A 55,956-nucleotide genomic window follows, 5' to 3' on the forward strand; every position below is an offset into this window, starting at 1 on the left:
CGGGTGGTCGAGATCGGTCCCGGAAGAGGGGCGCTCACCGAGCCGCTGATCGAAGCCGTCGCCGCCCAGGGGGGTCGTTTGACCGTCATCGAGCTCGACCGCGACCTCGCTGCGTACTGGCGGGAGCGCGCCGCGAGCGGTGCTGCTCTGGAGGTGATCGCTGCGGACGCTCTTGAGGTCGACCTCGCCGCCCTCGGTTCCCCCCTCGTCATCGTCGGCAACTTACCCTACAACGTCTCCTCGCCGCTTCTTTTTCACTTCGCCCGGTACCATGCGCGTATCGCGCGCCTCGTCTTGATGTTGCAAAAAGAGGTGGTCGATCGGATGGCTGCGCACCCGGGGTCGAAGGCCTACGGGCGTTTGAGCGTGATGGTCCAGCGCCGCTTTCGGGTGACCAAGTGTTTCGACGTTCCCCCAGGAGCCTTCTGGCCCGTGCCCAAAGTGGTTTCGAGTGTGGTGACCCTCACGCCGCTTCGCCCCGATCCCTATCCGATGCTCGATGAGTCACTCTTTGCCGAAGTGGTGAAACGGGCGTTTGGTCAGCGACGAAAGACGGTCGCGAACGCGCTTAAAGGGTTAGTGGATAGCGAGATGCTACGCGCGGCCGGGGTTGACCCCACCGCGCGGGCCGAGACCCTTTCGGTCGAAACCTTTATCCGCCTGACCGAAAGGTGTGCGCGGAAAGGAAGTTAGCGATTACCCTCTTGCTGTTGGGGATTCGCGGGGCAGGTGTTGATCCCGAGGATCGTATAGAGCGGACAGAAACCGACAAGCCCCGTAACCAACGGCACGACGCCGATCCAGGTCCACGGCGTTCCAATCCCCATGATCGCAAGCACGAGAAGAATCGCCCCGACCGCAATCCGCGCGATCTTATCAATGCCACCGACGTTTGTTTTCATGACGGCTTCTCCTTGTTTGTTTGAACGATGAGATCTATCATAGTATCACGATCAACCGAAATCAAGGCGAGCCACAAAAGGGGCAAACCACGCGGGTAGCGGTGCATGGGCGAGCGCCCGCTGGGAGAAGAGATAGCGCCCGTCACAGACAAAACCGAGTGCCGCCCAATCGACGCGGTTCAACGCATCGCAAAGCGCCGTGAGCGGCACCGCACGGTCGTGCGGAAAGAGTGCCAGTACCGAACCGTCGAAATGACGACAGGGGTGGAGAAAAAAGGGTTTAGGCGCGCGGGTTTTGGCGTTCACGTAGATTCGCGGCGCGTCACTTTCGGGGTAGCCCCGTCCCCACAGCCACCAGTTCGACTCGTCGAAGCGCCGAACCTTGCGCGCGAGGAGCTGAGGTTTATAGGGGAGGAGCCACGCCGGGGGTTGCGTGGGGTCGGGCCAGAACATCGGCCGCGTCTGCCCGGTACGGACCGTTCCCGAATAGACAAACTCTCGGTTGGCGTAGCGCGGGTTGGCGAAGATCGCATCAGCCCCCGAAACGCCGCCCACTTTGACGCAAGCGATCTGGTCGAGACGAAACGGGTGGGGCTCGCGAAGAAAAAGGAGGTGCCCACCGCATTCGGTAAAGTAGCGCCTTTCCCAGGGGAGATGTTCAGCAGAGGAGGGAAGGGGTGCTTTGCTCGATAACTCGGCAAGGATGGTGACGCGAGAGAAGTCGTTTTTTACATAACGAAAAATATGACAGTTCGGTAGCGCATCGGCAAAGAGGCGCGCGTCGCCGAGTTCGATGAGGTGGGTGATCGTCCCTTGACGGTAGAGCCAACGGTTGAGGGCAACGGCTGAGGTGGCTTTGAGCCACTCGCGCGGGGTGATGAAAATCAGCTCGCCACGATCCTCGAGGCGCCGGACCGCGTCGGCGATGAAGTAGAGGTAGAGGTTGGCGCGCTGGTCCAAAGGGGGGAGGGGATAGCGCTCGGTAAGCTGCTGCCACGCGGCGCGCGTCTCCTCGTCGATCCACTGGGCGCGCACGTACGGGGGGTTGCCGATGATCGTGGCAAAGGTCGCGTCAGGGTTCCAGTGAAAAAAGTTGGCGACCACGGTGCCGGGCGGCGCCACGGTGGGGTCGCGCTCAATTGCGGTCACGGGCGGGAGGTTTTCTCCGAACCGTTCCCTGAGCGCGCGAAGAAAAGCGCCATCGCCTGCTGAGGGCTCAAGGATCGCCCCTCGGTTTGCGACGAGCGAAGCGATGAGGCGGGCGATCGGCGGAGGGGTAAAGAACTGCCCCCAAAGCGCTTGGCGCGACGGCGGCGGGGATTGACGAGCGGTTCGATTCTGTTTATGATGATCCACACAAATAACCAATGAGTCACTAAAAGGAGTTACACCATGGCCGATCTTTTTACACCGCTTGTTATGGGGCCACTTACGCTCCCCAATCGCATCGTGATGGCGCCGATGACCCGATGCCGCGCTGAACGCGACGGGACACCGACCCCGATCATGGCCGAGTACTACGCGCAACGCGCCTCAAGCGGCTTGATCATCACCGAAGCAACCGCGGTGGCGCCGGAGGGGATCGGTTACATCTACACCCCGGGCATCTGGAACGACCGGCAGCAAGCCGCGTGGCGGCAGGTGACCGAAGCAGTCCATGCGGCGCAAGGACGGATATTTTGCCAGATCTGGCACGTTGGTCGCGTCTCTCATCCCGATCTGCAACCCGACGGGAAGCTGCCGATCGCCCCTTCGCCGATCGCACCAGAAGGAACAGTCTATACCTACAGCGGTGCAAAGCCTTTTGTGACGCCGCGGGCGCTGGAGACCGACGAAATTCCCGCAATCGTCGCTCAGTTTGCCGAGGCGGCGCGCCGTGCCATTGCTGCGGGGTTTGACGGTGTCGAGGTGCATGGCGCAAACGGCTATCTCATCGACCAGTTCTTGCGCGACGGGAGCAACCGCCGGACCGACCGCTACGGCGGATCGGTTGAAAACCGCGCCCGTTTCCTTCTCGAGGTACTCGACGCGGTGGTTCAAGCCGTGGGAGCGGAGCGCGTTGGGTTGCGCCTCTCTCCTGTGCAACCCTTCAATTCGATGTTCGATTCCGACCCGGAAGGGACCTTTACCCGCATTGTCGAGATGGTCCGCGCTTGGCCTCTCGCTTACCTCCACATCACGCGCATGGGAGCGGATCAGCCTGGAAAGGCAGGGCCCTTCTTCGAGCCGTTGTCGCTCAAGAAGCGGTGGCCTGGCGTCTTCATCGCCAACTTCGGCGCTGACCGCGACACTGGCAACCGCTGGATTGCCGAAGGGCTTGCCGATGCGGTCGCCTATGGGGTTCTCTACATCAGCAACCCGGACCTGGTCGAGAAGTTTCGCTCTGGCGCGCCGCTCCGTGCGCCTGACCCCAAAACGTTCTATCAGGGCGGTGCGAAGGGGTATACCGAGCTCGACTAACGGCGTTGTTGATTACCGGGTGGCGCAAAAATCACCCAGAAGAAAGGCGACGACGCGTGGGAGCAGTTCCGCAAATTGGGAGAGCGCGTGGTCGCCCCCTTCCAGGACCCAGTGGTGCGCGCCCGGGTAACGGGCCACCATCTCGCGCCAATCGAGAAGCTCGTCGCCCTTCGCTGCGACGAGCAAAATCCGCTCAGGGTCAGGTATCTCCCCCACCGTGAGGGCTTCGAGTTGCGCGACATGGGCCGGAGTGAAGGTGAACCGCACTGCCGGATCGTGCCAACAGCTCTGCTCGCCGATCGCGCTCCTCAAGTCGCGGGCGGGGTGGATCGCCGGGTTGAGGAGCACCACGCGGGCCGAAAGCACCTTGGTCGCAAGCCATGTGGCGTAGAAGCCCCCTAGCGATGAACCGACGACGCCCAAGCGAGCCTTTTTGGGGAGCCCGCGTCGCCAATTTTCGATGGTCTCGATGGCGGTAAAGGGTGCAGGGGGGAGCGCCGGGCAGTGCCACACGATCTCGGGGTGGTTGCGCGCCAGAAACTCGTGCAGCAGCTGCGCCTTGAACGACTGCGGCGACGAGCGAAAGCCGTGAAGGTAGAGGAGGTGGGTGATCATCTCGGCACTGCCTACTTTGACCCTTCGGTGGGCGACGGCCCGAGGGTGAGTTCCAAGAGCGGCTCGATCCGCGGTTCCCGTCCGCGGAAGGCGACGAACGACTCGAGTGCTGGGCGACTCGCTCCGACCGCCAGGATCTCACGGCGAAAGCGCTCGCCCACCGCTGGATCGACGACGGTCCCGCTCGTTGCGGCGGCGTCGAGAAAGGCGCGGTAAGCGTCGGCTGCCAAAACCTCCGCCCACTTGTAGGAGTAGTACCCCGCGGCGTAGCCGCCGGCAAAGATGTGGCTGAAACTCTGGGGAAAACGGTGCCACTCGGGCGGAGTGAAGACCGCGACCGCGCGGCGCACTTCGTCGAGCACCCGCATGACGTCGGCAAGCGCCACACTGTGCCGTCCGTTGCCATCCGGGGTGACGCCGAGCTCGCTGTGAATTCGCCAGTCAAAGAGGGCAAATTCGATCTGGCGAACCTTTTGCATCCCGGCCTGAAAGAAGCGTGCGGCGGTCATTTTGTCAAAAAGAGGGCGCGGTAACGGCTCGCCCGTCTCGACGTGCGCGGTGAGGTGCTGCAACACCTCCCACTCCCACGCGAAAAACTCAAAGAATTGGCTGGGGAGCTCAACCGCGTCCCATTCGACGTGGTTGAGGCCCGCGATCTCCCGCTCTTCGACCGCGGTAAGGAGGTGGTGGAGCCCGTGCCCCATTTCGTGAAAAAGCGTGAGCACCTCGTCGTGGGTGAGGGTGGGCGGGGTGGTGCCGACGGGCGGCGCGAAGTTACAAACCAGATAGACGACCGGATAGTCAAGTCGACCGTCCAGATGCCGATGGCGGCTTTTGGCGTCGTTCATCCACGCACCACCCTTCTTCGTGTCGCGTGCGTAGAGGTCGAGGTAGAGGTAGCCCACCGTCTCCCCCTGCTGGTCGAGCCGGTAGGGGCGCACGTCCGGATGCCAGGTGGGCAGGACCACCTCCTCGAAAGTGACGCCGTAGAGCCGGGTGATGAGCCCGAAAAGCCCGTCGAGGACCTTAGGCAAAGGAAAGTAGCGCCGCAACTCGTCGTCGGAGTAGGCGTAGCGGGCCTGGCGCAGCTTTTCGCTGGCAAACGCGATGTCCCACGCCTCGAGCTGCGGGAGTTTCAAGTGTTCACGGGCAAAACGCTCGAGCTCCTCTTTGTCCCGCTCGGCATATGGGCGGGCCGCATGGGCGAGTTGCGCGAGAAAATCGGCAACTGCCTCCACCGACGGCGCCATCTTGGGCGCGAGCGAATAGGCGGCGTAGTGGGGAAAACCAAGCAGCTGCGCCTCCTCTTGCCGCAGCGCCAGGATTTCGGTAAGGAGCGGTCCGTTGTCCCACTCCGGCGGACCGAACTCCGACGCGCGGGTCGCGTAGGCGCGGTAGAACCGTTCGCGCCAGGCGCGATCCTCGGCGTACTGCATCACCGGCAGATAGAAGGGCATCTGTAACGTGAATTTCCACCCTTCTAGTCCCTCCCGCTCGGCTGCCGCGCGGGCGAGCGCACGAACCGTCTCGGGAAGTCCCGCGAGTTGCGCCTCATCGGTGACGAGCTCACTGGTGGCGTTGGTTGCGTCGAGGAGATTCTCTGAGAATTGCGCCGCAAGGGCCGAGAGCCGCTCTTGGATCTCGAGGTAGCGCGGGCGCAGGGCATCGGGAAGCTCGGCGCCCGCCAGTTGCCGGTCACGCACCTCGAGCGCTAACGCGCGGCGGCGCCACGGGGTGAGATCAGAGGCAGTAGCCAGGAGCCGTTTCATCCCCTGGTAGAGGTCGGGGTCTTGGCCGAGCTCACTCCAGAAGCGGCTCATCGTCGGCAAGAGTTCGTTATAGAGGGCGCGCCAGGCAGGAGTGTCGAGGACGCTATGAAGATGGGCCACTACCCCCCAGAGGGCGCCCAAGCGCTCGAGCTGCTCGTCGAGCGGCGCGTACCACGTCGTCCAACTGAGCGGCTGCCCAGGATCGCGTGCCTGCTCTTTTGCTTCCGTAACTGCCGCCCGCGCGTCGGCAAGGAGCCGTTCGATCGCTGGGCGCGTCGCTTCTGGGGTGATCGCGTCGAAGGGGGGAAACTGCCACCCGGTGAGGAGCGGTTCAAGGTTGGGGGGATCGTTTGGGGTTGTGTGGGTTGTCGTGGTCATGGGAAAATCGGCACTGGAAATTGGGGGAAGACGAATTCTACCGCGAGTGGGTCCTACCGGATTTTAGTATTGCGCGTCAAAGGGTTATCGAGTATGACGTTTAGCGACTGTTTCGTGCCCGTGGAGGGGGGGACGCTCTACGTTGGCCAGTGGTTACCCGAGTCAGCGCAGACGGGGGGTTCTGCTGACGGCGTACCGCTTCTCCTCCTGCACGATTCGCTCGGTTCGGTGGGACTGTGGCGTGATTTTCCCGCCCAGCTTGCGCAAGCGCTCAGCCGTCCGGTCTATGCCTACGATCGCTTGGGTTTTGGCCGCTCCTCTGCGCGGGCCGGTCGGCCGCCGCTCTCTTTCATTGCCGATGAGACGGTTGAAGGGATTCTCCCTGTGCTCGATGCGCTCAGCGTCGAGCGCGCGATCGTCGTTGGGCATAGTGTCGGCGGGGCGATGGCGGTTGCGGCTGCCGCCCAAGCGCCGCAGCGGGTTGCGGGGGTGGTGACGATTGCCGCGCAGGCGTTTGTCGAGGAGCGGACGCTTGCGGGGATTCGCGCTGCACAAGCCGAATTTGCCGATCCGGCAACCTTCCGCCGGCTGGAGAGGTGGCACGGGGAAAAGGCGCGCTGGGTGCTGAACGCCTGGACCGAGACCTGGCTCGATCCCGCGTTTCGTGACTGGTCGCTCGTACCGTTTCTTGCCCAGCTCACGGCACCGCTCCTCGCTATTCATGGCGATCGCGACGAATACGGCTCAACCGCATTCCCCGAGACGATCGTCACCAACGCGTCGGCTCCCGCAGAGGCGGTCGTTTTGACCGACTGCGGGCATCTTCCCCACCGCGAACGCCCCGACGCGGTGATCGCCGCAATCGACCGCTGGGTCAACCGCTTGGGGGAGTGATGTTGCGCGCGTAGGTCTCACGGACAAAAAGGGTGGCGACCCAACCGACCGCTGCCGCGCCGGCGATCACCCCCATCGCCGGGATCATCGCCTCGGCAGGGTAGAGGCGAACGCCGTCGACCATCGTCATGCCGCCGAGGCGGTCGAGGATTGCGCCGGCGAGCGGCTGCAGCAGCGCGCCGCCCAAGAATCCCCCCATATTGGTGAGCGCTGTGCTCATTCCTGAAAGATGGGGTGGGTTCACCTCTTTCGCGCAGGCCCAGGTGAGGACGAAGGCGCTGTTGGCGAAGCCCATGACGAGAAAAAGCGGTAGCGTCACGGAAGCGGGTTGTCTCGGCAGGAAAAGAAGTGCCGCCCAGCAGGCCATCAAACAGGTCGCCGCAGCAACGAGCACCACTTTGCGCCGCGCGATGCGGTCAGAAAGGGTTCCCACCACAAGGCAACCCACAGCAAAGGCGAGGAAATAGCCCGAGAGGTGATGGGATGCAACGAGCTTCTCCGTGCCATGCACGCTCATCAGGTAGGGGGTTGCCCAAAGTCCGGCAAACGAAAAGAAACTCCCCGCGATCCCGAAGTTCGCTACCACTGCTGGCCAGGTGGCGCGGTTGCGCATGATCGCGAGGAGCCCCTGGAGGACTACCCCACGCTCGATCGCCCGCCGCTGATGTTCGGGCTCCTTTTCGATCAGACGCCAACAGAGGAGCGCAACCGCAAGCGAGAGGAGCGCGGTAAAGAGGAAGACCCCACGCCAGCCGGTGATCTGCGCCACCCACGCGAGCGGTGTTCCCGCGAGCATCGAACCGAGATTGCCCACGAAGAGGGAGAGTCCGACGAGCGAGGCAAATCGCCGTTCGTCGTACCAGAGGGCAAAGAGTTTGAGCATCGCGATGAAGGTGACCGAAACGCCGAGACCGGTGAGCGTCCGACCGGCGATCGCCCAGGTGAGCGTTGGCGCCAAGGCAAAGAGGAGACTGCCTGCTGCGGCGACAAAGCCCCCGGCGACGATCACCCGCTTCGGCCCGAGGGTATCGGCAAGAATCCCCGTGGGGAGTTGCATCACCGTATAGACGTAAAAGTAGGTGGCGGCAAGAATGCCGAGCGAAGCCGCGTTGGTATGAAACGCCGCGGCAAGTTCTTGGGCAATCCCAGCTGGCGCGAAGCGGTGGAAGAAGGAGAGGACGTAGGCGGCGATCACTGCGACGAGGGCAAGGCGCCGCGCGGTCGCCGTTGCGTGCGTCGTGGGAAGCTGGGCATTCATCGGGCGCATCCGTTAGGAAAGCGCTTGGCCGGTGAGACGCGCGTAGGCTTCGCGGTACTTTTGCCGCGTCTTTTCGATGACATCAGGAGGGAGGTGGGGCGCCGGAGGGCGTTTATCCCACGCGAGCGACTCGAGATAGTCGCGGACGAACTGCTTGTCAAAAGAGGGGGGGTTCGTCCCGGGTTGCCACGCTGCGGCGGGCCAGAAGCGGGAGGAGTCGGGGGTGAGGACCTCGTCGATGAGGTGGAGCCGCCCCGCTGTGTCAACGCCAAATTCGAATTTGGTGTCGGCGATGATCACGCCGCGCGCGAGCGCATAGTCGTGTGCTTTCTGGTAGAGGAGAAGTGCTGCGTCGCGCGCTTGTCGGGCAAGTGCAACCCCGTCAAGTGAAGGGAAGGTGCGCGCAACGAGCGCCTCCGCTTCGGCGTAAGAGATGTTTTCGTCGTGTTCCCCGACTTCGGCCTTGGTTGCCGGCGTAAAGATCGCCTGAGGCAGTTTTTCGGCAAGACGCAGCCCTTGAGGAAGAGTAATGCCGCAGACGGAACCCTTCTCCTGGTACTCTTTCCAGCCGGAACCGATGAGGTAGCCGCGCACGACAGCTTCGATCGGCAGGGGTTTGAGCCGCTTGACGACCATCGCGCGCCCGGCGACCTGATCCCGTTCCTCGGGCGCAACCACGCTCTCCGGGTCGATCCCGGTTCGCTGGTCCAAGACGATACCGGCAAGGAGATCGAACCAAAAGGCCGAGATCTGGGTGAGGATCTTCCCTTTCTCGGGAATGGGGTCGGGGAGGATCACGTCGAACGCCGAGAGGCGGTCGGTGGCGATCACGAGGAGCTTGTCGTCACCGACTGCATAGATGTCGCGGACTTTGCCGCGACCGATCAGGGGAAGGCTTCTGAGGTTCGATTCAAAGAGAGGTTGCTCTGCCATGATCAATTTTCCAAAAAAGTGAATGAGATTTAGTGGATTTCAGGAATGGAGACGTGGAGTTTTTGCCGCAGTCGATGGATGCCGAATGCGGCGGTGAAAGCGATCAACGGAATGGCCACCGCGGTAATCCCTTCAGGCGTCCAGGGTCCCAGCCACGCTTTGCCCCCTTTGGCGAGGTAGTGGACCAGTTGTGAGCCGTAATAGGTGATCGCCACGACAGAGAAGTGCTCCGCCGCCTCCTGCAGCCGCAACTGCAGCCGCGCCCGGCGGTTCATCTCGTTGAGGAGCTGCTGGTTCTGTTCCTGGAGCTTGAGGTCAACCCGGGTACGCAGGAGCTGCGAGTTGCGGGCAATGCGTGCCGAGAGCTCCTCTTGGCGGTGGTGAACCGCTGCACAGGTGTTCATCGCCGGCGCAAGGCGCCGTTCGAGAAACCCTTTGAGGGTCGAATAGCCGGAGAGGCGCTCCTCGCGCAGATCATCGGCGCGCTGCTGGACGAGACGATAGTAAGCCGCCGCCGCACCAAAGCGGAAATTGGAGTCGGCGACCGAGCGCTCGACCTCGGCAGCGAGTTGCGTGAGGCGCTGCAGGAGCGACCGTTCGCTGTCGATCGTTTCGGCTTGGTCAAGATCGTGCATCAGCTGGGCAAGTCGCTTTTCCCACAACGAAAGGGCGGCGCTAACGCTCCGAGCAGCGGGGAAGGCGAGGAGCGCGAGCATCCGGTAGGTCTCGATCTCGATGAGCCGTTGGACGATCCGACCCAGCTGACGCGGGAGAATTGCGGCGTCGATGATCGTGAAATGGGTCATCCCGTCGTGGAGCTGAAAGTCGGTAAAGAGCCACCCCGCGCCGTCGGCGATTTTGGAGGCGACCGTCGTGGGGCCGAGCGGATCGATCGCGTCGATGAAGCGGTCAGGAGGGGTGTCACGAACCGTCTGGATGTCGATCGCGATCGCGGCGATCAGCGCACCTGGACCTTTCTCGATCCAGCCGGAGGGGAGGAGGCGCAAAAGGGCTTCGGTTCCCTGCGATCCTTCGCAGTAGACGGTGTAGGAGACAAACTCGGTATGGTGCTCCCATTTGATCCGCAGCGGCCCAAAACGGACGACCGCCTGACGGTCCGAGCTCTCTTCGATCCGTTCGGCGCCTGGGTGCTGGGCAAGGAGCTCCCAATGGCGGCGGGCGGCGTCGTGCTCGTCGGGTTCGATCACAAAGGCCCACGAGCGGACTTCGGCCGGTGAGGTGACCGCAACCGACGGACGGGCGTGGAGCTCGTTGTGGAGCGTTTCGCGAAGATCATGGAGGCGAAAAGGGGTGGTAGCCATGGTCGTGCTGGTGTTACAACCGCTCAGCTGCCGCTTCGGCAAGCCGCGAACGCTCGCCGCGCGCGAGCGTCACGTGGCCGCTGTGCGCCCACCCCTTCATCCGTTCGACGAGGTAGGTGAGCCCCGAGCTCCCTTCGGTCAGGTAGGGGGTGTCGATCTGCGCCAGGTTCCCCAAGCAGATCACCTTCGTTCCTGGGCCCGCACGGGTAATCAACGTGCGCATCTGTTTGGCGGTGAGGTTTTGCGCTTCGTCGAGCACGAGGAATTTCCGGACAAAGGTTCGCCCGCGCATGAAGTTGATGCTCTTGATCTTGACTTTCGCGCGAATGAGCTCGATCGACGCGCCGCGCCCCCACGCACCCCCTTCGCCGTTGCCGGCAAGCACTTCCAAGTTATCCTCAAGTGCCCCCATCCACGGTGCCATTTTTTCCTCTTCGGTCCCGGGGAGAAAACCGATCTCTTCGCCGATCGGGACCGTGGCACGGGTGAAGATCACTTCGCTGTAGATCTTCTGGTCAAGCGTCTGCGCAAGTCCCGCGGCCAGAGTCAAGAGGGTCTTGCCAGTGCCCGCTTGCCCCAAGAGGGTCACGAGATCGACCTCGGGGTCCATCAAGAGGTCGAGCGCAAAGTTCTGTTCCCGGTTGCGCGCCGTGATGCCCCAAACGGCGTTTTTCTCATGGCGAAAGTCGCGCACACTCCTCATGAGCGCCGAGCCATTCTCGAAACGGATGAGGCGCGCTTCAAACGAAGGGTCGCCGGCAACGACGATGAATTCGTTGGGGTAGCAATCGTTTGGAGTGATCGCGCGGGTCTGCCACCAGTCAAAGCCGTCAGCGCGCCACGCCTTGAGGTCGCCCGCTTGACGCTCCCAGAAGTCGGCCGGAAGTTCATGGATTCCGGAGTAGAGGAGGTCGGTGTCCTCCAGGAGTTTGTCGTTGCGGTAGTCTTGCGCCAATAGCCCCAACGCGCGCGCTTTGATGCGCAGGTTGATGTCTTTCGAGACGAGAATCACGGGGCGCGGGGCGTGGCGTTCGGCGAGCGCTTTCAGAAGCGACAGAATCGCGTTGTCGTTCTGCGACAGGGGCAAACCGGGCGGGAGCGGCGAAGCGATCGCTTCTGTCTGGAAGAAGAGGCACCCGGTGGCGATTCCTCCGGATGGCGCATCAAGCGCGTAGCCGTTACTGAGGTCGTGGCTCTCTTCGCCGACGATCGCCTCCAGCGTGCGACTCACCTGCCGGACGTTGCGCGCGACCTCTGAGAGCCCCTTTTTGTGTTGGTCGAGCTCCTCGAGGGTCGCCATCGGCAAGAAGATGTCGTGTTCGGCAAAGCGAAAGAGGGCGGTCGGGTCGTGCATCAACACGTTGGTATCGAGCACGAAGAGTTTCCGCAGCTCGCGGCTCTCCTTGGCAGAAGAGGGACTTGAGGTGGAGCGGGAGGGGGACATCGCTTTAGCCCTTCAGCTGTGCTGCAACTTTTTCAACGCTTCAAGGACCTCTTCGGCGTGCCCTTCTACTTTCACCTTACGCCAGAGGGCCGCGATGTGGCCGTTGGCGTCGATCAGAAAGGTGCTCCGTTCGATCCCCCGTACCGGCTTACCGTACATCGTCTTGTTGCGCATCACGTCGTAGGCAGCGCACGCGAGCTCCTCAGGGTCGCTCACGAGGTCGAACGGCAGGGAAAATTTCTCTTTGAACCTCTCGTGCGACGCGACGCTGTCGCGTGAAAGGCCCAGGATCACCGCCCCAAACTGGGTGAATTCGGCGTAGTGGTCGCGAAAGGCGATCGCCTCATTGGTGCACCCCGGCGTGTTGTCGCGCGGGTAGAAGTAGAGGACGACGGGGCGGCCCTTGAGCGCGGAGAGGGTGATCGTCTGATTTCCTGTCGCGGGGAGGGTGAAATCGGGCGCAGGTTGGTGCAAGGTGACGGACATCGGTGGCTCCTTCAAAGGACGCAGAGGTTAGCGCAGAACCAAGCCGGCGACAACGCGTCGCCCTTCGCTGGCTACCACATTATACGTGCGACACGCGGCGGCAAGCGCCATCACCTCAAAACCGATCCGTGCGGCAGTGAGGCGGGCAAGCGCCGCGGGTGGAGGCCATTGGAGCTGCGGGCCGGAGGCGAGGAGAATCAGTTCAGGCTCCAACGAGAGCAGCATGTCGATTGCCGCTGCGTCCAGGGTCGCCCAGCCGCCCGGGAGCCATCCTGGCGTGATCGCCGTCGGGGTCAAGAGGAGATTCGATTCGTGACGCTCGCCATCGATCGCAATCCACCCGTCGCCGTGGGCGGTGATGAGGTGAATATTCCCCGCGAGGTCCAGCTGTAGTTTCACCGCTTCTTCTCCTTGCGCCGCTTTTTCGCTAAGATTACCGACTTGCCCCGTTTTCGCCAAGAGGAGTGCCACGATGAAACCCGCCGAAGTTCCGCTGCCCAAGGTGCCGATGCCGGTTGCTGGGGATGGCCCAACCGCCGCTTCGGTCGAGGAACTCGTGGCACTCGACACCGACCGCCCATGGCGGCCGATCCTCAAATCGTCGAAACTCGATGATGTCTGCTACGACATCCGGGGACCGGTCCTTGAGCGCGCCAAAGAGATGGAAGCCGAGGGGCATAGGATCATCAAGCTCAACATCGGCAACTTGGCACCGTTCGGTTTCGAGCCCCCTGAGGAGATCGTCGTCGATGTGATCCGCAATTTCCGCGAGGCAAGTGGCTATACCGACTCCAAAGGGCTCTTTGCACCCCGCAAAGCGGTGGTGCAGTATATGCAGACCAAAGGGGTCGTCGGGGTCGACGTCGAAGATGTCTATCTCGGGAACGGTGCCTCTGAACTCATCGTGATGAGCCTGCAGGGGCTACTGGAGAGTGGTGACGAGGTGCTCGTGCCGTCACCCGACTACCCGTTGTGGACAGCTGCGGTGTCGCTTGCGGGGGGGAAACCGCGCCACTACCTCTGTGACGAAGCGGCCAACTGGTATCCGGACCTTGCGGACATCCGCAAGAAGGTGAGCGACAAGACCCGGGCGATCGTCATTATCAATCCCAACAACCCCACCGGCGCGCTCTATCCGCGCGAGATCCTCGAGGGTATTGTCGAGATTGCGCGCGAACATCAACTGATCGTCTTCGCGGACGAGATCTACGACAAGATGCTCTACGATGGGAGGAGCCATACCTCGATTGCGTCGCTGGCCGACGACGTCTTCTTCATTACGATCAACGGGCTGTCGAAAAACTACCGCTCGTGCGGCTACCGTGCCGGGTGGATGGTCCTTTCGGGCGAACGGCGCCACGCGAAAGATTACATCGAAGGGCTCAACATCCTCGCCTCGATGCGGCTCTGCTCCAACGTCCCAGGGCAGATGGCGATTCAGACGGCGCTCGGGGGTTATCAGAGCATCCAGGAGCTCGTTGCGCCCAACGGGCGGTTGACGCGGCAGCGCAACGTCGCCTACGAGCTGCTCAATGCGATTCCAGGGGTTCATGCGGTAAAGGCCGAGGCGACACTCTACATGTTCCCGCGCCTTGACCCGAAAATCTACCCGATCGTCGACGACCAGCAGTTTGTTCTTGAGCTCCTTGAAGAGGAGCGGGTGTTGGTTGTGCAGGGGACGGGGTTCAACTGGCCCAACCCCGACCATTTTCGCATGGTCTTTTTGCCGCACGAAGACGATTTGCGCGACGCGATCGAGCGGATCGCGCGCTTCTGTGACCGCTTTCGGCGGCGCCATCAGGTGATCTTGACCCAAAAGGAAGGGAAGGAATAATGAAAGCGATCCGTGTGGGGTTATTGGGCATCGGTACGGTAGGAAGTGGCGTCTGGCGGGTACTCGCGCGCAACGCTGACGAGATCGCGCGGCGCGCCGGGCGTCCGATTGCGATCGTTGCGGTCGCCGACCGTAACGTGGAACACGCCCAGAAGGTGGTGGGCGAAACGGCTCTTCGGCAAGGGGTGACGGTGACCTCTGACCCCTTTGCGCTCGTGAGCGACCCGGAGATCGACATCATCGTCGAATTGATTGGCGGTTACGGCGTGGCCAAAGAGCTCGTGCTCGCGGCGATCGCCAACGGGAAACATGTGGTCACGGCAAACAAGGCGCTCCTTGCGGTCCATGGCGACGCGATCTTTGCCGCGGCGCAAAATAAGGGGGTGATGGTCGCGTTCGAGGCGGCTGTGGCGGGCGGCATTCCGATCATCAAAGCGCTGCGGGAAGGGCTTGCCGCGAACCGCATCGAATGGGTGGCCGGGATCATCAACGGCACCACCAACTACATCCTCACCCAGATGGATCAGCGGGGGCTCTCGTTTGCCGACGCGCTCCGAGAGGCGCAGGCACTCGGTTACGCCGAAGCCGACCCCACCTTCGACATCGAAGGGATCGACGCCGCGCACAAGGCGACGCTCTTGGCGTCCCTTGCCTTTGGTGTGCCGATTCAGTTCGACAAGGCGTACATCGAGGGGATCACCGCGATCGACGCCCGCGACGTCGCTCACGCCGAAGCGTTGGGATACCGCATCAAGCTCCTCGGGATCGCGAAGCGGCGTGAGCAAGGGTTCGAACTGCGGGTCCATCCCACCCTCATTCCCAAAGAGCATCTCCTGGCCAGCGTCTCGGGGGCGATGAACGCGGTGCTCGTCAAAGGCGATGCCGTCGGGCAGACCCTCTACTATGGCCCAGGGGCCGGTTCCGAGCCGACTGCGAGCGCGGTGATTGCCGATCTCGTCGATGTCACGCGGCTCCATACCGCCGACCCCGAAAACCGTGTGCCCCACCTCGCGTTTCAGCCCGACCAGATGCAACCGCTCACTGCGTTACCGATTGCGGCGTGCCGCTCCAGCTACTACCTGCGGTTGACCGTCGCCGATCAGCCGGGGGTTCTTGCGGAGATTACCCGCGAGCTCGCGGCAGAGCAGGTGTCGATCGCCGCGTTGGTCCAGAAAGAGCCCCAGAATGAGCGGGCGGAGCTGGTGATGCTCACCCACGAAACCGAAGAGCGGGCGATCGACGCGGCACTCGCAGCGATTCGCAGCTTGCCGTTTGTCCTCGATCCGATCGTGAAGCTGCGGGTCGAACACCTCACGTAACGGCGATCCTGGGCGAACGGCCTGGTGATGGGGGGTTACCCCCCAATGTAGGACATCTCGATCCGTTTGCGGGGGGGGGTAGCGGCGGTGCGCAGCTCCGAGTAGCGGTTCCCCCGCAGCGACCAGATGCCCGCAACCGCCCGCGCGAGCTCCTCGTCCGAAGCGCCGCCGCGAATGAGCGACCGCAGGTCGTAGCCTTGGTCGGCGAAGAGGCAGGTGAAGAGCTTGCCGTCGGTGGAGAGCCGCATCCGCGTGCAGCCGCGACAGAAGGGTTGCGTAACCGAAGCGATCACCCCGATTTCACCGCCGCCGTCACAGTAGCGCCACCGCTCGGCGACCTCGCCGAAATAGTTGGGTTCCAGGGGTTCGATCGGCCAGCGGCGGTTGATTCCCTCGAGGAGCTCTTTGGCGGGGACGACGTGGTCGAGTTGCCAGCCGTTGGTTGTCCCGACATCCATGAACTCGATGAACCGGAGAATCACGCCGGTGCCCCGGAAATGTTCGGCCATGGGAACGATTTCGTGGTCATTCACCCCCCGTTTGACTACCATGTTCACCTTGACCGGAGTGAGCCCCGCGGCAACGGCTGCGTCGATCCCCTCCAACACGCGCGCAACCGGCAGCCGCACGTCGGCGATTTTCTCGAAGGTCTCCTGGGTCAAAGCGTCGAGACTTACCGTGACCCGGCGGAGCCCTGCCGCTTTCAGCTCTGCGGCCAATTTGGGGAGCAGGACGCCATTGGTCGTCAGGGTGAGCTCCACCGGCAGCGCCGCCAGCTTGGCGATCAGGTGCGGCAGGTCCTTGCGCAACAGCGGCTCGCCCCCCGTGATGCGGATTTTGCGCACTCCCAGGGTGACAAATACGCGCGCGACCCGTTCAATCTCCTCAAAGGTGAGAATTTCGCGCCGCGGCAAAAAGGTGTAGTGGTCGAAGACCTCGCGGGGCATGCAGTAGGTACAGCGAAAGTTGCAGCGGTCGGTCACCGATATGCGCAGGTCAGCGAGCGGCCGCGCATGTCGGTCCCGTTGGGGGGAGGTGAGCGCTCCCGCGTAAGGGGGGATCGGGAGGATCGTGGCGACTTCCGCAAGCGGATCGTGACGCAGCGCCTCGGCCATGGCACCTCCAGTGTGGCGTTCCAAGATGCAAACGATTATGGCACATTCGTGCTACATTCGCCGCAATGGAGCGATTGACGAGTGACAGTCTCTACCGCGCAACCGACCCTGCCACTTTGACGGTGAGCGCCGCCGCGCCGCCCCCTTTTGTCGGGCAAGAGCGCGCATGGGCGATGCTTCAGCGGGCGCTTGCCGACCCCGCGCGCGGCCACGCCATTCTCCTGGCTCCGCCTGGATTCGGCCGTCGGGCGATCGCCCGCGAGGCGATCCGTGTTGCTGCAGCGCGGCGCAAACCCCCTCACGATCTCCTCTACCTTCCCCGTTTTGACGATCCGCTGCGACCCCAACTGTTGCGTCTGCCGGCGGGCAGCGGCAGCGCCTTTGCTGCGGCGCTTGCAGATGTCATCCGGAAGCTCCCCGAACTGGTGACGAACGCGCTGCGCGCCGAATCCCATCGCGAAAGGGTGACGCAGCTCCGTGACCGGTATCACGGCGAGGAGCGCCGCGCGCTCGACGCGATCAGCAGTGGCTGCGAAAAGGAGGGGTTGAAGCTCATCGCCACCGACGACGGTTGGGCGCTTGTCCCCATCGATCGTGACGGCAACCCCTTCAGCCCCGAAGCGTTCGCTGCGCTCCCTGAGGAGGAGCGGCGGAGGTGGGAGTCGCGTGTCGCCACCTGGCGTGAGCGGCTTGCTGAGACTTTGGCGCACTTTCCTGCGTGGGATGAGGCGCTCGCTCGGGCGATACGGGCTGCCGAGCGCGACGCCCTGACCCCCGTTGCCAGCCATCTCCTGACCCCGCTCCGTGAGACCTTCGCCACTTACCCCGAGGCCATCACCTTTCTCGAGGCGCTCGAACGCGAGCTGCTTGACGGCGCGCGCCCTTGGCTCGTCGAAGACGACGATGAGGTGAGCATCGATACCGATCTCCTCGACCAGTTGATGCCCCACCTTTTGGTCGGCCATGAGGCGTCGGACCTGCCCGAGGTGGTGATGGATGAGGCGCTCACCCACACCACCCTCGTGGGGTGGATCGAAAGCGAAGTGGTCGATGGCGAACGGATCTCCCACCACCGCCACATTCGCCCAGGTGCTCTGGTGCGGGCAGCAGAAGGGTTTCTCATCCTGGATGGTGATCTGCTCCTCACCGACCGCGACCTGTGGACGGCACTCAAAAAGACGCTGGCGACCGGGCGCATCGAGATTACCCCTCCTCCTGATCGCGAACGGTGGGGGGCTCTGCCGCTCCTGACCCCTGACCCGATCCCCTTTACGGGGCAGGTGGTGGTGATTGGGACACCGGCGACCTACGAGACGCTGTTGGCCCTCGACGAGACCTTCTCCTCCTTTTTCCCCTGGGTGATCGAGCTGGAACAGGTGGCGCTGCGAACCGTCGAGAACGAGGCGCGCTACGGGGCGCTCTTGAGGCAATTGCTGGCCGATCGCCTGCCGGTTCCCGTGAGCGTCGGCGCCGTTGCGCGAACGCTCGAAGAGGCAGCGCGCGCTGCCGAGGATCAGTCGCGTCTGCTCCTGACGGTCGGCCACTTCGCTCGGCTCCTTCACGAAGCGGCGGCGATTGCCGTCGAGGCGGGGCGGGGGGAGGTGACGCGGGAGGATGTCGAAGAGGCGGTCGCGGAGCGCTTCGCCCGCACGGGCAGAGCGTGGCGCGAAACCCTGGAGGCAATTTGCCGCGGCGAACACCTGATCGCGACAAGCGGCACCCGCGTCGGCCAGATCAACGGCTTGGTGGTCTTTGAAAGCGGCGAGATCGCCTACGGCCACCCGATGCGCATCACTGCGTCGGTCCGGATCGGCGGCGAAGGGGAAGTGCTCGACATTGAGCGTGAAACCGAACTGGGCGGGGCGATCCACAGCAAAGGGGTGATGATCCTTGCCGCTTTCCTCAGCGGCCGCTATGGCCGGAGACGGCCGCTTGCCCTCTCGGCAACGATTGCGCTCGAGCAGTCGTACGGGTTTGTCGAGGGCGATTCGGCGTCGCTTGCCGAGGCGCTCGCGCTCCTCTCGGCGATTGCCGAGGTGCCGCTCCACCAGTCGATCGCGGTTACCGGTTCGATCAACCAGTTTGGTGAGGTCCAAACGGTGGGCGCGATCAATGAAAAGATCGAGGGGTGGTTCGCCGTCTGTGAAGCGTTGGGGCTAGATGGCTCCCAGGGGGTGGTTTTGCCTGCCGCAAACCGCCACCACTTGATGCTCCGCGCCCCCGTCGTTGAAGCGGTTCGAGCTGGGCGTTTTCATCTCTGGACGGTTCAAACACTAGACGAAGCCGCGGCGATTCTCACCGGCCTTCCCCTTTCCGGCGCCCAATCGCTTTCGGCCAAAGTGGCCGCTGCCTTGACCCGGATGAGTCGATGGCATGAGGAGAAAGGGGAAGGGTGGCGCCGCCCCTGGTCGCGGCGGCGGGAATGAGCGGGCTGCCTCTTGCTTTCCTCTTCCGTCTGTGGTATAAAGAGATCGTCACTCATATAGAAGAGTTGTTGGATGTCTGACCACTCCCTCCGCGCTGTCGTAGGTGTAGTCGTAAGCCTGCCACCGGGCCGGAGGGGGGTCGTGTAGTCTCAAGTTACCACGTCAAACCCAAACCCCTCCGGTCCGCCGGCGGGGTTTTTTATTTTTAGGGAGCCAAAATGGAGACCATGACCGGTGCCGAGTTGATGGTGCGGCTACTCGAGCGGCAAGGGATCGAGCAGATCAGCGGTATCCCGGGCGGGGCGATTCTGCCCTTCTACGACGCGTTAGCCCAGCGCGGAACGATTCGCCATATCCTCGCGCGCCACGAACAGGGGGCTGGGTTCATCGCGCAGGGTATCGCCCGGGTCACCGGCAAGCCCGCAGTCTGTGTCGCGTCAAGCGGCCCAGGCGCGACCAACCTCCTCACCGCGATTGCCGACGCGCATCTCGACTCCATTCCGCTCGTCGCGATCACCGGCCAAGTGCCGCTGGCGATGATTGGAACCGACGCCTTTCAGGAGGTCGACGTCTATGGGATGTCGATCCCGATCACCAAGCACAATTTCCTCGTCCGTTCGGCAGCCGAGCTCCTCGAGGTGATTCCGACCGCGTTTCGTCTTGCCCAGAGTGGCCGGCCGGGGCCGGTGCTCATCGACGTGCCGAAGGATGTGCAGAACCAGCGGGTGAGCTTCGAACATTGGCCGGAACCGGGGGAAAGAGCGCCGGGGCCAGCGCTCGACCCCGAGGTGATCAACCAAGTCGCGGCGTTGATCAACAGCGCCGAACGCCCGGTGCTCTACCTGGGGGGTGGGGTGGTGGCGAGCGGTGCTGCTCCCCTTGCGGTGGCGCTCGCCGAGCAGGCGTCGATGCCTACCGTGATGACGCTGATGGGACTCGGCGCGATGGCGAGTGACCACCCCCTGTCTCTGGGGATGCTCGGAATGCACGGAGCGCGCTATGCCAACTTTGCGGTTCAGGAGAGCGACCTCCTGGTGGTGGTCGGCGCCCGGCTCGACGATCGGGCGGTGGGCAAAGCGAGCGCCTTTGCTCCCCACGCCAAGATCATCCACATCGACATCGACGCGGCCGAGTTCGGCAAGATCAAAACGCCCTTCGTTGCCGTTCATGCCGACGTCAAGGAGGCGCTTGCGGCGTTGCTTCCCCGCGTGCAACCGGCGATGCGTAAGCGGTGGCTGTCGCACGTTGCGGCGCTGAAGGCGCGCTACCCGCTGGCGATGCCGGGCCGCGACGACGTGCGCAGCCCATACGGCCTCATCGCTGCGGTGGCGGAGGTGCTCGACGACGAAGCGGTGGTCGTGACCGACGTCGGGCAGCATCAGATGTGGGCTGCGCAAGCCTATCCGCTGCGCCGTCCGCGGCAGTGGCTCACCTCGGGGGGGCTTGGGACGATGGGTTTTGGTTTGCCCTCCGCAATCGGCGCCGCGCTTGCCGAACCACACCGCACCGTGGTGCTGTTTACCGGGGACGGCAGCATCAAGATGAACATTCAGGAGCTGGCGACCCTCGCGGAGTGGCAGCTCAACGTCAAGATCGTTTTGCTCGACAACCGCACCCTGGGACTCGTCTATCAGCAGCAGAGCCTCTTTTATGGCGAGCGGATCATCGCATCGCGCTACAGCCACGGTGTCGATTTCGTCACCATCGCGCGCGGATTTGGCGTGCCGGCGTTCGACCTCGATACCACCACCGACCCCAAAGTGGCCCTCGCTGAGGCGCTCACGACCCCCGGACCCCTCTTCATCCGCTGCCCGATCGACGCCGACGCCTTTGTCTATCCGATGGTCCCCCCCGGCGCGGCCAATACGGAGATGATCGAGGCGTGAGCATGTGAAACTTGGGGATAAGGAGAGAATGATGATCGAACAGGTGGCCGAACCGTTACCCGTGAGTGGCTTTGAGAAGCGGGTGCTCGAATTGGAGGTGAACAACCATCCGGGGGTGATGAGCCATATCGTCGGGCTTTTTGCCCGGCGCGCCTTCAACGTGGAGGGGATTCTCTGTATGCCGTTACCGGATGGGACGGTGAGCCGCATTTGGCTCTTGGTCTTTGCCGATCAGCGACTGGAGCAGTTGATCAAGCAATTGGAAAAATTGGTCGATGTCCGCTCGGTGCGGCAGCACCACGCCGACCACGAGGTCTTTGTCCAGGCCGAGCGGTTCTTCCGCTGACTCCGTGCGATAATCGCCGAAGTGGCACAGCACAGGAAGAACGATGAGTGGCAACACCTTTGGCCATCTCTTTCGGGTGACGACCTTCGGCGAATCGCACGGCCCGGCGTTGGGGTGTGTGATCGACGGTTGCCCGCCGGGTCTTGCGATCTCCGCCGAGGAGATTCAACACGAGCTCGACCGCCGCAAGCCTGGCACGAGCCGTTTCGTCACTCAGCGTCGCGAGTCGGACCAGGTCGAGATCCTTTCGGGCATTTTCGACGGGGTGACGACGGGAACGCCGATTGCGCTACTGATTCGCAATGAAGATCAGCGTTCCAAGGATTACGCCAAAATCGCTGCAACCTTTCGTCCTGGACACGCGGACTACCCTTATCTCATGAAGTACGGCGTGCGCGACTATCGCGGTGGCGGGCGAGCGTCAGCGCGGGAGACGGCGGCGCGGGTCGCCGCAGGGGCGATCGCGAAAAAGTGGCTGCGCGAACGCTTTGGCGTCGTCATTCGTGGGTTTCTCGCCGAGATGGGGCCGATTGCGATCCCGTTCGTCTCCTGGGAGGAGGTTGACCGCAACCCCTTCTTTGCGCCAAATGCCGACATCGTGCCGGAACTCGAAAACTACCTCGATGGTCTGCGGCGGTTGGGTGATTCCGTGGGCGGGAAGATCACCGTCGTGGCGACCAATGTCCCGGTGGGGTGGGGCGAACCTGTTTTTGGCAAGCTCGACGCCGAGATCGCCTACGCGATGATGGGGATCAACGCGGTGAAAGGGGTCGAGATCGGGGACGGGTTTGCGGTGATCGCGCAGCATGGCAGCGAACATGGCGATGAGCTCACCCCCGAGGGCTTCCTCAGCGACCACGCCGGGGGGACACTCGGTGGAATCAGCACGGGGCAACCGATCATCGTCCATTTGGCGATCAAACCGACCTCGAGCATCCGGATCCCGAAGCGGTCGATCACGGTGACGGGTGAGGCGACCGAGGTGGTGACGACCGGTCGCCACGACCCGTGTGTGGCGCTGCGCGCAACGCCGATCGCCGAGGCGATGCTCGCGCTCGTGCTGATCGACCAGGCGCTGCGCCATCGCGCCCAGTGTGGCGACGTGACGCCGCCGCTTGCGCCGATTGCAGGGGTCGCGCCCGACGGCGTGTTGCCCTTTCCGCTTCCTGAGGGGTAGCGTCCCTTCGATTCCATGAACCGGCGCGACTTCCCCTTTTGGCCGCTTGCCGGCTACCAGCTCTTCTATTTCGCCTTCATCGGTATCTTCTCCCCCTATTTTCCGCTCTACCTCGACGCGATCGGGTGGAGCGCGGCGTCGATCGCCGCGTTGATGGTGGTGATGCAAGGGGCACGCGTCGTCGCGCCTACCCTCTGGTCGCTCTGGGCCGGCTCGCGCTTCGACCGCATGCGGCAGGTGGTCCGCTGGGCGCCCCTTGCCGCTGCGGCAGGCTTTTCGCTCTTCTATTTTTCGGAAGAGGTCGCGCTTTCGCTCACTGCGGTCGGCGTGGTGGCTTTCTTCTGGAGTGGGGCGTTACCGCTCTTTGAGGCGATGACGCTCGCCCATTTGGGGCGAGAGGTGCGGCGCTATCCACTCGTTCGCCTCTGGGGGTCGATCGGATTTATCACCGCGGTGGTCGGAATCGGCATTTGGCTGGAGGTGATGCCCATAGCCACGCTCCGCCACTGGATCATTGCGGTGCTGCTGCTGCTTGCGCTCTGTGGCTGGACGTTGCCGCTTCCCGAATGGGAACACCCGGCAGCGACGGGGGTGGGGCGAGCGCGGTTTGCGTGGTGGCGTGAACCCCAGATCGTCTGGTTTTTGTTGGCCGCTTCTCTCATGTCGGTGGCGCACGGGGCGCTCTACACCTTCTTTTCGCTCCATTTGACGCTGCTTGGCTACAGCAAGACGATGGTCGGTTTTCTATGGGCGCTCGGGGTGGTCGCCGAAATCGTCCTCTTCTTTTTTTTGCCCCGCTTGACGGCGCGCTGGGGGGTGAGATGGCCTTTTGTCGCCACCTTTGCTATCGCCGCCGGCCGTTTTCTCCTGATCGGCTGGTGGGCCGACGCGTTACTCTGGGTGGTGGTGGCGCAGACGCTTCATGCAGTCACCTTTGCGCTCTACCATGGGTGCGCGGTGCAGCTCATCAACGCCTGGTTTGGCGCCCGCGCACCGGCCCTCGGGCAGGCACTCTATAGCTCCCTCTCGTTTGGCTTGGGTGGGATGGTCGGTTCTGCGCTTGCCGGTTGGGTCTGGACTGCAGCAGGTCCGGGTTGGACCTTCACCGCGTCGGCACTCGCCGCGCTCGTCGGGCTCTTTGCCGCGACGCAGAGTGCGCTGCGCGCCCCACGATTTGCCACACAGCGCGATGGTGTGGAATAATTGCACGACGACATACAAGGAACTTGGGATGGCAGGCAAGACACTTTACGATAAACTGTGGGACGCCCATCTCGTCCGGCAAGACCCGGATGGAACGGCGCTTCTTTATATCGATCGCCACCTTGTCCATGAGGTGACGAGCCCGCAAGCCTTTGAGGGGTTGCGTTTGGCGGGGCGAAAACCGTGGCGCGTCGACTCGGTGGTGGCCACTGCCGACCACAACGTCCCAACCGATCCCGGTGAGGTGGAGATCCGCGACCCGATCTCGCGCGAACAGGTGGTGACCCTCGACGAAAACATCCGCTCCTTTGGGGCACTCGCTTACTTTCCCTATCGCGATGCGCGGCAGGGGATCGTCCATGTGATCGGCCCGGAGAGCGGCGCGGTGCTGCCGGGGATGACGGTGGTCTGCGGCGACTCCCACACCTCAACCCACGGGGCTTTTGCGTGCCTCGCGCACGGCATCGGGACTTCTGAGGTCGAACACGTGCTCGCAACCCAGTGTCTCGTCGCGAAGAAGTCGAAGAACATGCGCATCTGGGCAGAAGGTGCACTCTCCCCTGGTGTCACCGCCAAAGATCTGATTCTGGCGATCATCGGCCAAATCGGCACGGCGGGCGGTACCGGCCACGCGATCGAATTCGCTGGCCCTGCGGTGACTGCGCTCTCGATGGAAGGGCGGATGACCATCTGCAACATGGCGATCGAAGCGGGCGCGCGGGTCGGGATGGTTGCAGCAGACGACCGGACGATCGACTATTTCGCCGACAAGCCGCTTGCCCCGAAAGGAGCGCTGTGGGACGAGGCGGTTGCCTATTGGCGAACGCTCCAGAGTGACGCCGACGCCCGCTTCGACCGGGAGGTGACGATCGACGCGCGGACGGTTGCCCCGATGGTGACGTGGGGAACCAACCCCGAACAGGTGACGACGATCGAGGGCGCTGTTCCCGATCCCGATTCGTTTGCCGATCCGGTCAAACGGGACGCCGCGCGGCGGGCGTTGGCCTATATGGGGTTGCAACCCGGTACGCCGATCACCCAGATCGCCGTCGATCAGGTCTTCATTGGCTCGTGCACCAATTCGCGGATCGAAGATCTGCGTGAGGCGGCGAGGGTGGTGCAAAAGGTGGGACGAGGGAAGGCGGAGCAGGTGAAACGGGTGCTCGTCGTCCCCGGTTCGGGTGCGGTGAAGGCGCAAGCGGAAGCCGAGGGGCTCGATCGCATCTTTCGCGCCGCAGGGTTTGAATGGCGGGCGCCGGGCTGTTCGATGTGCCTGGGGATGAACCCCGACCAGCTGCAGCCGGGTGAGCGGTGTGCCTCCACCTCCAACCGCAATTTCGAAGGGCGGCAGGGTCCGGGCGGGCGCACCCACCTCGTCAGCCCAGCGATGGCCGCTGCCGCAGCGCTCTTTGGTCATTTCGTCGATGTGCGGAGTCTCTGATGCAACCTTTTACCGTTCATGAAGGGATCGTCGCTCCGTTGGACCGCGCCAACGTGGACACCGATGCGATTATTCCGAAGCAGTTTCTCAAGTCGATCCGCCGTAGCGGCTTTGGCCCCTACCTCTTCGACGAGTGGCGTTATCTCGACCGCGGTGAGCCGGGGATGGACTGTTCTCGCCGGCCGAAAAACCCCGACTTCGTCCTCAACCAACCGCGTTATGCCGGGGCGACGATTCTCCTTGCCCGGGAAAATTTCGGTTGCGGGAGCTCGCGCGAACATGCGCCGTGGGCGCTCGTCGACTTCGGTTTCCGCGCGATCATCGCCCCGAGTTTTGCCGATATCTTTTACAACAACAGCTTCAAGAATGGGCTCCTCCTCATTACCTTCCCCCCTGAGACGGTGAGTGACCTCTTTGCCGAATGCGCAGCGACGCCGGGTTACCGGCTGCGCATCGACCTCGCGGCGCAAACGGTCACGAAACCGGATGGAACGGTGCTCACCTTCGCGATCGACCCGTTCCGCAAGGAGTGCCTCTTGAACGGGTGGGATGAAATTGGCCTGACGCTGCGTCACGCCGACGAGATCCGTGCTTTTGAGGCGGAGTACCGCAAGCGCTTTCCCTTCTACTTTGCGACGAAAGGATGATTGATGCGAGCGACGAAAAAGGTCTGCGTTCTCCCCGGCGACGGGATCGGCCCGGAGATTGTCGGCGAAGCGGTCAAAGTGCTGAAGGCGATGAAGCTGCCGCTCGAGTTCGAGACGGCGCTCATCGGTGGTGCCGCGGTAGACGCAGCGGGTGACCCCTTTCCCGAAGCGACACGGCAACTTGCAGAAGAGGCCGACGCGGTGTTACTGGGCGCCGTCGGTGGGCCGAAGTGGGACACCCTTGCCCGCCCCCTGCGTCCCGAACGGGGGCTTTTGGCGATTCGCAAAGCGCTCAACCTTTTTGCCAACCTCCGGCCAGCGACGCTCTACCCGGAACTTGCCGCGGCGTCGACCTTGAAGCCCGAGGTGGTCGCTGGGCTCGACCTCCTGATCGTTCGCGAGCTCACCGGAGACATCTATTTTGGCGAACCGCGGGGGATTGAAGTGCGCGGGGGCGAGCGGGTCGGGTTCAACACGATGATCTATTCCGAGAGCGAGATCCGCCGCATCGGCCGGATCGCGTTTGAAGCCGCGCGCAAACGGCGCAAGATGCTTTGCTCCGTCGACAAGATGAACGTGCTCGAGACGACGCAACTGTGGCGCGACGTGATGAACGAGCTCGCCCCCGAATACCCCGACGTGACGCTCACCCACATGCTCGTCGATAATGCCGCGATGCAGCTCGTGCGTGCGCCGAAGCAGTTCGACGTGATCGTAACCGGCAACATGTTTGGTGATATTCTCTCTGATGAAGCGGCGATGCTGACCGGTTCGATCGGGATGCTGCCTTCGGCGTCGCTCAACGAAACGGGCAAAGGGCTTTATGAACCGTGCCACGGCTCAGCGCCGGATATTGCCGGGCAGGGGGTAGCCAATCCGCTCGCGACGATTCTTTCGGCGGCGATGATGTTGCGCTACAGTTTCGGCTGGGAAGAGGAGGCGCGAGCGATCGAAGCGGCGGTGCGTCGCGTGCTCGCGCAAGGGGTGCGGACGCGCGACATCGCCCTTGCCGGCGAGCGGGTGGTGGGTACGAGCGAAATGGGCGACGCAGTGGTCGCGGCGCTCTCGTAACAGGTTCGAAAAGGAGAGAACATGGCAAAACCTCGGGTGGGATTGGTGGGCTGGCGCGGGATGGTCGGCTCGGTCCTCATGCAGCGGATGAGCGAAGAGGGGGATTTCGCGCTGATCGAACCGGTCTATTTTTCGACCTCGGCAGCGGGGCAAGCGGCGCCCACCTTCGGGGGCGTTGTGCCCGAGTCGCCGCTTCTGGACGCTTATGATCTCGACGCGCTCAAGAGCACCGAGATCATCATCACCTGTCAGGGGGGCGACTACACCAAACGGGTCTATCATGCGCTTCGTGACGCGGGTTGGCAGGGGCACTGGATCGACGCGGCGAGTACGCTGCGCATGGAACCGCACACCGTGATCATCCTGGACCCGGTGAACCGCGCGGTGATCGATCGCGCGCTCGCCGCAGGAGGGCGGGACTGGATCGGCGGGAACTGCACCGTTTCGCTCATGTTGATGGCGATCGGCGGTCTCTTCCGAGCGGAACTCGTCGAGTGGGTGAGCTCGATGACCTATCAGGCGGCATCAGGTGCTGGGGCGCAGAACATGCGCGAGCTGCTGCTGCAGATGGGCCGCCTCTACCAAGCGGTGGAAGCTGAGTTGCGTGACCCGGCGTCGGCGATTCTGGCGATCGACCGGAAAGTGACCGAAACGATGCGCTCGAGTGACTTCCCCACCGAGCACTTTCGCGGCGTGCCGTTGGCAGGGAGCCTCATTCCCTGGATCGACGTGCCGGTGGAACACGGCCAGTCGAAAGAGGAGTGGAAAGGGGGGGCAGAGTGCAACAAGATTCTTGGGCTTCCCCCGTTTCGCTCGCCCGGTTCGATCCCGATCGACGGGCTCTGTGTCCGGATCGGCGCGATGCGCTGCCACTCGCAGGGGCTGACGATCAAGCTCAAGCGCGATGTGCCGTTAACCGAGATCGAGTCGCTGATTGCTCAGGCGAACGCCTGGGTGAAAGTGGTGCCGAACGAGCGCGAGGTGACCGAACGGGAGCTCACCCCCGCCGCGGTCTCGGGGACGCTCACCGTGCCCGTCGGGCGGCTCCATAAACTTGCGATGGGGCCGGAATACCTCGGCGCCTTTACGGTGGGGGACCAGCTCCTCTGGGGGGCGGCTGAGCCCCTTCGTCGGATGTTACGCATTCTGCTGGAAGCGCGCGGGTAGGATCGCCCCGAAACTGGGAGAGAGGCGTGGGTACTCCGCATCAAAGGGTGAAAAAGTGGGTTGCCCTCATGGCAAGTGGGTGGGCGTTTTCGTCGGCTTTTGCGGCGACGCTCGGCGAACTCAACGTCGTCTCCCGCTTGGGGGAGCCGCTCACCGCTTATGTCCGCGTCGAAGCGGACGCGGGCGAGATGCGCTCGCTCGCGGTCCGGCTCGCCGATGAGGGGGCGTACCGTGAAGCGGGAATTACCCCATCGCCCCTCCTTCCCCAGCTCAAGGCAAGGCTGATTCGTCAGGGTGCCGGTTGGGCGGTTGAACTCAAAACCAACGAACCGGTCCGCGAGCCGTTTGTCAATGTGCTCCTTGATCTGCGTTGGAACGGTGGGCGGATCCTGCGTGAATATGCGATCCTCATCGATCCTCCGGAATACGCGTTGCCTGCTCAGCCCATTGTCGCGCGTCCGGTAGCGCTTCCGGCGGGCGTGGAGAAGCGGCTCAAGGCGGCGGCATCTTTTGAGCGTGCTGCGCCTGTTACGACTGCGGAGGGTCGCACAGTTAAGGCCGGCGAGACGTTGATGCAGATCGCGCGCGAGGTACAACCCTCAGGCGTTCCCCTTGAGGTAGTCCTCTACGCGTTGTGGCAGAAAAACCCCGAGGCGTTCATCGCCAAAGACATGAACCGGCTCCAAGCCGGTGCCCGCTTGCGGTTGCCGTCGCCCGACGAGTTGGCTGCGATCCCCGTGAGTGAAGCCCGCTCGGTGCTTCGCACCCAGGTCCGTTCCTTTGCCCGTCATCAGCAGCAGGTTGCGGCAACGCCCGCCCAGGTTGCTGCCCTTGAGGGAAGCGCGGCGAAAGGGAAGGTGGTCTCTCGCGCCGAGGTAACCGCTCCCCAGGACGCGCTGAAGCCCGCCGACCAGGTTGAAGTTCAGCCGACGCGGCTAATCGACGCAGGGAAGGCCGCGCGAAGTGCTCAAGGGGGTCAGAAGGGGGGCGAAACAGTCCCAATCGAGGATTGGCTCGCGTTGAAAGCCAATCTGCAAGAGACACAAGAACGTATCGCGCAACTGGAACGACAGTTGGCGAAGATGTCGCAACTGCTCGAGGTCCAGTCGGCGCTCCTCGCGCAACTGCAGCAACAGAGTAGTGGTGCGGTGGCGCTTCAGGGAGAGAAGAAAGCTTCCCCAGAGAAGGCGTCCGCACAGCCGCCTGCTGAGCCGCCGCAGCAAGCTGAATCTACCCCCGCTGCGCCAACCCCAGCCAAAGAGGCGGCTCGGGAGCCTGCGCCACCTCCTACCGCAGCGAAAGAGCGTACCCCACAGGAAGCGGCACCCACCCCGCCTTCCCGCTCGGTGGAACCCAGCATCGTCGACTTTGTGCTCGAAGAGCCGCTCCTTCTTGCCGGCGGGGGCGGGGCGCTGCTACTGCTTGCGGCGCTTCTTCTTCGCCGCCGCAAAGAAAAAGGGGAGGTTGCAGCGGCGGAGGCTCAAGCTGAAGTGCCCGCAACCCCAACAGCGACCGTGACCACTGCTTCGCAACCGCAGCCCAGTGAGCTCAAAACGCTCTCCCCCGAACCCACTCCGTCCCGCCTCACCGCTGCATCGGGACAAGAGGTCGATACCTCCGCGAGTATCCTCGGTGCCGATTTTACCCAGGTGGCGTTCAACGCTCTTCAAGCCGATGAGGGGATCGACCCGGTGACCGAAGCGGAGGTGTTGCTCGCCTACGACCGGGACCAGCAGGCTGAAGAGATCCTCCTCGATGCGCTCAAAGAGACACCCAACCGGCCACAGATTCCGTTGAAACTTCTTGAAATCTACGGAAAACGGGGCGACCGCGACCACTTCGACCACTACTTCGGTCTCCTTGCTGCCCTCACGGGTCAAAGTGGCAAGGATTGGGAGCGGGGGCTGGCCCTTCACGAACGCTTTTTTGGTCCCGTTCCGGAAAAGTGGCAACGAACGGTTTCGGCAGCGGCGGATAAGGAGGAAGAGATCCTCGCCTTCGACGAGGAGCAGTCAGCGCCTCCTCCCTCCATGTTGCCGATGGAAGAGCAAACGAACCCACCAGCCGAGCAGCCGGTTGCCTCGGAGCCTGAAGCGCTCGACTTCACCCTGGGGCGCGATCTGCCGGAAGCGCCGCAGGAGGAACCCGAAGCGCCGCAGCGCGCAGAAGAACCAGCGGTCTCTTTCGAAATTCCCCTCGAGCTTGAGCTTCCCGCAGCACCCGAGACGACCGCGCAGCCTGAGCCCGTTGCTGAGACGCCGTCGCACCCTGAGCAACCCGCCGCCGAAGAGGAGCCCAAACTCGACCTCGATCTCGACTTCGACCTCGACCTGGAGTCTACCCCGCCAGCGGCAGAGAAAGTTGCCGAGGAGATCACCCTTCCCGATCTCGACCTCGATTTTGCGCCCGACGTCGAGAAAGAGGCGACTGCTCCACCCCCTGCGGCTGAGGAGGTGTCTCTGCCGGAGTTTTCCCCTGCGCCAGAATTACTCAAACCTTCGGGTGCCGCTGAGGAACCGCCCCCAGAGAAACAGCCGCGCGATTCCGAACTGGACCTCTCCGATCTTCCTGACGTCGATTTGGGGACCGTCATCGCCGAAGGGGAAGGGGAACCTGATCGTGAGATCGACGACAGCCGGATCCAGCTCGCGCAGGCCTATCTCGATATGGAAGACTTTGAGGGGGCACGCGAGCTTCTGGAGGAGGTGATGCGCGACGGTACCCCTGAAGCGAAGGCGAAAGCGGAGGAGCTTTTGGCCCAACTGCCCCAGTGAGTGAACCCGCGTCCATCCCCTATCCCTTGCGAGTGTGGCTCTGGATCGCCGGGGCGCTTCTCCTTCAGACGGTCTCGGCGCTACCAACGCTCCTGGTCATCACGTCGGGGACGGTCGCAGGTGCCGCCTGGTTCGATCGCGGGCGCCTGCTGAGGCTCTTGCGGCGTATCCGGTGGATCGTGGTGAGTATCGTTCTCCTCTTCGGTTGGCTCACGCCAGGAACAGCAATCCTCCCGATTGCGGTGCCGCTGATGCCGACTTACGAAGGACTCACGCTCGCTCTGGAACATGGGTTGCGTCTCGTCGCTCTGGTGGCGTGGTTGGTCTTTTGGTTTTTGTGGCTCCCGATTGCCGAACAGCCGCGCGCCCTCTACCGCGCCTTCACCCCACTCGTTTGGCTGGGCGTCCCGCTCGACCGCTTTGCGGTGCGCCTTGCACTCATCCTTGACCTGCTCGATGAGATCGCCGCCCGCCCCATTCGCCTTCGCGATTGGCGGCAGCTCCCGCAGTGGCTCGAAGAGGGGGAGGCCGCAAGCTTTCCGCCGACAGACCCTTCACCGAACCCCCAAGCGGAGACGAACCGGTAATGCACGGAACCGAGCGGTGGCTGTTGGTTGTCGCCTACGCTGGTGAGCGCTTCCACGGCTGGCAGAGTCAGCCGTCGGGAGCCACGGTACACGACCACCTCGCAAAAGCGGTCGCGGCGATTGCCGGCCACTCGGTGCGTCTGATCTGTGCCGGTCGGACTGACGCTGGGGTCCATGCGCTCGCTCAGGTGGTCCATTTCGATACCTCGGCGCGCCGCCCCCCTTCCGCCTGGGTGCGGGGGGTGAACGCCCATCTTCCGCCCGGGATCGCGGTGTGGCATGCGCAGCAGGTCGAAGGGGATTTTCACGCCCGTTTTTCGGCCAGAGCACGGCGCTACCGTTACCTTCTCTTTGTTGGCGCAACGCCGCCGGCGCAGTGGGTCGGCAAGGTCGGGTGGTTCCACCGGCCGCTCGACGCGGTGGCGATGGCCGAGGCCGCGAAGCGGCTGCTTGGAACCCACGACTTCAGTGCGTTTCGTGCCGCCGAGTGCCAAGCCCGCTCGCCGATTCGCACGGTGACGGTCGCCGACGTTCGTCCCATGCCGGGCGGCTTTGCCTTCGATTTCGAAGCCGACGGCTTTCTCCACCACATGGTGCGCAACTTCGTCGGTACCCTGGTGACGATCGGCAAAGGGGCAGCGCCCCCGCAGTGGGTTGATGAGCTGCTGGCCGCACGCGACCGCACTCGCGCCGCGCCCACCTTCATGGCCGACGGTCTCTACTTCTGCGGAGTCGATTACGGTTTCCGCCCGGAACTTCCTGGCAACGGCCGAATCATCCGAATACCCCACTTGGCGATGAATGATTGGGAGGAGTGCTGATGGTCGCAACACCCCACCGCATCCGGATCAAGATCTGCGGCCTCACCCGGGCTGAGGATGTCGCTGCGGCAGCGGCGCTCGGGGCTGACGCGCTCGGCTTTGTCTTCTACCCCCCAAGCCCTCGCGCTGTCTCGGTCGCAGCGGCGGCGGCGCTCTGTCGCGACCTTCCCCCGTTTGTTTCGGTGGTCGCGCTCTTCGTCAACCCCGACCCGGAACTGGTCACCGCGGTTACGACCGCGCTCCCGACGGCGATGCTCCAGTTTCACGGCACTGAATCGCCCGAGTTCTGCCGCCAGTTTGCCCGTCCCTACCTCAAGGCCTTTCCCGCTGCCCCCACAGCTGAACTTCTGTTGGCGCGCATGGCCGACTACCCCGACGCGAGCGGCTGGCTCGTCGACACTCCGACCCAAGGTTTTGGCGGAAGCGGCGAGACCTTCGACTGGTCGCGCCTTCCCACCCCCGAAGAGCGCGAGCGTCCCTTGATTTTGGCCGGCGGCCTCAACGCGGCGAACGTCGGCGAAGCGATCACTGCAGTCCGCCCCTGGGGGGTCGACGTCAGTAGCGGCGTCGAGGCCAGTAAAGGGGTAAAAGATCGCGGTAAAATCGCGCAATTCGTCGCAGCAGTGCGCAACGCCGAATAAGCGCTCGCTCTATCGTCGCACGCACCATAAGGAGATACGATGTCCGCCCCCCATCCATTTGCCGCAGGACAACCCTACAACTACCCCGACGCGAGGGGCCATTTCGGGCCCTTCGGTGGTGTCTTTGTGGCCGAGACGCTCATTCCGGCGCTCGAAGCGCTCACCGCTGCCTATGAAGAGGCGAAAAACGATCCCCTCTTTCGTGCCGAATTCGAACGGGATCTCACCCACTACGTCGGCCGGCCGACCCCGATCTACCACGCGAAACGGTGGTCGGAGGCGCTCGGCGGGGCGCAAATCTTCCTCAAACGGGAGGACCTCAACCACACCGGCGCGCATAAGATCAACAACTGCATCGGGCAAGCGCTCCTGGCTCGGCGGATGGGTAAGCCCCGGGTCATTGCCGAAACGGGCGCAGGCCAGCATGGGGTAGCGACCGCTACAGTCGCCGCGCGCTTTGGCCTCAAGTGCGTCGTTTACATGGGGGCCGAAGATGTCCAACGGCAGGCGGCCAACGTCTACCGCATGAAACTCCTCGGCGCCGAGGTGGTGCCGGTCCACTCCGGTTCCAAAACGCTCAAGGATGCGCTCAACGAAGCGTTGCGCGATTGGGTGACCAACGTTCACGATACCTTTTACATCATCGGTACGGTCGCGGGACCCCACCCCTACCCGATGATGGTGCGCGATTTCCAAGCGGTCATCGGACAAGAGGCGCTCCGCCAAATGCCGGAGGTGGCCGGCAGGCAACCCGACTACGTGATCGCCTGTGTCGGCGGGGGGTCGAACGCGATGGGGATCTTCTACCCCTATATTACTGAACCGTCGGTGCGCCTCATTGGGGTGGAGGCCGCGGGCGAAGGGATCGAAACGGGACGGCACGCTGCGAGTCTCTCCGCGGGCCGCCCGGGGGTGCTCCACGGCAACCGAACCTATCTCCTCCAAAACAGTGACGGACAGATCCTCTCGACCCACTCGATCTCGGCGGGGCTCGACTACCCTGGTGTCGGGCCCGAGCATGCGTGGCTCAAGGAGACGGGGCGCGCCGAGTATGTCGCGGTGACCGACGACGAGGCGCTTGCCGCATTTCACGCCCTTTGCCGCTACGAGGGAATTATCCCTGCGCTCGAGTCGTCCCATGCGCTCGCTTATGCGGCGAAACTCGCGCCGACCCTTCCGAAAGAGAAGATCATTCTGGTCAACCTCTCCGGCCGTGGCGACAAAGATATGGCCACAGTAGCGCAACGATCTGGGATCACGCTATGAACCACGCACGACCTCACCGCATCGACCGCGCTTTTGCTGAGCTCGCAAAAAAGGGGCAAAAAGCGCTGATTCCCTTTGTCACTGCCGGCTTTCCCCGTCCGGAAAAGACCGTTTCCCTCATGCACGCGCTCGTTGCGGCAGGAGCCGACCTCATCGAGCTCGGCGTTCCCTTTTCCGACCCGATGGCCGACGGTCCAACGATCCAGCGCGCGAGCGAAGTGGCGCTCGCGAACGGCCAGACGTTGGCCAAGACGCTCGCGATGGTCGCCGAGTTTCGCGCCAACGACCCATCGACCCCAGTGGTGCTGATGGGCTATCTCAACCCGATCGAGGCGATGGGGTGGGCGCAGTTCGTCGCCAAGGCTGCCGAAGTCGGCGTCGACGGGGTGCTTACTGTCGATCTCCCGCCGCAAGAGGCGGAAGAGCCGGCGACACGGATGGCTGCAGCGGGTCTCGCTCCGATCTTTCTCCTCGCCCCTACCTCGTCACCCGAACGGGTGCAGGCCGCGGGGCGATTGGGGCGGGGCTACCTCTACTACGTCTCTTTGACCGGGGTGACGGGCGCCGGCCACCTCGACGTTCAAGAAGTAGCGGAGAAGCTCGCCCTGTTGCGCCAGTGGGCGTCGATGCCCATTGCGGTGGGTTTCGGGGTGAAAGACCCCGCGTCGGCCCAAGCTGTTGCGCGGGTCGCCGACGCGGTGGTCGTCGGTAGCCGTCTGATCGAAGCGATCGAAGCCGATCCAGACCATGCTGAGCGGGTCGCGGCGGCGCTCGTCGCATCGCTTCGCCAGGCGATCGACGCCGTTGCCGGTGTAGAGGAGAGGGATCAGCGATGAACTGGTTAGACAAGATCATTCCCCCGGGCATTCGCCGGGTGACTGGCAGCGCGCGCAAGAGTGTTCCCGAGGGACTGTGGACCAAATGCGAAGGGTGTGAAGCGGTGCTCTACACCGCTGACCTCGACGCCAACCTTCGCGTCTGTCCGCAATGCGGCCACCACCACCGGTTGGGTGCGCGGGCGCGGCTCGATGCGCTCTTGGACAAAGAGGGGCGGGTGGAGGTCGGGAGCGACGTTCGCCCGAGTGACCCTCTGCGATTCAAGGACAGTAAGCGCTACAGCGAGCGGCTGAAAGAGGCGCAGCGTGCCACAGGGGAACAGGATGCCCTCGTGGTGATCGCTGGGACGATTGACGGCGTTCCGGTTGTCGCCGCGGCGTTCGAATTCCAGTTTCTCGGCGGCTCGATGGGGTCGGTGGTTGGCGAGCGTTTCGTGCGGGGGGTGCGTGAGGCGATCGCCCGGGGTGCGGCATTCGTTTCGATCGCCGCGAGTGGCGGGGCGCGGATGCAGGAGGGGCTCTTCTCGCTCCTCCAGATGGCGAAGACCAACGCGGCGCTGGCGAGGCTTTCAGATGCACATCTCCCCTATCTCTCCGTCCTTACCGACCCGACGATGGGAGGGGTGTCGGCGAGTTTCGCCTTCATGGGAGATCTGGTGGTCGCGGAACCCGGGGCGCTGATCGGTTTTGCCGGGCCTCGGGTGATCGAACAGACGGTGCGGCAAAAGCTCCCGGAAGGGTTCCAGCGCGCCGAATTTCTCCTTGAGAAAGGGGCGATCGACGCGGTCGTCGACCGGCGGGAGCTGCGGAGCTGGGCATCACGGACGTTGCGGATGCTTCTCCCTCCTTCGGCGCAGGGGGTTCTTTCCGAGCCTGACGTTGGCCATTGCCCGCCGATCATCAGCACAACAAGCCAGTAGCGTCTCATGACTGAAGCGCAGCAGAACGCCGTGCCGGTTGCGCACGACGGTGATCGACCCCAAAGCGTCGAAGCGTGGTTGGCGCTTCTCGAGGCGCGGGGGGGCGAAGCGCGGATGGTGTTGGGCCTGGATCGGGTCCGCACTGTCTGGGAGCGGCTCTGGGGGGCGCGCCCCTTTCCCCATCCGGTGGTGACGGTCGCCGGAACTAACGGCAAGGGGTCGACTTGCGCCTACCTCGACGCGATCTACCGCGCTGCCCACTACCGAGTTGGGTGTTACACCTCGCCTCATTTGGTCCGCTACACCGAGCGGATCCGGATCGACGGGCGCGAAATCGACGAGCGCGCGCTCATTGCCGCCTTTGACGCGGTTGAGGCGGCGCGCGGTGCCGTGCCGCTCACCTATTTCGAATTCGGGACGCTCGCCGCACTCTGGCACTTCGCCCAATCGCCGCTCGACGTGGTGATCCTCGAAGTCGGGATGGGGGGACGGCTCGACGCCGTCAATCTCATCGACCCCGATGTCGCGATCATCACGACGGTCGATCTCGACCACCAAGAGTGGTTGGGGGGGGACCGCGAGGCGATTGGTCGTGAGAAAGCGGGCATCTTTCGCCCTCACCGTCCTGCGGTGGTGGCCGATCCCGCTCCCCCCGCAAGCGTTCTTGCTACCGCGCACACCCTTGGTGCGCCGCTCTTTTGCTTCGGCGAGGAGTTCGGCTTCGAAGAGCAAGGGACGCAATGGCGTTGGTGGTCACGAACGCACGGCCAGCGCGTCGGACTCCCTGCTCCGGCGCTCCGCGGCGCGGGGCAGTGGCACAACGCGTCGGCAGCGCTGATGACCGTTGCGCTTCTCAGCGAGCGCTTCCCCGTTGCGCAGCAGGCGGTACGGGAGGGGCTTTTGACTGCCGAGCTTCCAGGACGATTCCAGATCCTGCCGGGGCGACCCCTCGTGATCCTTGACGTCGCCCACAACCGGCAGGCGGCGGCGGCGTTGGCGGAGAATCTCACCGCACTCCGGATGCCGACACCGACGACGGCGATCTTTGGCTGCTACCGCGACAAACCGGCGGACGAGATGGTCGCACAGCTCGCTCCGCACGTCGACCGGTGGTGGCTTGTGCCTACTCCTGGGGTGCGCGGGCAGAGTGCTGAGGCGCTTGAGCCACTCGCACGCGCAGCCGGTGTCCGAAACGTCGCGATCGCTCAAGGGGTCGAAGCGGCGCTGGAACGGGCGATCCGGGAAGCGGGCCCCGATGATAAAATTATCGTTTTCGGTTCCTTCTCTCTGGTTGGACGGGCCCTTGCATGGCGCAACAGCGTGCGCTCAACGAATCGATGACCGACGGCGCAGCGCCTCCTGTGAGCGAAGCGTTGGTCCGTGCGCGCCGCCGTTTTTTTGGCACGCTATTTCTCTTCATCCTGAGTGCCCTGTTGTTGCCGTGGGTGATGGATTCCCAGCCGCCCGAAACGCTTCCCTCGCCGACGATCCGTTTGGTGACCGAGGGGCAACCCCCTGTGGTTTTGCACGGCCCACCGCCAACCCAGGTGATACCCGAATCTTCTGGAGAAGCACCTTCCGCCAATCGAGAGGAGGCGCCACTCCAAGGGGCCTCACAGGGCGACGGGCCCGCTTCTTCCCACTCCGCTCCAAAGGGGGGTGAACCGGTTGCTGCAGGAAAGCCGATGCCTTCAACCGGTTCAGAGAAGGGGGGAGGAAGGGGCGGTGAGTCGCCGGCCTCTCCATCAGCCAAATTCGCAGAGAAGGCTCCTCCAACACCTCCTCCGGCACCAACATCCCCCGCGCCCTCAGCCGCACCCACGTCACCGGTTCCCTCGCCACCGGTAGCCTCGTCACACGGCGAAGTGCCCCGCTGGTCGGTCCCGCAACTCCTTGACCGTGCCAAAGCACAGGCTGCGCTTCAGGGTTTTTTTGCGACGCAGCCGCTCACCCAGTTTTGGTATGTCCAGGCGGGCGCCTATAAAAGTGAAACGCAGGCTGCAGAGGTGGTCGCGCGACTACGTGCCGCAAAGCTCTCTGCCTACCTGATGGCGGGCGAGGGGGGATGGTATCGCGTCCGTGTCGCCCCCTTTGTCAGTAAAGATGAGGCCGATGCAGCTGCTGAAAAGGTCGCTCGGGTGATCGGCGGCAAACCTCAGGTGGGTGCTCAGCGGGTTGGACGATGAACCCGTTTGATCTCGTGGTGGTGGGCGTCGTGCTCCTGTCGGTGATTGTCGGGATTTGGCGTGGAATTGTCGCTGAGCTCCTGTCGCTTGCAGCGTGGGGCGTAGCGCTCTTTGCCGGTTGGTTGTGGGGCGAAGCGTTGGGGGAGCTCCTTTTTGCCGATGCCCTTCACGATCCCCGCCTTCGCTGGGTGGCGGGGGGGCTGCTGCTCGCGCTCGTGGTCTTTCTCGTGAGCGCATTACTTCGGGTGCTCCTCGGTGAAGTGCTCAAAATCAGCGGGCTGGCCTCATTTGACCGTTTCTTGGGGGCTTGGTTTGGTTTGGCGCGCGGGGTTGCCGTGGTCCTACTTGCGGCCCAGATTTTGCTCTGGCTCGGTGGGGGTCGGACCGAATGGTGGCAGAGCGCGAAAACCCGCCCGTGGGTTGAATCGGCTTTGACTGAAGCGCTGACGTGGTTACCGAAATCGGTGACCGAGCGAATGGAAAAAAGGGGAGTCTGAGATGTGTGGCGTCATTGGGGTTGTGGCAGAGGAGCCGGTCAACCAGATCCTCTACGATGGGCTGCTCGTTTTGCAACACCGCGGGCAAGATGCCGCCGGGATCGCCACTGGTGCCGACGGTCGCTTCTATCTTCACAAAGGGCCCGGGCTTGTTCGCGACGTCTTTCGCACCCGCAACATGCGCAGCCTCATCGGTACCTGGGGGATCGGCCACGTGCGCTACCCTACTGCGGGAGACCCCTGTGACGTCTCAGAGGCGCAACCCTTCTACGTCAATTCTCCCTTTGGGATTCTGCTCGCCCATAACGGCAACCTGACGAATGCCGAGGCGCTCAAGGCAGAGCTCTTTCGCACCGATCGGCGGCACATCAACACCAACTCCGACTCTGAGGTGATCCTCAACGTGCTCGCGCACGAGCTGCAGATGAACGCCACGGGGCTCGAGCTGACCGACGAAGCGGTTTTTGCCGCGGTTCGCGGGGTCCATCGCCGCTGCCGGGGGGCTTACGCGGTCGTTGCGATGATCGCTGGGTACGGGCTCCTCGCCTTCCGCGACCCCTTCGGCATTCGCCCGCTCGTCTTCGGTAAGCGCCAAGGAATGCGGGGGACCGAATGGATGGTCGCGTCCGAATCGGTCGCGCTCGACGTCCTCGGGTTTGAGCGGGTGCGGGATGTCGCGCCGGGTGAGGCGATCCTCTTTTCGCTCGACCGCGGAATGCGCGCTGAGCAGTGTGCCGACCGGCCGATGCTCGCGAGTTGCCTCTTTGAGTTTGTCTATCTCGCCCGCCCCGATTCGCTGCTCGACGGGGTTTCAGTCTATGACGCGAGGGTCAAGATGGGGGAGAAGCTCGCCACCCGTTTTCGGGCGCTCATGCCTCATGAGACCGTCGACGTGGTGATTCCGGTCCCCGATTCGTCGCGCCCCGCCGCGATGGAGATGGCCCACCGCCTCGGCGTTCCTTACCGCGAGGGGTTTGTCAAAAACCGCTACATCGGGCGGACCTTCATCATGCCTGGGCAGGCGGTGCGGAAAAAGTCGGTCCGGCAGAAACTCAACGTCATCGAACAGGAGTTTGCGGGCAAATCGGTCCTCATCGTCGATGATTCAATCGTCCGCGGCACCACCTCGCGCGAAATCGTCCAGATGGCGCGTGACGCGGGCGCCAAACGGGTGATTCTCGCCTCTGCTGCCCCACCGGTGCGCTACGCCAACGTCTATGGGATCGACATGCCGACGCGGAGTGAATTGATCGCGGCCTTTCGCACCGATGAGGAGATTTGCCAAGAGATCGGCGCCGACCGGATTCTCTACCAGAGCCTCGAGGATCTGAAGGCGGCCGTGCGCGAACTCAACCCCGAGATCACCCACTTTGAGGCCTCCTGTTTCGACGGCCACTACATTACCGGTGACGTCTCGCAAGAGTACCTCAACGAGGTCGAATCCCGCAGGTCACGAAGCGGTAAAGAGGAAGCTGCGACTGGGCACCAGCTGGACCTGACTCTGACCACAAGCGGTGAAGAGGGGGGTGTATGAGGGCCAAGACCATAGCGGTGCGCCAAGGGCTCGAACGGAGCCACTTTCAGGAGCACAGTGAGGCGCTCTACCTCACCTCGAGCTTTGTTTTTACTTCCGCGGCACAGGCGGCGGCGCGCTTTGCTGGTGAAGAGACGGGGTTCGTCTATTCGCGCTACGCCAACCCGACGGTAGCAACCTTCGAAAGTCGTCTCGCTGCACTCGAAGGGGGCGAAGAGGGGATTGCGACCGCTTCGGGGATGGCGGCGATCCTTGCCGTGGTGATGACCTTTTGTCAGGCAGGCGATCGGATCGTTGCCGGGCGGGGGCTCTTTGGCGCGACCCAGCAGCTCTTCTCCCAGATTCTCTCCCGCTTTGGGGTGACCACCGAGTGGGTTGATCTCACCGATCTTGCCGCGGCTGAACGGGTGATTGCGGCAACCCGTCCGCGTCTGGTCTATTGCGAGAGCCCCACCAATCCCCTCACCGAAGTGATCGACCTCAATGCCGTCGCGCAGTTGAGCCACGCTGTCGGGGCGCTCTTTGTCGTCGACAACTGCTTCTGTACCCCGATCCTGCAACAGCCCTTGGCGTTCGGGGCCGATCTCGTCGTCCATTCGGCGACGAAATACCTCGACGGTCATGGGCGGGTGTTGGGGGGGGCGGTGGTGACCCGTCGTGATTTAGCTGAGCCGTTGGTTCGCTTCCTGCGCACTGCTGGCCCGTCCCTTTCGCCCTTCAACGCATGGGTTCTGACGAAAGGGTTAGAGACGTTGCCGATTCGCATGGCGGCCCATTGCGACCATGCGATGCAGGTGGCCGAGTTTCTGGCGAACCATCCGCGCGTCGCCCGTGTTTTCTATCCCGGGTTGCCGAGCCACCCGCACCATCTGTTGGCCAAACGGCAGCAGCGGGGGTTTGGCGGGATTGTCGCGTTCGAGATTGCCGGTGGCCGAGAGGCTGCGTGGGGTGTGATCGATCGGGTGCGGCTCTTCTCGATCACCGCGAATCTCGGGGATGCGAAAAGCACGATCACCCATCCGGCGTCGACAACCCACGGGCGGGTTGCCCCCGAGGTTCGGGCCGCGATGGGAATCACCGAGGGGCTCATTCGCCTCTCGGTGGGACTCGAAGACCCGGAGGATCTCATCGCCGACCTCGATCAGGCGCTCGCGGCGCGGTGAAACCCTTCCCGGTCGAGGCGGGCGACCGCTCTCCCCCCATCTTCGCGCCACTCGGCAAGAACCCAACGCATCTGGGGCTTATCCTGACCGCGCAACCGGTAGGTGAATTGCTTCGGCTGATGGGTGTGACCATGGATGAGGTGGGCAGAGGGGTAACGGGTCAGCAACGCTTCGACCGCCTCGTTACTGACATCTTCCGGGTAGTCGCGCCGCGCGCGGCTTGCTGCACGCAGCTTCTGGGCAAATTCGAGCCGCACATCGAGCGGTTGGGCGAGGAACGCCTTTTGCCAGTGGGGAGAACGTGACTGCGCCCGCCACGCGAGATAGTCCGGTTCCTGCCAACAGAGGGCGTCGCCGTGGGTGAGGAGATACCGCTCTTTGCCAATCACAACGCCTGCAAGAGGAGGGAGGCGACGCCACCCCAGACGGCGGGCGAGTTGGCGACCAGCGAGAAAGTCGCGGTTTCCTGCTTGAAAAAGAATCAGGCGCTTTTCTGACTGAGTAGCGAAAGTAGCCCAAAGCGAGGCGAACGGGGCAGGGGACCAGTCATCCCCGATCCAGTAATCGAAAAGATCGCCGAGAATCGCGACCGGCTCCCCAATGGGGAGCGATGCGAGCCACTCCTCAAACCGTTTTTGCCGCTCCGTCACCGTAAAGGGGTCAAGGTGAAGGTCTGAGACCAGCCAGAGCGACGGGAGCGTCAGCCAGAGGCGGCAGACGAGTTTCGGCGGGCGCATCGCTTTGTTGAGCCTTACTCCTCGTCAGCGCGCTCTGAGGGGCTCGCCGTGAAGAACTCCCGGACGCGGTCGAGCCAACTCTTGCTCTTCGGTTGCTGTTTTTCGTGGTGTTCGCGGCCAATCGCCTCAAATTCCCGCAGAAGCTCCTTTTGTCGCTCGGTGAGGTTCACCGGCGTTTCGACGACGACATGACAGTAGAGGTCACCGTAGCCGTGGTGACGGACGTTCCTGATCCCCTTGCCGCGGAGGCGGAAAACTTGTCCGGTCTGGGTTTCTGGCGGAATTCTCAGACGGGCAGAGCCGTCGAGTGTCGGAATCTCGATCTCGCCGCCGAGCGCAGCGGTGACGATGGAAATGGGCATTTCGCAATGGAGATCGTCGCCGTCACGCTGGAAAATGGGGTGGGGCTTGACATGGATCTCGACATAGAGATCGCCCGGTGGCCCTCCGTTGATCCCCGGCTCGCCGTAACCACTTTGCCGCAACCGCATCCCGGAATCGATCCCTGCGGGGATTTTAACCTCGAGGGTTTTGTGGCGGCGAATCCGACCCGCACCGCGGCACTCGGGGCAGGGGTCGGTGATGATCGTTCCCGCGCCGTGGCAGTCGGGGCAGGTCTGTTGGATCGAAAAGAAACCCTGCTGCATTCGGACCTGACCTGCGCCCCCGCAGGTGGGGCAGGTGCGGGGCTGTGTTCCCGGTTTGGCACCGCTGCCGTGGCAGGTGGGACAGGCTTCATAGGTGGGAATGCGAATCGTTTTGCTCGCACCGTGCGCCGCCTCTTCCAGGGTGATCTCGAGGTGGTAGCGCAGATCGGCCCCGCGATAGACCTGGGTACGGCTGCGGCGTGTGCTGCCGCTGCCAAAAAGGTCTTCAAAAATATCGCCAAAAGCACTGGAGAAGTCGTCAAAACCGCGCGGACGAGCTTGTGCCGCCGCAGCGCTCGGGTCAACGCCCGCCATGCCGTAGCGATCGTAGGCCGCGCGCTTCTTCTCGTCGGAGAGGATGTCGTAGGCGCGTTGGATCTCTTTGAACTTCTCTTCCGCTTCCTTATTGTCGGGATTGCGGTCGGGGTGGTATTTCATCGCGAGCCGGCGGTACGCCTTTTTGATCTCCGCGGCCGACGCGTCGCGCGATACTTCCAGAACGGCGTAGAGGTCGATCTCGGTCATGGGCTATCCATCACAGAAAAGGCAAAAGAAACCGCCACCGGCTCCGGTGACGGCTTCGTGCAGAAGGGCGCAAGGGTGAGGCGCGTCACGACTTCCTGTCGTTCTTCACCTCGGTGAATTCGGCGTCGACCACGTCGGCGTCTTGGGCGGCCGTAGCGGAGCCGGTGGCGCCCGTAGTCGTGCTGCTTGCGCTTTGCGCTTTTTGCATCACTTCGGCACTCACGCGCGCGAGTTTCTCCATCGCCGCTTCAATCGCCGCTTTGTCTTCACCTTTCGACGCGCGTTCTGCCTCTTCGATCGCCGCGTCAACTTGGGCTTTGTCGGCGGCAGCCACCTTGTCACTCACTTCACCCAGCGACTTCTTCACCGAGTGGATGAGCGCGTCGCACTGGTTCCGCGCTTCCACCAGCTCGCGCATCCGGCGGTCCTCGGCGGCGTGGAGCTCGGCGTCGCGGATCATCTGCTGGATCTGCTCTTCGGTGAGCCCAGAGTTCGCCTTGATCGTGATCTTGTTCTCTTTACCGGTATCCTTGTCTTTCGCCGAAACGTGCAAGATGCCGTTCGCGTCGATGTCAAAGGTCACCTCGATCTGCGGCACGCCGCGCGGCGCAGGACGGATCCCTTCCAGGTTGAATTCACCAAGGAGTTTATTGTCGCGCGCCATTTCGCGCTCCCCTTGGAAGACCCGGATCGTGACCGCGGTTTGGTTGTCGTCAGCCGTAGAGAAGATCTGCGTCGCCTTCGTCGGGATCGTCGTGTTTTTCTGGATGAGCTTGGTCATCACGCCGCCGAGCGTCTCGATCCCGAGTGAAAGGGGCGTGACGTCGAGGAGCAGCACATCCTTCACTTCCCCTTGCAAGACCCCCGCCTGGATCGCCGCACCGATCGCAACCGCCTCGTCGGGGTTGACATCTTTACGCGGCTCTTTGCCGAAGAACTCCTTGACCTTCTCTTGCACCTTCGGCATCCGGGTTTGGCCGCCGACCAGGATCACCTCGTCGATATCCTTGATGGTCAGACCCGCGTCCTTGAGCGCGATGCGGCACGGTTCGATCGTCCGTTCAATGAGGTCTTCGACGAGCGATTCGAACTTCGCCCGGGTGATCCGCATCGCCAGGTGTTTCGGGCCCGACGCATCCGCGGTGATGTAGGGGAGGTTCACCTCAGTCTGCTGGCTCGAGGAGAGTTCGATCTTCGCCTTTTCCGCCGCCTCTTTCAGCCGCTGCATCGCCAAGGGATCTTTCTTGAGATCCACCCCTTGCTCTTTTTGGAATTCAGCGACGATGTAGTCGATCAACCGGTTGTCGAAGTCTTCGCCGCCGAGGAAGGTGTCGCCATTGGTCGCAAGGACCTCAAATTGGTGTTCACCATCGACCTCCGCGATTTCGATGATCGAGATGTCGAAGGTACCCCCGCCGAGGTCGTAGACCGCGATCTTGCTGTCGCCCGGCTTTTTGTCGAGACCATAGGCGAGCGCGGCTGCAGTCGGCTCGTTGATGATCCGCTTCACCTCAAGCCCCGCGATCCGACCAGCGTCTTTGGTCGCCTGGCGTTGCGCGTCGTTGAAGTAGGCCGGAACGGTGATCACCGCTTCGGTCACCTCTTCGCCGAGGTAGTCTTCGGCGGTCTTTTTCATTTTGCGCAGCACCTCGGCCGAAATCTGCTGCGGCGAGAGCTTTTTCCCCGTAGAGGTTTCCACCCACGCGTCACCATTGTCGGCGCGGATGATCTTGTACGGCATCAGCTTGATGTCTTTTTGCACTTCAGGGTCTTCGAAGCGACGACCGATCAGCCGCTTGATCGCGTAGAAGGTGTTGGCCGCATTGGTCACGGCTTGCCGTTTTGCCGGCGCTCCAACAAGGATTTCACCGTCAGCGGTGTACGCGACGACCGACGGCGTCGTGCGTGCCCCTTCCGAGTTTTCGATCACGCGCGGCTTGCCATTCTCCATCACCGCAACGCAGCTGTTGGTGGTTCCCAAATCGATACCGATGATTTTGCCCATTGTTGACTCCTATAACGTTTCTGTGTTGGAACTGTTGTTCATTATGCGGGCTGCCCCGCGCACTTTCAAGAGGCGCTCTTCGCTTTCGTGACCATTACGAGCGCGGGACGGAGAACGCGATCGTGGATGAGATACCCTTTTTGCAGGACTTGCGCCACCTGGTTGGGTTCGCCCTCCATTTCGATCATGCCGATCGCTTGGTGACGGTTAGGGTCAAACTTGCTTCCGTGCGGGTTCTCCTCCTGGATACCAAACTGCGCGAGTGCCGTTGTCAGTTGTTTCAACGTGAGTTCAACCCCTTCGCGCAGATTCTCCACCGTCTGATTCTCCGTGGCAAGAGCCGCTTCCAGACTGTCTTTCACCGGCAGGAGCGCCGCAGCAAATTTATCGACGGCGTAGCGCCGCGCTTTGGCGATCTCCTCTTCCGCGCGCCGCCGGGCGTTTTCCGCTTCCGCCTTGGCCCGCAGCCACGCGTCGTAGTGCTCGGCAGCCTTCAATTCAGCCTGGCGAAGAAGCTCTTGCAAGTCGGGAACCGAATCGACAGCCCCCTCCTTTGCCTCTGCCTCTTCAGCCAAGTGGGCCGTGGTCACGGTCTTGGCCCCCGTTTGCACCGGTTCATTCTGCGCGGCAGAGGATGCTTGGGTTTTGCTCTGTTGCTGAGTCATAAAGCGTTGCTCCCATTCTCGTGGTTCAATTGTAATGAAATAGGGGCCGTCGCGACCGCTTTCAAGGGGGGCTGGTCAGACGTGAAGACCGGGGTGCGAAAGGGTCGAGATCGCCTCGACGATCACCTCTTGGTGGCGGAGAAACGGGGCGTGTGCGGCTTGGGGAAGCGCGAGCAACTGGCCGTGTGGTACGGCGTCGGCAATCGCGCGGCCGGCGGCGCAGGGGATGAGGGGATCGGCCTCTCCATGGATCACCAGCACCGGCTGGGTAAGGGTAGGCAACAGCGGACGAAGGTCGACGGTGGCGAGCCACTCGAGTCCTGCGAGCAACACCGGGAGTTCTGGCGCGGGATCCACCAAGGAGAGGAGCTGCGCGGTGAGCGTTTTGTGGTCCGGTTCCCCGCGAAGAAACCCGCCGATGAAGCGCGGCAGCATCGCTGGTTCGTCGGCGGCGATTGCCGTACGGAATTCGGCGAGTGCTTCGGGGGTCAGACCATGGGGCCAGCCGGGGCGGGTGACGAAGGAGGGGGTGGCGCTGATCACGACCGCCCCGGCGACCTTCTGCGGGGCTTGTGCGGCAGCGGCAAGGGCGAACATCCCTCCCAGCGACCAGCCCACAACCACCGCCCCCTCAGGGAGCGAGGTGACGAGCCGGTCGACCGCTTCGGCAAAGTCGGTGGTGAAGGGTGTTTCGCGGTAGCCAGGGAGATCGTACCAGCTTGCGTTGAGCGCATCGGCAAGCGCCGTGAGCGGCCCTCGCCCCAACCGCCACCCTGGGATGAGGACAACCGGGTTCGTCATCGCAGGCTTCCTTGGATCCAGGTGAGGAGCCGTTGCGCATCCATCGCACCGCTTGTCCGCGTCACCTCGCGACCGCCGCGGAAGAGCGCGATTGTTGGGATGCTGCGAATCGCGTATTGCGCGGCCAAATCGGGGTTCACTTCGGTATCGACTTTGACGAAGTGGATGTTCGGTGCCCGCTTGGCCGCCTCAGCAAAGTGGGGCGCCATCATCCGGCAAGGACCGCACCAGGGGGCCCAGAAGTCGACGACGACAGGAATCGACGGCTGAAGGACATGCCGGCCAAACCAGGCCGAATCGACCTCGATCGGTCTTCCCGGAAAAAGCGCACTCTTACACTTCCCGCAGACGGGGTTGTCGCCCAGGCGCTCTGCTGGGACGCGGTTCAACGCGTGGCATTGCGGGCAAGGGATCATCAGCGGTTCCATTTCGTTCTCTCCTTCTACAACCAAAGGTCTTTGTCGCCCCTTTTCCAGCGGCGACGCTCGATGCGCCAACGCACCGTCCAATCACTATGGGGGTCAGAGAGTGCAATAGCAATAATCCCGGTCAGAATGCTGTAGAGAAGCGCCCCCCAGAATGCCGCCCAGAAGTCGGCCACGACCACCCCGGGGACGATTCCGGTGGCAGCCCAAAAAAGGAGCGCGTTGATCACCAGGGCAAAAAAACCGAGCGTGAATACGGTTGCCGGCAACGTGAGGAGGAGAAGGAGTGGTTTGATCGACCAGTTGATGATGCCCAAAACCAGCGCAGTCAGCAGTGCTGCGCCGTAACCGGTCACGGTGATCCCGTCGACCCATTCGGCAACGACCAGGAGGGCAACGGCGTTCAACAGCCAATGAAGCGCGAGGCGAAGCCAAGGGGGAAGAATCATGAGCGAGCGTACTCCGGACGTGTGACCATCGGCCAGCCGTGGAGATGGTCAGAGAGGATTGCGGCAAAATCTCTGACCCATTCGGGGTTGTCGTTGAGGCACGGGATATAGGTGAAGTGCTCGCCGCCAGCGGCAAGGAACGCTTCACGGCATTCGATCCCGATCTCTTCGAGGGTCTCGAGACAATCGGCGACAAACCCGGGACAGACCACAGCAACCCGTTTGACACCGGAACGGGCGAGCTCCTCGAGCCGCTCCTGAGTGTACGGTTGCAGCCACTCGGCCGGGCCAAAGCGCGATTGAAAGGTGACCTGCCACCGCTCACGGGGTAGCCCCAACGCCTCCGCGATAAGGCGCGCGCTCTTCTGACACTCACAGTGGTAGGGGTCGCCGGCAAAGAGGGTCTTTTTGGGCATCCCATGGAAACTAAAGAGGAGCTGCTCCGGCTCACCGCTTACCTCCCAAGCACGGCGAATCGTCGCGGCGACGCGCCCGACCCAAAGCGGATGGTCGTGCCAGTTGCGTATGAAACGGAGCTCGGGAAGATCACGCCACTTCTGCAGGGTCGCTACGACGGCGTCGAAGACCGACGCCGTGGTGCTTGCGCAGTATTGGGGGTAGAGCGGTACGACGAGGAGCCGCCGCACCCCTTCCTCTTGCAGTGCTGCCAAAACCTCCCGAACGTTGGGGTTACCGTAGCGCATCGCCCAGCGCACCAGCGGGCCCTGCTCGCCCCAGTGGTGCGCGAGGGCTTCGGCCAGGCGTTTTGTCGCCACCGTGAGCGGTGAGCCCTCCGCGGTCCAGATTTTGGCGTATTTGGCTGCGCTCGCCTTCGGGCGCCGGGGGAGAATCGCCAGCTCCAGAATCGGGCGCCACAGCCAAGAGGGGAGTTCGATGACCCGCCGGTCGGTGAGGAACTCGCGGAGGTAGCGGCGCGTCGCTGCGGGGGTCGGGGCGTCGGGGGAGCCGAGGTTGACGAGAAGAACCGCCGTGGTGTACTTCAATTGCTCATGGAACGCACGACATTGGGTTTCGTTGGCCAACTCAGAGGCGGGTGGCCGGTTCATCGTTGCAGCTCCTCGTACTGGCTGAGCGCCTGGGTCAAGAGTTTTGCGGTGATATCGACGATCGGAATGACGCGGTCATAAGCCATCCGCGTCGGGCCGATCACACCGATCGAACCGACAATCCGCCCCTGGACAGAGTAGTTTGCCGCAATCAACGAACACTCTTCGAGCTCAGTAATCCCCGACTCAGCTCCGATGTAGATCTGCACCCCCTTCGCGTGCGCTGCCTGCTCCAGCAACCGCAGGAGCGCCGTCCGCTGTTCAAAAAGGGCGAAGAGCTCGCGCAGCCGCTCCATGTTGCTCGCGAATTCACCCACCTCCAGAAGCCGGTTTTCGCCAGAGACGACGTAAGGATCATCCTCGGGAAGGGGGACGGTGAGGGCGAGCTTCATCAACTCGGAGATGCTCTCGCGCATCCGGTTGAGCTCCTTGGCCAACGCTTCGCGCATCTCCTCCAGGGTCTTACCGGCGAATTGGGCCGTGAGGTAGTTGCTCGCTTCAACGAGTTCCGAAGCCGAGAGCGCGCGCGGCGCAGTGAGCAGCCGATTCAACACCTCACCGCTTTCGGTGACGAGAATAAGCAACATCCGGTTACCGGAGAGGGGAACGAATTCGATATGGCGAAGTCGTTCCGCTTCCCGTTTAGGGGCCATCACGATGCCGGCAAATTGGGTGAGCTCGGCAAGGAGTTGCGATGCGCGACGAATCAGTTGTTGCGGCTGGTCAGGCGTGAGCTCTTGGCGAAGATCGGCGATCAACCGCTGATCGAGCTGCTGAATCGAGATGAGCTTGTCGAGGTAGAAACGGTAGCCTGCTGCTGTTGGGGCACGACCAGCCGACGTGTGGGGGCTCATCACCAGGCCCAGCTCCTCGAGGTCGCTCATGATGTTGCGAACGGTGGCGGGGGAGAGGGTCAAGCCACTGGCGCGCGAGAGCGTCCTTGAGCCGATCGGCTGCCCTTCGGCGATATAGCGCTCCACGAGCGTTTTGAGGAGAATACGACTCCGTTCGTCCAGCATGGCGTGTCAAGGTCACTGTAACTCAGCCATCTTACCACCAGCGCAGCTTTTCGCTACAATGGGGTCATGGGCTTGCATTTTCAATCGATTGGACTTGCGGGAAAAGTTCGCTACCCTGAGGCACGCGCTGCGCTCGAGGCGATTGCCGAATGGCTCGCGCAAATCGGCTGTTCGGTGGTGATCGAATCGTCGAGCCTGGCGCACGATGACGAGACCGCTTCCCGCTGGCCGACAGCCCCTTTTTCGCGCTTGGCGCAAATGGTGGACTTGGCGGTGATTCTTGGCGGGGATGGGACGATGCTCAATGCTGCTCGCCAGCTGGTCGAACATGATGTCCCGCTCGTTGGGGTCAATCTCGGGCGCGTAGGGTTTCTCACCGATATTGCCCGTGCGGATGCGATTCCCCAGCTCGAACGGATTCTCAACGGGGAGTACCGTGAAGAGCGTCGTTCACTTCTTTCCGGACGGATCGTTCGGCATGGGGGCGTCATTGCCGCAAGCCACGCGCTGAACGATATCGTGATGAACAAGGGGGACTTGGGCCGGATGATCGAGTTCGAGTTGCGGATCGATGGCCAGATGGTCTACACGCAACGTTCGGACGGAATGATTATCGCCACTCCAACCGGCTCCACTGCCTACGCGTTGTCGGCGAATGGTCCGATTCTTCACCCGCAGGTCGCAGGGATCGCGCTCGTGCCGCTCTGCCCCCACGCTTTGACCGCGCGGCCGATTACGATTCCCGATCAGGTAGAGATCACCTTGTCGCTGCTGCCCGGCCATGTGGCTGACGTCCATTTCGACGGACAAGGGCGCGTCGAGATGTTGCCGTGCGATGTGTTACAGGTGCGGCGTGCCGCGCATGAGGCCCGCTTTCTTCATCCGCTCGATTACGACTACTTCGCGATGTTGCGCGAAAAGCTCCATTGGAGCGCCTCGCCACGGTGATCCGCGATGATTCGACGGCTTGAAATCCGCGATTTTGTCCTCATCGACCACCTCGATCTCGTATTCGCTCCAGGCTTTGGGGCGCTTACTGGGGAGACTGGCGCGGGGAAGTCGATACTGCTCGATGCGCTCTCCTTTGTCCTCGGCGCACGCGCCGACTCCCATTGGGTCCGTTCGGGGGCTACCAAGGCTGAGGTGGTTCTGGAGTGTGACTGGCCAGAGAATCCTGAAGCGAAGGAGCTCCTCCTCGAGTGGGCGATCGAGCACGACAGCGAGGAGCCGCTCCTCATTCGCCGAACCATGGACGCCAACGGCCGCTCGCGCGCCTGGATTCAGGGGGTTGCGGTGACGCAGAGTCAACTGCGCGCGCTCGGGGGGTGGATCGCCGACATTCATGGACAACACGCCCACCACGCCCTGTTGCAGCCTGAGACCCAGCGGCGGCTCCTCGATCGTTTTGCCGACGCGGGGCAAGAGTGTAGCGCGGTTGCTGCCGCTTGGCAGAGGTGGCAAAACGCCAAACGTGCGCTCGACGAAGCGGTCGCTGCCGAGGGGCGGCTTGCAGAGGAGCGGGAGCGACTCAGCTGGTGGCTCGAAGAGTGGCAGCCGGTCGCATTCACGTTGTCGGCTTGGCGCGAGTGGGAGGCCGAATATCGCCGGCTCAGTCACACCGCGGAGATCAAAGAGCAGGTGGCATCCGCCTTTTCCGCGCTCGACAGTGACCCCGAGGGAGCGCTCACCGCGGTCTATCGCGCGATCCGCTCGTTACGCACGGTCGAAGCGTTTGAGCAAGAGCTCGCGGAGCCCCTCACGCTGCTTGATGCTGCGGCTGCGGAACTCGAAGAGGCTGCTGCGGCCCTCAAACGGCAGCTCGTTCGCCTGGAGGAGGATCCAGAAGCGTTGGCGGCGCTTGCGGCTCGGATCGCTGCGGTTCATGATCTTGCACGCAAGCACCGAGTCGCACCCGAGGCACTGCCGGCGCTTGCAGCCGAGTGGGCCGAGCGGTTGAAAAGGCTCGAAGCGGCGGCCGACATCGATCAGCTCTCAGCTGCTGAGCGCAAAGCCCAACAACACTACCAGGAGGCAGCCGCGCGGCTCACCGTCAAGCGGCAACGGGCTGCGCGCCGCTTACAGGAGGAGGTGGTCGCGCTCTTGAGGTCCCTTGCCATGCCCCACGCCCTTTTTGCCGTAGCGCTCGAGCCGGTGGCACCAGGGCCATTTGGAGTTGAGCGGATCGTCTTCACCTTCACCGCAAACCCAGGTCAAGCGCCTGCCCCGTTGGCTGCAGTCGCCTCAGGGGGGGAGCTCGCGCGTATTGGTCTGGCGATCCAGGTGGCGTCGACCGGAGCTGAGGAGATTCCGACTGTCGTTTTTGACGAGGTCGATGTCGGCATCGGCGGGAGTGTCGCGGCGGTTGTGGGTCGTCTGATGCAGCGTCTCGGCACTTGGCGGCAAGTGCTCGCAGTCACGCACCAGCCACAGGTCGCCGCTTGCGCCGACTGGCAATGGCGGGTCACCAAAGAGAGCAGAACGGAAGGGGTGGTGACGCGGGTCGAAGCGTTGGGGGAAGCAGAAAGGGTGAGCGAATTGGCGCGGATGGTCGCTGGCGAAACGATCGACGAGGCGGCGCTTGCGCACGCCCGGTCGCTCCTTGCGATGCGCGAGCGAACGCAAGCGTAGCGCGGTTTCGCTACCCCTTGCGGTAGGGGCATTGCGCGCCCTGAAGGCAGTGGCCGTAGAGGGCCAGCGCATGATCTTCCAATGAAAAGCCGAGCTTCGCTGCTACGCTCTTTTGCCGCTTTTCGATCTCTTCGTCGTGGAATTCGACGATGCGGCCGCAGTCGAGGCAGACGAGGTGGTCATGATGGCGGTTTTCGGCCAGTTCGAAAACCGCCTTGGTCCCGTCGAAATGGTGCTTGATCAGCACCCCGGCCTGCTCGAATTGGGTGAGCACCCGGTAGACAGTCGCCAAGCCAATTTCGACACCTTGTTCGAGGAGCTCGCGGTAGACCTCATCGGCGCTCAAATGGCGCGCCCCTTCGCGGTTGAAAAGTTCGAGGATCTTCAACCGGGGATAGGTGGCTTTCAGCCCCTTTTCGCGCAGATCGATTTCAGAATGGGCGTTCATCAGAGGGCTCTCGATGACAAAAAGAATCGTTTCGATTATACGCTACCCGCGCAGTCAACGCGCCGTCAGCCATGCTATAGTTTCACATCGGGAAGGGCTTACGAGGAAACGATGAGTCGCAGGGATGGTTGGCTACGGGCGCAACGTCTCAGTCGAAGTGTCGCTGGGGTTGCGGGCGCGGCAATCGCGTTATCGGGTTGTGCGGTAGAGCAGGGGGGCGCTTTTGATCGCGTTGCGGCGATCGCTTCTCCCTATTCCGCGCCGGTGCGGCAGGGCAACTGGGTCGAGCCGGAGGCGGTCGCGAAGCTGCGTAAAGGAATGAGTCAAGAGGAGGTGCGGCTGTTGTTGGGCTCACCGCTCCTCGTCGACCCCTTTCGCAACAACCGCTGGGACTACCTCTATCGCTTTGACGACAAGCGGGGGCATGTGGAAATACGCCGTCTCACCCTTTTCTTTGCGAACGGGGCGTTGAGCGAAGTGGCCGGCGACGTCGTGGCCGCTCAAGAGAAAAGAGCGGATGATGCTGGGAATCCCGCACCGCGCCTGCAGACGATCGAGATTCCCGCAGCCCCAAGCCAATAAGGGGCACAGAGTGCCACTCAAGAGGAAAAGGAAAAGAGGATGAGCGCAGTGAAGGTTGCCGTGGCGGGTGCCAGTGGTCGGATGGGGCGAATGGTGATCGAAGCGGCGCTCGCGCCCGACTCAGGGGTCGTGCTCGCGTCGGCGTTTGATCGTCCTGGGACCTCGGCCATCGGGCAGGATGCTGGCCAGTTTCTGGGCAAAGAGACCGGGGTGATCATTACCGACGATCTTGCGGCGGCACTTTTCTCCGCCGATTGCGTGATCGATTTTACCCGTCCCGATGGGACGTTGGCGATACTGGACGAGGCGGTGCGCCAGAAGCGCGCGGTGGTTATCGGCACCACCGGATTTGATGCCGAGGGGCGCAACCAGATTCACCGTGCGGCCCAATCGATTCCCATCGTCTTTGCGCCCAATATGGCCGTCGGGGTCAATGCCGTCTTTCAGCTCCTTGCGGTTGCGGCAAAGCTCCTGCAGGGCTACGACGTCGAAGTGATCGAAGCGCACCATCGCCACAAGGTCGATGCCCCTTCGGGAACGGCGCTGGAGATGGGGCGGATCGTTGCCGAGGCGCTCGGCTGGTCGCTCGAGGAGGTGGCTGTCTTTGGCCGGGAGGGGCATACGGGCGAACGGCCGCGGCAGCAGATCGGCTTCTCGACGATTCGTGCCGGGGAGATCATCGGCGACCACACCGTGCTCTTTGCGGCGCAAGGGGAGCGGATCGAGATCACCCACCGCTCGCAAAGCCGAATGCCCTACGCCGCTGGCGCCATTCGTGCGGCGCGCTTTGTTGCCGGAAAAGCTCCTGGGCTCTACTCGATGAAAGAGGTCCTGGGAATTTAGACCGCGGCTATTTCTGGTAGAATTCTGGGCAAGATGATCTAGAAAACAACGGGATGCGGCTGCGCTTCCCGTTTTTTTACGTGAGGAACAATCGTGTATACCCAAGCTGTCTTGGCTCTTGCCGACGGAACGGTCTTCTCCGGTATCGGAATCGGTGCCGAAGGACTGACTGTAGGCGAAGTGGTCTTTAACACCTCGATCACCGGTTATCAGGAGATCCTCACCGATCCGAGTTACTGCCGGCAGATCGTGACGCTCACCTATCCCCATATCGGTAACGTTGGAACCAACCCAGAAGATTTTGAGAGCGATCGCGTCTATGCGGCCGGATTGGTGATCCGCGATCTCTCCCGTGCCGTGAGTAACTTTCGCGCCACCGAGTCGCTCCCCGAATACCTCAAGCGCCATGGCGTGGTGGCGATCGCCGAGATCGATACGCGCGAACTGACCCGCCGTTTGCGTGACCAAGGGGCACAGGCCGGAGCGATTCTCGCTGCCCCGGCGGGTCAAGAGCCCGACGTTGCCGCGGCGCTCGCTGCAGCGCGCTCGTTTCCGGGGCTCGCCGGAATGGATCTTGCCCAAGCGGTGACCCGCCAATCGGTTGCCGTCTGGGACGAAGGGGCGTGGGAACTGGGGAAGGGCTACCCGCGAGTCGCGGAGACGCGCCGGCACGTCGTCGTCTACGACTTCGGTGTCAAGCGCAACATCCTGCGTCTCCTCGCTTCGCGCGGCTGCCGCGTCACCGTCGTTCCCGCCCAGACTCCTTTCACGGAGGTCCAGGCGCTTCAGCCCGACGGCATCCTCCTCTCCAACGGCCCAGGTGACCCCGAACCGTGCCACTACGCAATCACCGCGGCGCAACAGGCGATGGCCCATCGGATTCCCCTTTTTGGCATCTGCCTTGGCCACCAGATTCTCGGGCTTGCTTCGGGCGCGCGCACCGTCAAAATGAAGTTTGGTCACCACGGCGCGAACCATCCGGTCAAAGAGCTGACGACTGGGCGGGTCTATATCACCAGCCAAAACCACGGTTTCGCCGTCGACGCCGACTCGCTCCCCAGTCACTGCCGTATCACCCACATTTCGCTCTTTGACGGCAGCGTCCAGGGAATCGAGCGGACCGATCTGCCGGCTTTTGGCTTTCAGGGGCACCCCGAGGCGAGCCCCGGCCCCCACGATATCGCCGATCTCTTTGACCGCTTCGTTGCGCTGATCGACGCGCATCGTCCGGCGTAACTTCAAGCGTTACCAAGGAAAACCGCTCATGCCGAAACGCACAGACATCGAATCGATCCTGATCATTGGCGCAGGCCCCATCATCATCGGGCAGGCGTGCGAGTTCGACTATTCCGGTGCCCAAGCGTGTAAAGCGCTGCGTGAGGAGGGGTATCGCGTCATTCTCGTGAACTCCAACCCTGCGACGATTATGACTGACCCCGAGATGGCCGACGTCACCTACATCGAGCCGATCACACCGGCGGTCGTCGAACGGATCATCGCCAAAGAGCGGCCCGATGCGCTCCTGCCGACGATGGGGGGGCAGACCGCGCTCAACACGGCGTTGGAGCTCGCACGCGCAGGGGTTCTCGCTCGCTACCAGGTCGAACTCATTGGCGCAAACGAGGCAGCGATCACCAAAGCGGAAGATCGCCAGCTCTTCAAAGAGGCAATGACCCGGATTGGCCTCGAGTCGGCGCGCTCCGGCATCGCTCACAGCATGGAAGAGGCGCTCGCCGTCCAAGCCGAGATCGGTTTTCCGGTGATCATCCGCCCGTCATTCACCCTCGGCGGAACGGG

53 protein-coding genes (2 of these 53 running past the window's edge) are annotated in these 55,956 nt (G+C 63.1%); 32 read left to right on the forward strand and 21 right to left on the reverse strand.

The annotated features are described in order from the left end of the window. Positions 1-693, forward strand: the 3' portion of a protein-coding gene (gene rsmA / locus ACYQ6T_RS01210) for a 16S rRNA (adenine(1518)-N(6)/adenine(1519)-N(6))-dimethyltransferase RsmA (RefSeq protein WP_459826646.1). It extends 156 nt beyond the left edge of the window; only the last 693 of its 849 coding nucleotides appear in the window; its start codon lies beyond the left edge, outside the window; the stop codon is at positions 691-693. Here rsmA and ACYQ6T_RS01215 read toward each other — a convergent pair. Beyond that, on the reverse strand, positions 690-902 hold the full coding sequence (locus ACYQ6T_RS01215; protein ID WP_459826648.1) for a YgaP family membrane protein: 213 nt from the start codon (positions 900-902) through the stop codon (positions 690-692). The two genes, rsmA and ACYQ6T_RS01215, sit on opposite strands and share 4 nt — an antisense overlap. Before the next feature lie 51 nt (positions 903-953). Further along, a complete protein-coding gene (locus ACYQ6T_RS01220; RefSeq protein ID WP_459826650.1) occupies positions 954-2,258 on the reverse strand; it encodes an Eco57I restriction-modification methylase domain-containing protein in 1,305 nt (434 codons plus the stop codon). A gap of 36 nt (positions 2,259-2,294) precedes the next feature. Between ACYQ6T_RS01220 and ACYQ6T_RS01225 the strand changes: the two genes are divergently transcribed. After that, on the forward strand, positions 2,295-3,362 hold the full coding sequence (locus ACYQ6T_RS01225; protein WP_459826652.1) for an alkene reductase: 1,068 nt from the start codon (positions 2,295-2,297) through the stop codon (positions 3,360-3,362). Positions 3,363-3,374: 12 nt separating this feature from the next. Here ACYQ6T_RS01225 and ACYQ6T_RS01230 read toward each other — a convergent pair whose 3' ends face one another. Next, a complete protein-coding gene (locus ACYQ6T_RS01230) occupies positions 3,375-3,977 on the reverse strand; it encodes a YqiA/YcfP family alpha/beta fold hydrolase (protein WP_459826654.1) in 603 nt (200 codons plus the stop codon). An 11-nt stretch (positions 3,978-3,988) separates the two neighbouring features. After that, entirely contained in the window at positions 3,989-6,124 is a 2,136-nt protein-coding gene (locus tag ACYQ6T_RS01235; protein WP_459826656.1) for a M3 family metallopeptidase, read from the reverse strand. A gap of 93 nt (positions 6,125-6,217) precedes the next feature. On the opposite strand from ACYQ6T_RS01235, the gene ACYQ6T_RS01240 reads away from it, so the two are divergent. After that, a complete protein-coding gene (locus ACYQ6T_RS01240; RefSeq protein WP_459826658.1) occupies positions 6,218-7,018 on the forward strand; it encodes an alpha/beta fold hydrolase in 801 nt (266 codons plus the stop codon). Here the strand turns inward: ACYQ6T_RS01240 and ACYQ6T_RS01245 are convergent. The 6 genes from ACYQ6T_RS01245 to ACYQ6T_RS01270 are packed head-to-tail and all read right to left on the reverse strand — an operon-like array spanning position 6,999 to position 12,860. Then, a complete protein-coding gene (locus ACYQ6T_RS01245; protein WP_459826660.1) occupies positions 6,999-8,276 on the reverse strand; it encodes an MFS transporter in 1,278 nt (425 codons plus the stop codon). The genes ACYQ6T_RS01240 and ACYQ6T_RS01245 overlap by 20 nt on opposite strands. Before the next feature lie 12 nt (positions 8,277-8,288). Beyond that, complete coding sequence (locus ACYQ6T_RS01250) at positions 8,289-9,209, reverse strand: phosphoribosylaminoimidazolesuccinocarboxamide synthase (protein ID WP_459826662.1); 921 nt, start codon at positions 9,207-9,209, stop codon at positions 8,289-8,291. Between the two features lie 29 nt (positions 9,210-9,238). Further along, positions 9,239-10,531, reverse strand: coding sequence for a DUF3422 family protein (locus ACYQ6T_RS01255; RefSeq protein ID WP_459826664.1), 1,293 nt, complete (start codon positions 10,529-10,531; stop codon positions 9,239-9,241). 13 nt (positions 10,532-10,544) lie between these two features. After that, the gene (locus ACYQ6T_RS01260) at positions 10,545-11,975 is read right to left on the reverse strand and encodes a PhoH family protein (RefSeq protein ID WP_459826666.1); all 1,431 of its coding nucleotides are present in this window, start codon (positions 11,973-11,975) and stop codon (positions 10,545-10,547) included. A 12-nt stretch (positions 11,976-11,987) separates the two neighbouring features. Further along, complete coding sequence (locus ACYQ6T_RS01265; RefSeq protein WP_459826668.1) at positions 11,988-12,461, reverse strand: peroxiredoxin; 474 nt, start codon at positions 12,459-12,461, stop codon at positions 11,988-11,990. A gap of 27 nt (positions 12,462-12,488) precedes the next feature. Then, the gene (locus ACYQ6T_RS01270; protein ID WP_459826670.1) at positions 12,489-12,860 is read right to left on the reverse strand and encodes an Mth938-like domain-containing protein; all 372 of its coding nucleotides are present in this window, start codon (positions 12,858-12,860) and stop codon (positions 12,489-12,491) included. A 73-nt stretch (positions 12,861-12,933) separates the two neighbouring features. Between ACYQ6T_RS01270 and ACYQ6T_RS01275 the strand changes: the two genes are divergently transcribed. Further along, the gene (locus tag ACYQ6T_RS01275) at positions 12,934-14,295 is read left to right on the forward strand and encodes a pyridoxal phosphate-dependent aminotransferase (protein WP_459826671.1); all 1,362 of its coding nucleotides are present in this window, start codon (positions 12,934-12,936) and stop codon (positions 14,293-14,295) included. Continuing rightward, a complete protein-coding gene (locus ACYQ6T_RS01280) occupies positions 14,295-15,614 on the forward strand; it encodes a homoserine dehydrogenase (RefSeq protein ID WP_459826672.1) in 1,320 nt (439 codons plus the stop codon). Before ACYQ6T_RS01275 ends, ACYQ6T_RS01280 begins: the two co-directional genes overlap by 1 nt. Before the next feature lie 35 nt (positions 15,615-15,649). Here ACYQ6T_RS01280 and moaA read toward each other — a convergent pair whose 3' ends face one another. Beyond that, a complete protein-coding gene (moaA, locus tag ACYQ6T_RS01285; RefSeq protein WP_459826674.1) occupies positions 15,650-16,729 on the reverse strand; it encodes a GTP 3',8-cyclase MoaA in 1,080 nt (359 codons plus the stop codon). Between the two features lie 65 nt (positions 16,730-16,794). Between moaA and ACYQ6T_RS01290 the strand changes: the two genes are divergently transcribed. The 21 genes from ACYQ6T_RS01290 (at position 16,795) to ACYQ6T_RS01390 (ending at position 41,318) form a co-directional block, all read left to right on the forward strand. Continuing rightward, a complete protein-coding gene (locus ACYQ6T_RS01290; protein ID WP_459826676.1) occupies positions 16,795-19,155 on the forward strand; it encodes an AAA family ATPase in 2,361 nt (786 codons plus the stop codon). A gap of 218 nt (positions 19,156-19,373) precedes the next feature. Further along, a complete protein-coding gene (gene ilvB, locus ACYQ6T_RS01295; protein ID WP_459826677.1) occupies positions 19,374-21,041 on the forward strand; it encodes an acetolactate synthase large subunit in 1,668 nt (555 codons plus the stop codon). Between the two features lie 28 nt (positions 21,042-21,069). Continuing rightward, the gene (gene ilvN / locus ACYQ6T_RS01300; protein WP_459826679.1) at positions 21,070-21,387 is read left to right on the forward strand and encodes an acetolactate synthase small subunit; all 318 of its coding nucleotides are present in this window, start codon (positions 21,070-21,072) and stop codon (positions 21,385-21,387) included. 43 nt (positions 21,388-21,430) lie between these two features. Beyond that, positions 21,431-22,564, forward strand: coding sequence for a chorismate synthase (gene aroC, locus ACYQ6T_RS01305; RefSeq protein WP_459826681.1), 1,134 nt, complete (start codon positions 21,431-21,433; stop codon positions 22,562-22,564). Positions 22,565-22,579: 15 nt separating this feature from the next. Continuing rightward, positions 22,580-23,767 carry an MFS transporter gene (locus ACYQ6T_RS01310; protein ID WP_459826683.1) on the forward strand — a complete coding sequence of 396 codons (1,188 nt, stop codon included), beginning with the start codon at positions 22,580-22,582 and terminating at the stop codon, positions 23,765-23,767. Positions 23,768-23,795: 28 nt separating this feature from the next. After that, complete coding sequence (gene leuC, locus ACYQ6T_RS01315; RefSeq protein WP_459826685.1) at positions 23,796-25,208, forward strand: 3-isopropylmalate dehydratase large subunit; 1,413 nt, start codon at positions 23,796-23,798, stop codon at positions 25,206-25,208. Beyond that, positions 25,208-25,855: a 3-isopropylmalate dehydratase small subunit gene (gene leuD / locus ACYQ6T_RS01320; protein WP_459826687.1), complete on the forward strand. Its 648-nt coding sequence runs from the start codon at positions 25,208-25,210 to the stop codon at positions 25,853-25,855. Before leuC ends, leuD begins: the two co-directional genes overlap by 1 nt. A 3-nt stretch (positions 25,856-25,858) precedes the next feature. After that, complete coding sequence (gene leuB, locus ACYQ6T_RS01325; protein WP_459826689.1) at positions 25,859-26,926, forward strand: 3-isopropylmalate dehydrogenase; 1,068 nt, start codon at positions 25,859-25,861, stop codon at positions 26,924-26,926. A 21-nt stretch (positions 26,927-26,947) separates the two neighbouring features. After that, a complete protein-coding gene (asd, locus tag ACYQ6T_RS01330) occupies positions 26,948-28,093 on the forward strand; it encodes an aspartate-semialdehyde dehydrogenase (protein WP_459826691.1) in 1,146 nt (381 codons plus the stop codon). Positions 28,094-28,140: 47 nt separating this feature from the next. Further along, a complete protein-coding gene (locus ACYQ6T_RS01335; protein ID WP_459826693.1) occupies positions 28,141-30,867 on the forward strand; it encodes a motility hub landmark protein FimV in 2,727 nt (908 codons plus the stop codon). Further along, a complete protein-coding gene (locus ACYQ6T_RS01340) occupies positions 30,864-31,454 on the forward strand; it encodes an energy-coupling factor transporter transmembrane component T family protein (RefSeq protein ID WP_459826695.1) in 591 nt (196 codons plus the stop codon). The genes ACYQ6T_RS01335 and ACYQ6T_RS01340 overlap by 4 nt, the downstream gene beginning before the upstream one ends. Next, on the forward strand, positions 31,454-32,275 hold the full coding sequence (gene truA / locus ACYQ6T_RS01345) for a tRNA pseudouridine(38-40) synthase TruA (protein ID WP_459826697.1): 822 nt from the start codon (positions 31,454-31,456) through the stop codon (positions 32,273-32,275). Before ACYQ6T_RS01340 ends, truA begins: the two co-directional genes overlap by 1 nt. After that, positions 32,275-32,916 carry a phosphoribosylanthranilate isomerase gene (locus ACYQ6T_RS01350; RefSeq protein ID WP_459826699.1) on the forward strand — a complete coding sequence of 214 codons (642 nt, stop codon included), beginning with the start codon at positions 32,275-32,277 and terminating at the stop codon, positions 32,914-32,916. Before truA ends, ACYQ6T_RS01350 begins: the two co-directional genes overlap by 1 nt. Before the next feature lie 39 nt (positions 32,917-32,955). Continuing rightward, entirely contained in the window at positions 32,956-34,182 is a 1,227-nt protein-coding gene (gene trpB, locus ACYQ6T_RS01355) for a tryptophan synthase subunit beta (RefSeq protein ID WP_459826701.1), read from the forward strand. Beyond that, positions 34,179-35,018 (forward strand): tryptophan synthase subunit alpha, encoded by an 840-nt coding sequence (gene trpA / locus ACYQ6T_RS01360; protein WP_459826702.1) that lies wholly within the window; start codon positions 34,179-34,181, stop codon positions 35,016-35,018. The genes trpB and trpA overlap by 4 nt, the downstream gene beginning before the upstream one ends. After that, positions 35,015-35,938 (forward strand): acetyl-CoA carboxylase, carboxyltransferase subunit beta, encoded by a 924-nt coding sequence (accD, locus tag ACYQ6T_RS01365; RefSeq protein ID WP_459826704.1) that lies wholly within the window; start codon positions 35,015-35,017, stop codon positions 35,936-35,938. The genes trpA and accD overlap by 4 nt, the downstream gene beginning before the upstream one ends. Positions 35,939-35,944: 6 nt before the next feature. Next, positions 35,945-37,279, forward strand: a complete 1,335-nt coding sequence (gene folC / locus ACYQ6T_RS01370) for a bifunctional tetrahydrofolate synthase/dihydrofolate synthase (protein WP_459826706.1) — start codon at positions 35,945-35,947, stop codon at positions 37,277-37,279. A 524-nt stretch (positions 37,280-37,803) separates the two neighbouring features. Continuing rightward, on the forward strand, positions 37,804-38,124 hold the full coding sequence (locus tag ACYQ6T_RS01375) for an SPOR domain-containing protein (RefSeq protein ID WP_459826708.1): 321 nt from the start codon (positions 37,804-37,806) through the stop codon (positions 38,122-38,124). Next, the gene (locus ACYQ6T_RS01380; protein ID WP_459826710.1) at positions 38,121-38,621 is read left to right on the forward strand and encodes a CvpA family protein; all 501 of its coding nucleotides are present in this window, start codon (positions 38,121-38,123) and stop codon (positions 38,619-38,621) included. Before ACYQ6T_RS01375 ends, ACYQ6T_RS01380 begins: the two co-directional genes overlap by 4 nt. Position 38,622: 1 nt before the next feature. Continuing rightward, positions 38,623-40,155, forward strand: a complete 1,533-nt coding sequence (gene purF, locus ACYQ6T_RS01385; RefSeq protein ID WP_459826712.1) for an amidophosphoribosyltransferase — start codon at positions 38,623-38,625, stop codon at positions 40,153-40,155. After that, on the forward strand, positions 40,152-41,318 hold the full coding sequence (locus ACYQ6T_RS01390; protein ID WP_459826713.1) for an O-succinylhomoserine sulfhydrylase: 1,167 nt from the start codon (positions 40,152-40,154) through the stop codon (positions 41,316-41,318). Before purF ends, ACYQ6T_RS01390 begins: the two co-directional genes overlap by 4 nt. On the opposite strand, the gene ACYQ6T_RS01395 is transcribed toward ACYQ6T_RS01390, so the two are convergent. From ACYQ6T_RS01395 to hrcA, 9 genes are all read right to left on the reverse strand, one after another. Then, positions 41,297-42,055 (reverse strand): UDP-2,3-diacylglucosamine diphosphatase, encoded by a 759-nt coding sequence (locus tag ACYQ6T_RS01395; protein ID WP_459826715.1) that lies wholly within the window; start codon positions 42,053-42,055, stop codon positions 41,297-41,299. The genes ACYQ6T_RS01390 and ACYQ6T_RS01395 overlap by 22 nt on opposite strands. Positions 42,056-42,069: 14 nt before the next feature. After that, positions 42,070-43,227 carry a molecular chaperone DnaJ gene (dnaJ, locus tag ACYQ6T_RS01400; RefSeq protein ID WP_459826717.1) on the reverse strand — a complete coding sequence of 386 codons (1,158 nt, stop codon included), beginning with the start codon at positions 43,225-43,227 and terminating at the stop codon, positions 42,070-42,072. A gap of 85 nt (positions 43,228-43,312) precedes the next feature. After that, positions 43,313-45,232: a molecular chaperone DnaK gene (gene dnaK / locus ACYQ6T_RS01405; protein ID WP_459826719.1), complete on the reverse strand. Its 1,920-nt coding sequence runs from the start codon at positions 45,230-45,232 to the stop codon at positions 43,313-43,315. Positions 45,233-45,297: 65 nt separating this feature from the next. Further along, on the reverse strand, positions 45,298-45,897 hold the full coding sequence (gene grpE, locus ACYQ6T_RS01410; RefSeq protein WP_459826721.1) for a nucleotide exchange factor GrpE: 600 nt from the start codon (positions 45,895-45,897) through the stop codon (positions 45,298-45,300). A 75-nt stretch (positions 45,898-45,972) separates the two neighbouring features. Next, on the reverse strand, positions 45,973-46,698 hold the full coding sequence (locus tag ACYQ6T_RS01415; protein WP_459826723.1) for an alpha/beta fold hydrolase: 726 nt from the start codon (positions 46,696-46,698) through the stop codon (positions 45,973-45,975). After that, positions 46,695-47,126 (reverse strand): thioredoxin TrxC, encoded by a 432-nt coding sequence (gene trxC / locus ACYQ6T_RS01420; protein ID WP_459826724.1) that lies wholly within the window; start codon positions 47,124-47,126, stop codon positions 46,695-46,697. The genes ACYQ6T_RS01415 and trxC overlap by 4 nt, the downstream gene beginning before the upstream one ends. A 14-nt stretch (positions 47,127-47,140) precedes the next feature. Continuing rightward, positions 47,141-47,572 carry a phage holin family protein gene (locus ACYQ6T_RS01425; protein ID WP_459826726.1) on the reverse strand — a complete coding sequence of 144 codons (432 nt, stop codon included), beginning with the start codon at positions 47,570-47,572 and terminating at the stop codon, positions 47,141-47,143. Continuing rightward, positions 47,569-48,639 (reverse strand): ferrochelatase, encoded by a 1,071-nt coding sequence (hemH, locus tag ACYQ6T_RS01430; RefSeq protein WP_459826728.1) that lies wholly within the window; start codon positions 48,637-48,639, stop codon positions 47,569-47,571. Before hemH ends, ACYQ6T_RS01425 begins: the two co-directional genes overlap by 4 nt. Then, the gene (hrcA, locus tag ACYQ6T_RS01435; protein ID WP_459826730.1) at positions 48,636-49,658 is read right to left on the reverse strand and encodes a heat-inducible transcriptional repressor HrcA; all 1,023 of its coding nucleotides are present in this window, start codon (positions 49,656-49,658) and stop codon (positions 48,636-48,638) included. Before hrcA ends, hemH begins: the two co-directional genes overlap by 4 nt. A gap of 66 nt (positions 49,659-49,724) precedes the next feature. Here hrcA and ACYQ6T_RS01440 point away from each other — a divergent pair, with 66 nt between their 5' ends. Together ACYQ6T_RS01440 and recN are read left to right on the forward strand one after the other, a co-directional pair. Continuing rightward, positions 49,725-50,606, forward strand: a complete 882-nt coding sequence (locus ACYQ6T_RS01440) for an NAD(+)/NADH kinase (RefSeq protein ID WP_459826732.1) — start codon at positions 49,725-49,727, stop codon at positions 50,604-50,606. A 6-nt stretch (positions 50,607-50,612) separates the two neighbouring features. Next, positions 50,613-52,286: a DNA repair protein RecN gene (gene recN / locus ACYQ6T_RS01445; RefSeq protein ID WP_459826734.1), complete on the forward strand. Its 1,674-nt coding sequence runs from the start codon at positions 50,613-50,615 to the stop codon at positions 52,284-52,286. A gap of 10 nt (positions 52,287-52,296) precedes the next feature. Here the strand turns inward: recN and fur are convergent, their stop codons facing one another. Next, positions 52,297-52,734, reverse strand: a complete 438-nt coding sequence (fur, locus tag ACYQ6T_RS01450; RefSeq protein WP_459826735.1) for a ferric iron uptake transcriptional regulator — start codon at positions 52,732-52,734, stop codon at positions 52,297-52,299. Positions 52,735-52,845: 111 nt separating this feature from the next. On the opposite strand from fur, the gene ACYQ6T_RS01455 reads away from it, so the two are divergent. The 4 genes from ACYQ6T_RS01455 to carB all read left to right on the forward strand — a co-directional run. Next, positions 52,846-53,316, forward strand: a complete 471-nt coding sequence (locus tag ACYQ6T_RS01455) for an outer membrane protein assembly factor BamE (protein ID WP_459826737.1) — start codon at positions 52,846-52,848, stop codon at positions 53,314-53,316. 39 nt (positions 53,317-53,355) lie between these two features. Continuing rightward, on the forward strand, positions 53,356-54,159 hold the full coding sequence (gene dapB / locus ACYQ6T_RS01460; protein WP_459826739.1) for a 4-hydroxy-tetrahydrodipicolinate reductase: 804 nt from the start codon (positions 53,356-53,358) through the stop codon (positions 54,157-54,159). Between the two features lie 93 nt (positions 54,160-54,252). Continuing rightward, positions 54,253-55,395, forward strand: coding sequence for a glutamine-hydrolyzing carbamoyl-phosphate synthase small subunit (gene carA, locus ACYQ6T_RS01465; protein ID WP_459826741.1), 1,143 nt, complete (start codon positions 54,253-54,255; stop codon positions 55,393-55,395). Positions 55,396-55,423: 28 nt separating this feature from the next. Beyond that, on the forward strand, positions 55,424-55,956 hold the 5' portion of the coding sequence (carB, locus tag ACYQ6T_RS01470) for a carbamoyl-phosphate synthase large subunit (RefSeq protein WP_459826743.1). It continues 2,707 nt past the right edge of the window; 533 of the gene's 3,240 nt are visible here — the first part of the coding sequence; it begins with the start codon at positions 55,424-55,426; the stop codon falls past the right edge of the window.

The organism is Hydrogenophilus islandicus, from assembly GCF_054657095.1.

Bases quoted from the DNA above. Each gene is read 5' to 3' on its own strand.
- ACYQ6T_RS01215 (WP_459826648.1), bottom strand. From the start codon at position 902: ATGAAAACAAACGTCGGTGGCATTGATAAGATCGCGCGGATTGCGGTC.
- ACYQ6T_RS01225 (WP_459826652.1), top strand. From the start codon at position 2,295: ATGGCCGATCTTTTTACACCGCTTGTTATGGGGCCACTTACGCTCCCC.
- ACYQ6T_RS01230 (WP_459826654.1), bottom strand. From the start codon at position 3,977: ATGATCACCCACCTCCTCTACCTTCACGGCTTTCGCTCGTCGCCGCAG.
- ACYQ6T_RS01235 (WP_459826656.1), bottom strand. From the start codon at position 6,124: ATGACCACGACAACCCACACAACCCCAAACGATCCCCCCAACCTTGAA.
- ACYQ6T_RS01240 (WP_459826658.1), top strand. From the start codon at position 6,218: ATGACGTTTAGCGACTGTTTCGTGCCCGTGGAGGGGGGGACGCTCTAC.
- ACYQ6T_RS01245 (WP_459826660.1), bottom strand. From the start codon at position 8,276: ATGAATGCCCAGCTTCCCACGACGCACGCAACGGCGACCGCGCGGCGC.
- ACYQ6T_RS01250 (WP_459826662.1), bottom strand. From the start codon at position 9,209: ATGGCAGAGCAACCTCTCTTTGAATCGAACCTCAGAAGCCTTCCCCTG.
- ACYQ6T_RS01255 (WP_459826664.1), bottom strand. From the start codon at position 10,531: ATGGCTACCACCCCTTTTCGCCTCCATGATCTTCGCGAAACGCTCCAC.
- ACYQ6T_RS01260 (WP_459826666.1), bottom strand. From the start codon at position 11,975: ATGTCCCCCTCCCGCTCCACCTCAAGTCCCTCTTCTGCCAAGGAGAGC.
- ACYQ6T_RS01265 (WP_459826668.1), bottom strand. From the start codon at position 12,461: ATGTCCGTCACCTTGCACCAACCTGCGCCCGATTTCACCCTCCCCGCG.
- ACYQ6T_RS01275 (WP_459826671.1), top strand. From the start codon at position 12,934: ATGAAACCCGCCGAAGTTCCGCTGCCCAAGGTGCCGATGCCGGTTGCT.
- ACYQ6T_RS01280 (WP_459826672.1), top strand. From the start codon at position 14,295: ATGAAAGCGATCCGTGTGGGGTTATTGGGCATCGGTACGGTAGGAAGT.
- moaA (WP_459826674.1), bottom strand. From the start codon at position 16,729: ATGGCCGAGGCGCTGCGTCACGATCCGCTTGCGGAAGTCGCCACGATC.
- ACYQ6T_RS01290 (WP_459826676.1), top strand. From the start codon at position 16,795: ATGGAGCGATTGACGAGTGACAGTCTCTACCGCGCAACCGACCCTGCC.
- ilvB (WP_459826677.1), top strand. From the start codon at position 19,374: ATGGAGACCATGACCGGTGCCGAGTTGATGGTGCGGCTACTCGAGCGG.
- ilvN (WP_459826679.1), top strand. From the start codon at position 21,070: ATGATGATCGAACAGGTGGCCGAACCGTTACCCGTGAGTGGCTTTGAG.
- aroC (WP_459826681.1), top strand. From the start codon at position 21,431: ATGAGTGGCAACACCTTTGGCCATCTCTTTCGGGTGACGACCTTCGGC.
- ACYQ6T_RS01310 (WP_459826683.1), top strand. From the start codon at position 22,580: ATGAACCGGCGCGACTTCCCCTTTTGGCCGCTTGCCGGCTACCAGCTC.
- leuC (WP_459826685.1), top strand. From the start codon at position 23,796: ATGGCAGGCAAGACACTTTACGATAAACTGTGGGACGCCCATCTCGTC.
- leuD (WP_459826687.1), top strand. From the start codon at position 25,208: ATGCAACCTTTTACCGTTCATGAAGGGATCGTCGCTCCGTTGGACCGC.
- leuB (WP_459826689.1), top strand. From the start codon at position 25,859: ATGCGAGCGACGAAAAAGGTCTGCGTTCTCCCCGGCGACGGGATCGGC.
- asd (WP_459826691.1), top strand. From the start codon at position 26,948: ATGGCAAAACCTCGGGTGGGATTGGTGGGCTGGCGCGGGATGGTCGGC.
- truA (WP_459826697.1), top strand. From the start codon at position 31,454: ATGCACGGAACCGAGCGGTGGCTGTTGGTTGTCGCCTACGCTGGTGAG.
- ACYQ6T_RS01350 (WP_459826699.1), top strand. From the start codon at position 32,275: ATGGTCGCAACACCCCACCGCATCCGGATCAAGATCTGCGGCCTCACC.
- trpB (WP_459826701.1), top strand. From the start codon at position 32,956: ATGTCCGCCCCCCATCCATTTGCCGCAGGACAACCCTACAACTACCCC.
- trpA (WP_459826702.1), top strand. From the start codon at position 34,179: ATGAACCACGCACGACCTCACCGCATCGACCGCGCTTTTGCTGAGCTC.
- accD (WP_459826704.1), top strand. From the start codon at position 35,015: ATGAACTGGTTAGACAAGATCATTCCCCCGGGCATTCGCCGGGTGACT.
- folC (WP_459826706.1), top strand. From the start codon at position 35,945: ATGACTGAAGCGCAGCAGAACGCCGTGCCGGTTGCGCACGACGGTGAT.
- ACYQ6T_RS01380 (WP_459826710.1), top strand. From the start codon at position 38,121: ATGAACCCGTTTGATCTCGTGGTGGTGGGCGTCGTGCTCCTGTCGGTG.
- purF (WP_459826712.1), top strand. From the start codon at position 38,623: ATGTGTGGCGTCATTGGGGTTGTGGCAGAGGAGCCGGTCAACCAGATC.
- ACYQ6T_RS01390 (WP_459826713.1), top strand. From the start codon at position 40,152: ATGAGGGCCAAGACCATAGCGGTGCGCCAAGGGCTCGAACGGAGCCAC.
- ACYQ6T_RS01395 (WP_459826715.1), bottom strand. From the start codon at position 42,055: ATGCGCCCGCCGAAACTCGTCTGCCGCCTCTGGCTGACGCTCCCGTCG.
- dnaJ (WP_459826717.1), bottom strand. From the start codon at position 43,227: ATGACCGAGATCGACCTCTACGCCGTTCTGGAAGTATCGCGCGACGCG.
- dnaK (WP_459826719.1), bottom strand. From the start codon at position 45,232: ATGGGCAAAATCATCGGTATCGATTTGGGAACCACCAACAGCTGCGTT.
- grpE (WP_459826721.1), bottom strand. From the start codon at position 45,897: ATGACTCAGCAACAGAGCAAAACCCAAGCATCCTCTGCCGCGCAGAAT.
- ACYQ6T_RS01415 (WP_459826723.1), bottom strand. From the start codon at position 46,698: ATGACGAACCCGGTTGTCCTCATCCCAGGGTGGCGGTTGGGGCGAGGG.
- trxC (WP_459826724.1), bottom strand. From the start codon at position 47,126: ATGGAACCGCTGATGATCCCTTGCCCGCAATGCCACGCGTTGAACCGC.
- ACYQ6T_RS01425 (WP_459826726.1), bottom strand. From the start codon at position 47,572: ATGATTCTTCCCCCTTGGCTTCGCCTCGCGCTTCATTGGCTGTTGAAC.
- hemH (WP_459826728.1), bottom strand. From the start codon at position 48,639: ATGAACCGGCCACCCGCCTCTGAGTTGGCCAACGAAACCCAATGTCGT.
- hrcA (WP_459826730.1), bottom strand. From the start codon at position 49,658: ATGCTGGACGAACGGAGTCGTATTCTCCTCAAAACGCTCGTGGAGCGC.
- ACYQ6T_RS01440 (WP_459826732.1), top strand. From the start codon at position 49,725: ATGGGCTTGCATTTTCAATCGATTGGACTTGCGGGAAAAGTTCGCTAC.
- recN (WP_459826734.1), top strand. From the start codon at position 50,613: ATGATTCGACGGCTTGAAATCCGCGATTTTGTCCTCATCGACCACCTC.
- fur (WP_459826735.1), bottom strand. From the start codon at position 52,734: ATGAACGCCCATTCTGAAATCGATCTGCGCGAAAAGGGGCTGAAAGCC.
- ACYQ6T_RS01455 (WP_459826737.1), top strand. From the start codon at position 52,846: ATGAGTCGCAGGGATGGTTGGCTACGGGCGCAACGTCTCAGTCGAAGT.
- dapB (WP_459826739.1), top strand. From the start codon at position 53,356: ATGAGCGCAGTGAAGGTTGCCGTGGCGGGTGCCAGTGGTCGGATGGGG.